The organism is Clostridium tertium, assembly GCF_902652255.1.
Taxonomy (GTDB): Bacteria; Bacillota; Clostridia; order Clostridiales; family Clostridiaceae; genus Clostridium; species Clostridium tertium_A.
The window spans coordinates 115,344-162,340 of sequence record NZ_CACRTO010000019.1 but is presented as its reverse complement, the minus strand read 5'-3'; the positions used below and the strand labels follow the sequence as shown (position 1 = coordinate 162,340).

Genomic DNA, 46,997 nt, shown 5'->3' with positions numbered 1-46,997 from the left:
TGGTACTTTTATTTCTTTCATTTGGAATCCTCCTTTTAATTATAAGAATATTATTCCAAATCTACCACTTAAAAATACATAAAAGGATGTAGTAGATTTGCTTTTACACAAATCTTTCTACATCCTCAAAATTTTCAAAAACTTAGATAGGAGTTTTCTCCTTAATTTTTTACTCTTACTTTTCAATTTCATATAAAGACCTATTTACCTTCATTAATCCATTCTTCCCAAACTTCCGCCTTAAAACCTACAGTTGCTTTTCTTCCATTTCTAACAATTGGTGTATTAATTAAAGTTTGATCCTTTAATAATATCTCTTCTTTAATCTCAGCACTTCTTACATTCCCTAAATTAGATTTTATATAATTCTTTGCCTTAGCATTTATAAGTTCATTTATACCAACAGCAGCTCTAACTGATGATAACTCTCCCTTACTCATACCTTTTTCCTTCATATCTATTAATTGATACTTTATTCTTCTTTCTTTGAAAAATCTTTCAGCCTTTTTCGTATCAAAACACTTTTTAGTTCCAAATATTTGTATATTCATAATTGAGTCTGTCGCACAAACAACCAAATTAAAAACAAATAATTATTGATGTAATTATTTCAGAATTAGTAAAATCAAGTTCTTTTCAAAACTCCTTTAGGAGTTTTTTCATTAATTTTTCATTATTCATTATTCATTATTAATTTTCTATTGTGCGGCAGCACCACTACACCTCACTTTTGATTTTAAATTACATCTATTAAAATAATACCTTAATTATATAAAAAATACCTATAGACTTAAACACTTTTTTATAAGTATCTAGTCTATAGGTATCATTTTAGTTAAAAGCAATAAAGTAGAATCTGTCGCATAAGCAAACCAAATTTAAAATGAAAAATTATTGATGTAACTCTTACAGAATTACTAAAATTAATTTATTTCAAAACTCCTTCAGGAGTTTTTTCATTAATTTTTCATTATTCATTCTTAATTTTTCATTGTGCGACAGCACCCTTACTATATTTTCTTTCTATCACTTTTCTTTTTAAGTAAAGCACTAGTATCTATTGAAGAAGATTTTTTCTCTTCATTCTTAGAAGTTTTATTTAATTTCTTATTACTCTTTTCTTTCTTAGCTTCCTTCTTTATCTCTTCAGTTAATTCAACTTTAGCCTTATCTCTTATTGCTTGTTTTTCTTCTAAAATAACTTTAGAAGCTGGAACTTCATTAGATTTTGAAGTTTTTTCAGTAATACTATTTTTACTATTCTTTACTACTTCCTTTTCCTTTATTTTTTTATCCTTCTTTATCTTAAGTTTTTTCTTATTTAAGAAGGATATTAAATTAAAGTTTAATCTTCTATATGCAATATCTAGCATAAGTAATAAAATTGCTATTAATAGCAGTGGTGTAGTTAAGTTAATCTTCTTATAATCCCTTTCAAGCTTACCTTCAAAGACTTCCTCAGGTTTATTTATAAAGCTACCCTTAGTTTCCTTTACTATTACATCTAACTTTTCTGCATTAGTATTAAACTTATATTCATCAGAATATTGAAGGGCAAAGGCTCCCTTATAGGTATTCTTTACTTCTCCACTTTCTTCTTCTCTTACACTAAAGTTATAGAATCCTAATGATGATAATGGAACTTTTGCTTCAAATTTTCCAGGTTCAACTTGTGATAATTCAAAGCTTCCTTCTTCTCCATTTTCTCCATTAAATACTCCATTAACTTTAGCATCTTTAGATATCTTATCATTATAAAACTCTATTTTAGCTTCATTTCCTTCTTGAGTAATATTTAAATATCCATCTTCTCCATACTTAGGAATAGTAAAGTAAACCATATTTTTAATAAGCTGTGGTCCATATTCCCAAGCTAAATAATTCTTACTCCACTGTCCATTTATATCTGAAGTGAAACTAACTGTCCTACCTATTCCATATTGCATAGCAGCTAATATTGGTTCATCATGGCTAGAACTTAATATTTCAACTGCATTTTCCTTAATAGAAGTTCCTATATATCCTAAAAGGCTTGGAATTCCATCTGAAGTTTTAACACCTGATAATATTTCATGGTTACTTAATATTTTAGGTGTAAATTCTTCATTAATTATATAGGTTCCAGCTGATAATAATACTTCCTTTGCAAATATTCTTGGAATATCAGTATATATATCAGTATAATAACTTCTTCCTCTTCCTATTGATGCTAATTGTGCTAAAAGATCACTATTAGCACCTTCCCCTACAGCTACTGTAGATAAAGTAACATTATTATCATTAAATCCTTGAAGTAAGCTTGCATAATTATCAAAACTATATCCATCTTGACCATCAGTTAATAATATAGTGTGCTTTATCTTTGCAGAACTTTCTACCTGCATCTCATATCCCTTTTGCAGAGCTGGGAATATTGAAGTTCCACCTCTGATTTGTATTCCAGAAATAAGTTCTTTAATTTCATCCTTATCTCCCACCTTTTGAAGTGGTACAACAACATCATAAGTATCATCAAAGGCAATTACTGAAATTTCATCTACTTCTCTTAAGTTTTCTAAGGCCTTCATAGCAGCTTCTTTTGCTAAGGTAAGTTTACTTACTCCTCCACCTTCGGCACTCATACTTCCTGATTTATCTATAATTAAGTTAATACTTATAGCAGGAACTTCATTCTTACCTCTCTTATCCATATATACAGGTAATACTTTTTCTAGTGAAGTATCTTTATATCCTCCAAGAGCATAAGAATCTTCACCACCAAAGGTAATAAGCCCACCACCATAATCCTTAACATAGGCCTCTATATTATCCATAAATCCATTAGTTAAATCATCTCTATGAACATCATTTAATACTATTGTCTTATATTCCAATAATTCATTTAATGTACTTGGAGAAGAACTCGCAGTTATTTTCTTTATATTAGCCCCAGAATTTGATAATATTCCTTCAAGAGCTGTTGAATCTCCATTAATACCATTGATTATTAAAATATTCGGTTTATCCATTACATTAGTAAAGGTGCTATATTCATTATTTGCCTTATTGGTATCATCTGCTGCTTCTATTAATACTCTATATCCTTTAAAGCCCCCTGAAGCTTGCTTATCTTTAAATACAAAGGTATTTTTCCCTTTTTGTATCTTTACTTCTTGTTCTCCTACCTTGTTTCTACCAGAAAATAAAGTAAGTTTTGCATCTGTAGCATAGTTAGATCTTATATCTATTGAAACTGAAAATTCTTCGCCAACAGCTATATTATCTGGAACTTTAACACTATCTACATAAACTTCATTTCCCTTTTCACCACTTACCTTATAAACCTTAAAATCTATTTTCTGCTCATTTATTAAAGGTATAGATTTTAATATATCACCTTGATTTTCTTCACCATCAGTAATTAAAACTATCCTTTTTGAGCCACCTCTTTCAAATAGGCTTAATGCACTTTCTACAGCTTCTTGAATATTAGTTGCTGTAGTTACAGGATTTTCATTTAATGTCTTATAAGTCTTCTTCTTATTTAGTACCTTATCTATTTTTGAATTATCACCAAATAAAACTACTGCTGCCTTATTCCCCGAAGGTATATTTTCAATAGCAGTATTAATAAAATCCTTCCCTGACTCTTCAAAATCTCCAATACTATCAGAGACATCTAAAAGAAATACAGTTGATATATTTCTACCCTTTAAATTAATAGTTATATTTCCAAAGGCTAATATTAATAAAGTAAAAATAACTATCCTACTTATAAAGATAAATATTTCATTTTTACTCCATGGCTTATATTTCTTATAGCTATAGTACATAAAGGCAAAAATTACTGGGATTAATATTAAAAAATATAGGTTTCCTATTTCAATCTTCATATTCCTTGCCTCCTCTAGTTTCCTCTCTTATACATTATCCATTCAAAAGCTACTATTCCCATTGCAAGTAGTATTAAAAGTGGTGAAATATTTAAGCCTCTCTTTAAATCAGCTTTAGCTTTTACTATATTCTCACTTTCACTTATATTACTTATAGAAGTATTGCTTTCTTTTTCTGATGGGAAGTTTACTGAAAATAATTCCTTCTCTTCTAGTACATTTAGCTTATATACTCCAAGCTGATTATCTTCTTTAACTTCATCCCCAGATTTTAAATCTAAGGTTTCACCATTTGGATATGTTAATACAATATTATTTTCTGAAGATATGCCTCTAGCTATAATCTTATCTCCAGCCTTAAAGTTACTCTTATACACCATTCCACTAGAAATCATATTTTCTCCAAGGTCATAAACTAATATAGGGAATTCCTTCTTTAATGGGAAATCACTATCATGAAGGTCAAAGGATAACGCTGCAATCTTTCTTCCATCTACTTCCCCTTTAAATCCTATATAATCCTCATTTATATTTAAAAAACCTCTTCCATAGTAAGGTATTTCTATAGAATTATACTTAGCTGCAGTAAAGGTTGTGTCTTCTAAATATTTAGATACTTCTCCTATAACTGCTTTAGCTTCTCCACCTTCTCCACCAGAAATAACATTAAAGTATTCATTTGAAGATGGATTTATAAATAGTAAACTTCCTTCACTAGGCATAACATCTGGAGTTACATTATCAAAAACATATAAATCATACTTATCTGCACTAGTTAAATTTGAAGTGCTATTAGTTTTATATACCTCTGTATTTTCTATGCTACTAAAGGCTTTTTCTAAGAATAAGTTTTGCTCAGTAACTATTAAAACCTTGTTCACTTTTTTCTTTCCAACTACATGATTATAAGTATTATCTTCTAGAATCATATCTTTTCTAGAAAGCTCTCCCTTTAGAACTTCTGATTTAATAGTCGGTAAATCAAAAGTTAAGGTTCTACTTTCACTTTCTTTAAGTTCTAAAGAAGTTACTGAAAGCAATTCCTCACCATCATAAAGAGAAAAGTCTCCTGCATAATCTCCTGAACCTCTATTAGTAACAGTAGCTATTACCCTTACCTTATCTTCTAAAAACTTATGTGAAACATTATCTATAGAAGCATTAACTCCAGAGTTTGCTAAAGAAACTATTTTTCCATTAACATCGCCTAAAGAAAAGTCTTTATCTGTAAATGCTATAACTTCATATTCTTCTTCTATTCCTTCTCCTATAGCCTTAATGAAGGATAAGCTTTCACTTATATCACCAGTATTATAGCTTTGAGAAATCTCTGAAATTATCTCATTTGAAATTTCTTTATTAAAATCTCCATTTTGAAGTAATTTGCTATCACCATCATAAGAAATAATATAGGTATTAGTATCATCCTTAGTTGAAGCTAAAAACTCCTTAGCAAGTTTTTTACCTTCTTCAAGTCTTGTGCCATCTCCATATTCTGCACTCATACTAGCTGTATTATCTATTAATAAAATAATATTTTTATAGCTTTTGCCTCCAAAATTTAAAAATGGTTTCATTAAACTAAAAATAAGTAATAATAGTATTATTATTTGAAGTAATAACATTATATTTTTTCTAAGCTTTTCCCAAGGTGTATTAGCTCTAGTATTTTTATATACTTCATTCCATAAAAGGGTTGAAGATATAACCTCTTCTCTATACTTTCTCTTCAATATATAAAGTAGTACTAAAAGAGGAATAGTTATTAATAAAAATAATGGCCATAAATTAGTAAATCCCATAACATCCTCCTCTAGGCACATGAAAATAAATAATAGACCAAAGATGCGACGAATGTTTTGTGTAAGACAAGGAAGTAAAGCCGCAGATACTGGTGGTTATCTAAGGATTTGCTGACGCAGTATTACACAAAACAGGCTAGCATACTGGTTTATTATTTATTTGATTGTGCCTTAATACAATACTCTTTTCTTACTAAACTCACCTAAAATAATATCTTCTATTTCCATTGATGAGCTTACACTAATAAATTTTCCACCGTACTTTCTAGCTAAAGATTCAATAGATTTGTTATATGACTTTAGCATAGACTTATACTCTTTAATAATATTAGGTGTAATGCTCATCTTTACATTTTCACCAGTTTCAGAATCTATAAAAGTGATTTCATTATTAAAATCCGGGTTAATTTCTTCTTCAGATAATATTTGAAGTAATATAATATCTTGCTTCTTAAAAGCTAAGTATTTTAAAGCATCTTCAAGATTAGATGTACCTTGATTATTTAGGAAATCTGATATTACTATAGATACACCTCTTGGAGATAAAGGTCTTCTTTTTATACTCTTTGTTAAATCAGTACTTCCATTAAACTCAATATCTTCAAGTTCCTTTAATATTCTTCTAAAGGCTTTATTACCTGCTGCTGATTTCATACTCTCTATTTCTCCACTTTCCATAGTTGAAATATTTACTCTATCTAAGTTATTTAAAGCAATATAACTTAAAGCTGCAGCTACTTTTAAGGCAGTATCTTTCTTACTTAATTCACCATAATCCATAGATTTACTCTTATCTATAAAGAAATTAAATACACCTTCTCTTTCTTCCATAAAAACTTTAATAAAAAACTTATCAAATCTTCCATAAGCATTCCAATCTATTCTTCTAAAGTCATCTCCTGGGGCATATTCTCTATAATCAGAAAACTCAACAGATACTCCCTTAGCCTTAGACTTTCTTCCTCCCTGAGTTCCAGAGGAAAGCTTTAAATTAATATGCATATTGATCTTATTTAGCTTTTTGAAGAAGTCCTCATTAAATAATCTTTCCCCCATTATCTACACAACCTTTAAATCTTCTAGTATCTTATCTATAATACTTTCCTCTGTTAAGCCTTCTGTAATAGCATCAAAGTTAAGAATTATTCTATGTCTTAAAATAGGATAAGCTAAAGCTTTAATATCTTCAAAGGAAACATTTAATCTACCTTCCATAACTGCTCTAACCTTAGCTCCACTTATAATACCTTGAGCCGCTCTTGGACTTGCACCAGCTTCCACATATCTTTTAGTAATTTCTGCACCCTCTTCTATTTCTGGATGAGTTGCAAGTATAAGCTTTAATGCATATTCCTTAACTGCATCAGCAAGCTTTATTTCCTTAATAATACTTCTCATTCTTAATATTTCATCACCTTCAAGAACTGAAGTTAAATTAACCTTATCGTTAGTTAATGTTAAATCCATAATTTCCTTTAATTCTTGAAGATTTGGAAAATCTACATTAAGTTTAAATAAAAATCTATCTAATTGAGCTTCTGGTAATGGATAAGTTCCTTCTTGCTCAATAGGATTTTGTGTTGCAAGAACCATAAAAGGCTTTGACATCTCATATGTTGTTTTACCAACAGTAACTGTCTTTTCTCCCATGGCTTCAAGTAAAGCAGATTGAGTCTTTGGTGTTGCTCTATTTATTTCATCTGCTAATAGAAGGTTTGTAAATACTGGACCTTTTTCAAACTTAAATAGGGTATTATCCCCTTCCTTAACTACTATATTAGTACCTACTACGTCTGCAGGCATTAAGTCTGGTGTAAATTGTATTCTTGAGAATTTTAAATTTAAAACCTTCCCAATAGTCTTAACAAGCTGAGTTTTACCCATACCTGGCATCCCTTCAAGTAGTACATTACCATCAGCAAATATTGCTATTAATACATTTCTTATTATATCTTTTTGACCTATTATCCCTTTAGAAATTTCTTCTTCACATCTTTTAATTTTCTCAGAAACTTCTAATATATCTTTTTCATTTACTTCCATTTTCTTCACCCCTTAGTTTAATCCTTGGAAATATTCTTTTATAAGATCTTTAAAACTTTCAGGAAGATTACTATTATTTGCACCTTCTAATGCACTATTAGTGTAATCTCCAATAACTTTATCATAATCTATTTTACTTCCATCTAAGTTAAATCCATTTTGCGAATCTATACTTTGAGAGTCACCATCTTCATTTTTATTTCCAGTTAAATTTCCATCATTGCCAGTATCTCTTCCTGGAATATAAACTTGCTCTCCCTTTTTATTATCTATATCATTTTCTTCGCCTTCGCTACTTCCTGTATTCCAGCCTTGGCCTGTTCCATTTCCTTGACCTTGACCATTCCCTTGGCCCTGTCCTTGACCATTTCCTTCTCCTTGACCTTCGCCCTCTCCAGATCCGTCTCCTTCTCCAGAACCTTCTCCTTCGCCTTCTCCAGAACCTTCACCTTTATTAGAGCCTTCGCCTTTTTTACCTTCACTATTCTTCTTGGCATTTTCTAATGCTTCCTTCAAGGTTTCAGCATCAAGCTTACCATCTAAAACTGAGTCTGAAGCTGATTCTAAAGCTTCTTTTAAGCTTTCATCCTCCATACCTTCAGCTGCACTTGCTAAAGCTTTAGATAGATTATTTAGTTCACTTGAACTCATATTTCCTAAGGATTTCTTTAAGTTTCCTAAAGCTTTCTCTAGCTCCTTGCTATCCTTTGATAATATAGCTTCAGCTAAATCTTTAGATTCCTTCTTCTTTAATAATTCATTAGTTAATTTATTCAAATCTTTCTTAGCATTTTCTTCTTTATCTTTATTAAACTTATCTAGTAAATTCTTTTGCATATTTTCCATAGCTTCTTTACTTTTCTCGTCTTTTGCTTGATTCTTAGCTTCTTCAAGCTTCTTTTCCATTCTTTCTAATGTCTTATTAACATCAAGCTTTTTATCAGCTTCTTTTAATTCCTTCTTTGCATCTTCAAGTATCTTTTTAATAGCTTCTTTTTCTTCTTCTGATAAATCTTCTAACTTATCTACTTTTTTCTTCTCTTCTTCAACTTTTTTAATATATTCTTGTTGATATTTATTAAATTCTCTTATGTTATTAGCTTCTTTTTTAGCTGAAGTATCAATAAAAGCTGTTAATATACACATTGCTAATAAAGCAATAACTACAAGAACTTGCTTTTTTTCTGTCTTTATCTTTAAATTTTCTTTTAAATTATAGTTTTTAATATAATTTACTGTATCTTTTTTCTGAGCTATTGTTATTTCATCATCATGATTTATAAGCTCTAATGAAGTAGTAACTCTTTCTTTTAACCCCTTTGAATCTACTATTAAAGCAACCTCTTTATCTTTAGGTGCTTTAAAGGCTCCATAAATAATTATTGCTATTATACCTATTACTAATATTCCTATAGTAACTTCCTCTACATATGGAATAGTAATAAATAATGATATCAATAAAATCAAGAAATTTAAGCATAGTAGGTACTTAATACCTACTACACTTAAATCAAGTATAAAGTTTGCTTTAATTCTTTTTGATGCCTTTTTAATAAAGGTAATTATTTCATTATTTAAAGAATTCATAGCTCTACTCCTTTACTTTCTTGTTAGCCTTTACCTTTTTCTTTCTAGACATTTTCTTTTCATTTAATGGATTAAGCTTTCTAGCTGCTAAAAGTATAAATACTGTACTTAGGACTAATTGAATCACTACTGATATATATTCAGAATGATGATATATTCCTGATTGACTTGACATATACATCATATCTCCAAATCCAACTTGATTTGATAATAATGTAAAGAAACCAACTGCTGGGCTTAAATATATTATTGGTGAAAGTTCTACAGTATTCCCCATATATCCACCTCTAAAAGTTTTTAAAAATAGTAATACATAAGCAATAATTAATGTACCAATAAATATAAATAATACTAATCCATAAGTTAATGCTGTAGCAGCCTTAGATGTTTTAGAATAACTAGATACTAATACACCTAAAGAGCCAACAAAAATAGTACAAACTATAAAATATCCTACTAAGGCTAAAATATTACTAAGCTTAACTCCTCCAATTAATCCACAAATTGCATATAGAGGTATTGTACAAACTACTAACATTATTACCTTTAAGGAAGATGCTGATAGCTTTCCTAAAATAATTTGAAGGGGACTTAATCTAGTAGATAAAAGTATATCTAAAGTTTGCTTTTCCCTTTCAGAACAAATTGAAGTTGCTGTTAATGATGGTACTATAAACATTAATAATACTGCTTGAATAACAGCCATAATTATATATAGTGTAATTGACCCTTGCATATTTATTCCTGAAGCATATATTTCACTACTATATGAGTTATAAAATATTAGTGCTCCAGCAGATAAAACAGCTACATATATTAATAGCATTACTGTAAATCTAGGTGTTCTTACAGTAAGCTTACTTTCATTTCTTAAAACTGGATTTATTTTCATATTACTTCCCCCCTTTTATTTATTTTCCTCAGTAATTTGAATAAATACTTCTTCTAAATTACCTGCAGCTCTACTAAAGCTTATAACAGGAATATCCTTAGAAACTAAAGTTTTTAATATGTCTCTAGCTTCCCTATCGCCTCCAACTATAGATGCAGTAATTTTATTTTCATCTACAGACATTTCCTTTACTTCTGGTATCTCTCTTAAGACTGCAATGGCCTTATCTGGATCCTCCATTACAGTTATATTAATAGGGGCAGTACCTGATGCCATAAGCATTACTTCTTCTACAGTTCCTTCACAAACTATAGAACCATTTTTTATTATTCCTATTCTAGTACAGATTTCACCAAGTTCAGATAATATATGAGAAGATACTATTATTGTCTTTCCCATTTCTCTTAAATTCTTTAAGATACCCTTCATTTCATATCTAGCTCTTGGATCCATCCCTGATGCAGGTTCATCTAATATTAAAAGTTCTGGATTATGAACTAAACATCTAGCAAGACAAAGTCTTTGCTTCATCCCTCTTGATAATCCATCTACATTTGCATCCCATTTGTCTTTAAGATTTACTAATTCTAATAAATCCATAGCTAACTCTCTAGCTTCATCTCCAAGGATTCCATATATTGAAGCATAAAACTCTAAGTATTCAATAGCCTTTAAGTTATCATAAACTCCAAAGAAGTCTGGCATATAACCTATTTTATCTTTTAAAGCTTTATTATCTTTAATTGCATCTATTCCATCTACATAAACTTCTCCACTATCAGCTGAAAGAAGTCCAGAAATTATCTTCATAGTAGTACTTTTACCAGCACCATTTGGTCCTATAAATCCAAAAATCTCACCTTTTTTTATTTCTAGATTTACTCCATTTAATGCTTTGAAGTTACCATAAGATTTCTCAAGGTTCTTTATAACTAGCATTATTTTTCCCTCCCCTTAACAGAAATTCTTGGTAAAGTTTCTTGGCCTTTTAAATCATCTACAATGTACTTAACTTTAATTGAGTTATTTTCAACATAGTCAGAAACATTCTTCAATTTTTCATAACCTTGACCCATGTATATTCTTTCATAACTGTCAGTACTATAATTGTAAATATATTTTTCAGATGCATTAGAAGCTCCGTTACCATACCTATCTACACCTTGTTTTATCTTTAAATCTACTATTTCAATATTAGTAGGTATATCAAATCTAAAAACTATTTCCCCATTACCATAAATATATCCATTATATTCATCTACGCCAACATTAGTTGAAGTACCCTCTAATTCTGGATTGAAATATCCCTCTGGGAAATTATAATTTCCATCCTTATCTTTAAAGTCAATTTCAGCATCTTGAATTATTACTGTAGTGTCAAACTTACTAATTGACTTTCCTTCAAAATTAACACTATAGTCCATTGGAATATTAGTAATTGCAATTAACTTAACATCTTTATCTGAAGCTAATTCTTCTGCAGCAACTCCTATCATAGTTGCATTTCTTAAAATATTCTTATAATCTTTACTCTTTAAGTTATCCTTATCATTCCATCTAGCATCATAGTACTTTTGACTTAATGTATCTGAATAAGATTGTAGTCCATAAGAACTTGCTATAGCTTTGCTACTTATATCTTTTTCTTCATCTTTTTCTATATTTCCAAGATCCCAGACACTAGTACCTGTAACAAGTAATAACTTTTCTATATCATATCCTAGAGTGTTTTTTACTTTACCCACTAAATTACCTTCATTAATATTAAAAGAAGATTCTATAGTTGGAAGTACTTGTTCCTTTCCTATAATCTCAAAACTCTTCATATCTAAAGCATCACTGTCTTCAAAAGTAAAATATGAATTATTACCACTATAAGTTGTCTTAACTCTTAATTTGTTACTTATCTTTTCTTCTGGACCACCATAATAGTGATTATCATTAATTAAATAATTCATAGTTAAATCTTCAGGTTTTTCTATTTTTACATCATCTTTATACTTTGTTCCAATACCTAGATATCCCTTTGCAGTTCCCTTACCATTCTTATCAACTTTAATAATGCTATTTTGATTTAAAACAATATCATTTACCCTAGTTGAAGAACCCATAAAGTAAATAACTACTGCAAATACTATTGATATTGTAGGTACCATAATCCAAGTTAAGTCTCTTTTATTTAACTTTTTCAATATAATATATAAAGCTATTCCAATTACTATAGCATATATAGCAAGTACTACTAATAATGGAGTCGTTCCCACTATATTATTTATTGGAATATTACTAGAAATCTCTTGAATTCTATATGTGTTTTGATAAAATCCACCAAAATAATTTTTATTATGAAGCTCACTAATTTTACTTACTAATAGAGTGCTTAAAAACTTACTTGCATCTTTAGATGATATTAATGGTTCTATACCTAAATCAAAGGCTGATACTATAATTTCACCCCTGCCTCTACTAAAAGAATAGGCTAATGGATTTTCCTTTGATCCAGCTTTAACCTTTCCTTCATTAGCTGATAATGATGATGTAATTAAGTTTAAGTTATCATCTACTACTTTAATATTTTGCTCTTTAACTCCTGATGATTTAATATTTAGGAAGTCCTTATTAATATTATTTATAGTCTTACCTTCATTTGCTCCAGCACCTATAATTAATAATCCGCCTCTATTAATCCAGGAATTTAATGTAGTGTAATGTTCATCCTTTAAATTAGCCATATTGTAATTATTGATAATTATTACATCTAAGCCATCTATATTAAGGTTATTTTCTGCAATTATATTTTCATATAGCTTAACTTTTTCAATTCCACCCTTTTGGTCAGGATTTAGTTCAAAACTAGTGCTACCAATATAAGATAAACCTGTTTGATCATCTGTCAATACACCTAATAGCAAATTAGCTTCACTAACTCTTCCACTAGAAACTAAGCCCTTCTTTTCATAGAATACTTTGCCATTTTCAACAAAGTTAACTGATATCTTACTGCTTCCTTCTGACATTTTAATAGGTATAACTACCTTATTAGCTTCTCCTTGAGTAGTTGAAACTTCTTTACTATAAGCATCATAGCTTCCTGTACCATCTCCAGTAACTCTTATTTCTACTTCTCCTTTAAAATCCTTTTCATTGCTTGTAAATTCAACAGTTATAGGAATATATTTTAAAGCTCTAAACTTTCCTTCTATTCCTGAACTGATCCTTACATCAAAACTTTCTTTCTTATCTTCTGCTCTAGCCTTCATATCCATTAATGGCAATGTCATAAAAAATAATATTGCCATAAAAGCTACGATAAACTTCTTTAAAAATGACTTCATGATTTACCCCCTTAATTTGCAGTTCTTTATATTTTAATTCTAGACGAAACAATATAACTTTACCTTAACAAAATCTTAAAATTTCCTTATTTTATTAAAGCTACCTAAATTGATTTTATTATATAAAAACTCTTCTCTTTTCCATTTTAATATATATTGGTAATATTTTCTATATAAGTGTTATTTTTTAATATTTCCTTAATATAATAAAGCAAAAATAATGAAAAAATGAAAGAATTAAAGAATGAAAAAATCACTGTATAAATCTTCATAGATTTTATATAGATATCTTCAGAATAAAGGAGGTTTTGCAATGCAAAACCTCCTTCATTCTTCATTTTTTCATTGTGCCTTAGCACTTACATTCTTTCATTATTTATTTCCGTACTCTTTAATTAACTTTTCTATATCTGACTTATCCTCTACCCATTCTTCTATAAATCCACAATTGCAACATAAATATCTAGATACATTTACAGTTCCTTTTAAAAAACCAGCTGGAATATTATTTCCTACTCCATATACCCCTGTTGTTCCTTCTATTCTTAGAATCTTATTACTACTACACTTTGGACAAACTTTATTATTTTTCATATTATCCCCCTCCTCTTTATTACCATATAATTAACTTTCAGTCTTTTTACCAAGTATCACAATGTTTTTATAGAACCTACTAAAATATCAGATTTAATCCTTAATAAACAATAGATCTATTTTAAATAAAATAATAATTCCTTAACCTATTCTAAAAATATTGATTTATAATCTGATTTTATTTCTTCATTATAATCTACTAAGTAAACCTCTAGATAAATTGAGTCTATGTTCCTAGTAATCTTTACATCTTTTATTTTATTATTTACTTCAACTAATTCCTTAATATCATAACTTCCAACGAATCTTCCATTAGCAAGATTTATAGTATTTTCATCATTAAGCTTAACCTTATAATAAAAGCTTGGATGTTTTCTATTTTTATAATTTATGCCTATATCTACTGATGTAATATCTGAATAACTATATCCCTTTTCTAATGAAGTGATTATATTATGCTGTACAATCTTATCTTCATAGAAAACTGTATACTTATTTAGACTATTTATGAAAATTAATACTATAACCAAAAGAATAATATAAAAAATAATACTAAATACTTTACTCCTACGTTTCTCGTATCTAGTTTTAATTTTGAATATAATTCTAGATGTAATCATTAAAATTACTACTGCTGGAGTAAGTAAGCAAATTATATTATCAAAAACTTTAGTGGCTATAAATAAGTAATCCTTATTTATATAATTTATAAAATTTTCTACTAAATATGTAATTCCAAAAAAGTAGAACACTAATAAAATTACTAATAAGATAAAAATTCCTAACCTCTTAAAAATACTCCCTATAGAGCCTCCTTGAAAAATCCAATCAAACTGATGCATGCTCTTTCCCCTATTTAACCTTTTTCTTTTCACTATTCTGAACTCATAAATTATGTAAAATATTATAGGTATAATTGATTCTTTCTAAATAAATAGAAGATAAAAAATAAATTATAGAAATAAAGAGCATTGTAATTATTATTAATTTAAACTTATATCTTCTCACAAGATTATAAGCTAAATACGGAAATGATATTAAAGCTAAATCAATAATTTTAGAATAGAAATCTATATCCATGTTCTAAATCCTCTCTTCTCTTTTATTAATTAATAATATTTATTTAAGTATTTTATTTTAATTCTTCTTCCAATTTCATCTTCATATTCTAATTAGATTTACTTATTAAATCCTTAACTTTCAATATTACTGAAATTAGTATAAGTATTGCTAATGGTAATAGCTGTATATACCACACTAAATCTATTACTGCAAATATATCATTTAGAATCATTAATAAAATTATTATTGCTACAAGGAAAATAATCTTTTTACTCATACTCAATCCCCTTTATATATTTAAATATCATTATAAGTTAGATATTTTACTAATTTTAACTATTAACCTATAAATAACATCTATAATCATATAAGAACCTATGTAAATAAGTAATTTCAAAATTAATTAGGCTTTAAATACACAAAAATAAACTTTAAAGGAATTATTTGTTATTCATATAAAATTCGAATTATAATATCTTTCTTCTATAGTAAACATACTAGCTTCTATGATAGATAATAATATTAATACAATTATGATTTTAATAATAATTTACCTCCTCAATTTATTTTAATTTATATAAAACTTAAAGACACTTCCTAACTCGCCCTATTGTTTTAATTATAATAATTTGTATTACAACAAAATTTCTCAATATTAATATTAAAATGATTATTAACTCTCTAAAAATTAATATTAGAAATATTGAAATACTTATTAATAATATTTCAAAAAGCAAATAACTATTAGAAAAATTATAAAATATATTTTCAATATGTCCATACATCTTTATCCTTTAAATTGCTATATATTTTACAATTTTTTATAAATACCATTAAATAAGAATACTATTGCAATTACTTCACTTGTTATTAGCCCATATAGAGATGGTATAAGTGATATATTAAATTTTATAGAAACAAAGATTAGTGATAATAAGATTATTAATATTGTACATTGCATTATAATAAATACTACAACTACTAATTTTATATCAACGATATCACTCTCATTTCTAACCTCTTTTTTCCTAATAATAGAATTATAAAAATTTATTAATAATGCTATTTCGACTGTTAAAAGGCAAAGAACTGATGGAATAATTGAAAAATTAAATTTTGATGATAGAACTATCAATAATGACAGTACTATAAATAACATCCCTTGAATTATAGAAAATACTATAACTACAGCTTTTTTACCCATAAAATAATATCTCCATTATTAGATTATATTTTTACTTAACAATAGCATGAACTATAAATTATTTTTACTTTAATGCCTTTAAGTGCAAAAAAATAAGCCTTAACGGAATTATTAGTAAATACCTAAAAGCTTTTTACTATGCTCTACCATTTTATTTCCTTTTCTAATAAATATAACCCTATAATGGGAATAATAAAATATTCCATTACAACTGCTAATGCATTACACTTAATGATTTTATCTAGTAAAATTATTGATATACAACACACTGCACCTATTTTACATATTTTTTTCGTATTTTTAATTAATACTCTTTCATTTATATCTTCATTGATCGTTATTCTTTTTTTACATATAATTTTCTATCCTCAATTCCATACAATTTAATTTTTTTAAATTGATTAAATAACTTTACTATACTTAAAATACTAAATAAAGCTACTACTGAAAATCCAACCCCCATTAAATAATTTAAATTTGAGTCAATAAAACCATATAAAAACAAAACTGACAAACTAACTATACTTGCAACAAGAATACAGTATGATATTAAATAGGTCTTTCTCCACTTTTCATAATGTGATTTTAAAATAAAATATCTATAATCTTCAGAACCGCTAACTTCTAGATTCTTATTTATTGTTATCATTGAATTATCATCTACTTTCACTTCAATGGAAATAGGCACATCGAAGGTTGTTGGCCCTGGAAATGACAACTCAAGAAACGAAATTAGTAGTAGTAACCAAGAATTACTTTCGTAAATATCCTTAAAGAATATCAGATGCTGATCCTCCTTAATATAAACATAATCATCTGCTTTACAATTCACTTTAGGCATAAAGATAATCTCCTTAAAACTATTTATTTATTGAATTTCAAAAAATCTTCTTCAAAATTCTTTTGAACCCAGTTACTTGAAAATGTCTATACTCTTTATTAATTAAATTTATTTACCTTTTTATCCTGCTATCAATACCACTCCAATAAGCATCAGTAAGTAGTAAAACAATGCTGCCAATAAAAGTGAAGTACCATACATTAGAGAATAGAATATTCCCACTTGTACCTACTGACATATTTAATGTAATTATATGAAAATTAAATATTATTTTTATATAACAGACTTTAGATGCATAAAAATAATCTGTAAAAGACTACCCCCTAAAGCTTACATTTTATTCGCTCTTTATTTAACTAATTCAATCTTATCTAATAACTAAAGTAAATTTAAGTATATAAAATGACAACATTGAAAAATTAAAGTTTTCATCATCTTTGTTAATTTTATCATTTTTGGGTCATATGATTTTTTGATCTTCAATACTATACTTTTTAACTTGATTGAATACATTCATTTTTAGTGAAACTACTCTTTATTATCGTCTTTTGCCCAATATTTTACTAACATAAATAAGTTTATCACTAGTAATATTTGAACATAGTATATATTACACTTTATTTTTAGTTATGTTTTACCATATATAATAAGTTAAAGCCTTTTTCTTATCCATTCCTTTAATTGCTTACTATCAATAAAATTATTTCTTACTTGATATATTTTACCATTATTAATAAATAAAATTTCATCAGCTATTTCCTGAGCTATGTCAATTAAGTGTGTAGATATAACTATTCCATTATTATCATCTCTATATTTCTGTAATATATTTATAATATATTCAGCACTTATAAAATCAATAGCTCCAAAAGGTTCATCCATAAAAATATATTCATACTTTAATAGAAATCCTATTATAAGTACTAATTTTTGTTTTGTTCCTAATGAATAAGTTGAAATAGTATCACCAATTTTCTCTTCCATTTTTAAATCTTGTACTAGTATTTTAAAATTTTCTTCATCTAATGACTTTTCCTTTAAAGAAAATATTAATTTGATAAATTCTCTTCCAGATAGATTTCTATACAAGTTCATTTCATCTTGAATATACAATATCTTTTCATTTATTAACTTCTCATCTAATTCTAAATTACTATTTAAAAATCCAGTAATACAATTAAATAATGTTGTTTTTCCTGCTCCATTTATACCCAGTAAGCAGTATATTTTCCCTTTTTCTATTTTAAAAGTGACATTGTCAAGAACCTTTAATTTAGCATCATAACTATAATTTAAATTATTTATTTCTAACATTTATTTTCTCCTTATTTATAAATAAATTAAACAAATACAAACTTATTAAAATTGTTAATAGAAGTAGTTGTCCATATATAAATTGAATTTTCTCTGTACAGAAATATACATATATCACTATCCCGAAAGCAATACTTATTAAAGTAGTATTCAAAATTTCAATAATAATTTTATTACTATTAAACTTATTTATAGATTTTACTAGCCAAAGCTGAATTGTTTCTTTTAAAAATAAAAGTTGGATCATTAATATAAAATAAATTAAAGCTAAGTAGATATTAGAATAAATAATTAGACTTGAAATAATAATAATACTAAAAACAGATAGTACTTTTGGAAATACTATTGACGATAATACCTTTGTTTTAACTTTTATTATTTCATTTATTGTTACTTTAATATTGTAGTTTCTCAAAACTTTATAATCTATATCTATATTTATATTTTTTTCAAAACTCATCCTTCCTAAAAAATAACTAATAAAAATTTGAACAATCACAATACCTAGTGATATCTTACAACTAATAATAGCTATTTCTATGTTATTAATATTGTCTGCAAGGAAGAAAAATAATACGCTTCCACTATTAATTACATTATAGAAACAAATAAAAAGTAAAGTATATTTATTTTCTCTTATTGTTTCTTTTATATCCTTAGAAAAAAAACTTTTCCCAATATTAGAAAAATAAAAGGAATAGACTGTTTCACAATAAGTCTCTATAACTTTTGTTATTTTATTGCTTTTATTATTTATAGTTATATTTTTTATAGAAATTAAATTTCTACCTATTATGTTTAAAAAATTTTTTAAACATTTAATACCCATTATAGAAATCATAAATATTATCATAATAAGTATAATTTGAAAAAAATTCATATGAATTTTATTTATAGTTATATAGTCATTTTTTAAATATCTCTCTAAACTCTCTAAATACCATATAGGTGTAATAAACGATTGATAAACAAATAAAGTACTAATATAAATAAAAGAAATTAAATTTATTACTTTACAAGTTATATTATTTATTACACTTAATAAATATCTATAAAAAATAGCTATTATAACATTAAAAAATATAATTGACACTATAAATATTATAGAGCATATATAAAAAGTATAATTATAATTTGTAAAAACATCTTTAAAAGCTAGTATTGATAGTGTTATTACTCGCATATATATTTTTATAAAAATCATCAATATTCTTAATATTATGTATATATTAAGTTTCTGAGGAACAAACTTTACTATTACATCCTTTTCCAAAGAGTGAAATAAATTTTTCTGAATATATATATGAATAATACCGCTATATAGTAAATTTAAACTAATTATATTAATGATAGTATCAGATAAATAATATTGACCTATTACTAAAACTTTATCTGAAATAATAATAGCTATACTTGTGGGTAAAATATAAATACAAACAAAATTAATAAATTTCTTAATTTTACTTTTAATATCCTCTCCATCAAAAACTAATTTACACCATAAACTAAACATAATATCTCCTTCTTTATGTTAACTTCAAATCATTCATTAATATAATAACTGAATAAGCACATTCTCTACTTGGACTTATATATATTCTAAGAAGTTAACTCAATTACTTAAACTTTTACCAAATGTATATATTTATCATCATCCATCATCAACATATTCCATTTCATCGCAGTCAATTTCTACATAGCTATTTGGTAATTGTAAAGCATATCCTCTTTTTAAAACAAATATACTCATTTTATCATTTTCCATTTTTATATATTTATTTTAATACTTAATTAAAACATATAGTTTTAATTAAGTTAAAAAAATGCTTATCACTCAAAATACTATTTATACTTAACTTAATTAGTATAATTATATGAAAATTTAAGCTTAATTTTAGAAATTAAGCTTAAAGTGCAAAAAAAAAGCTTTAAATTAACATATCTAAAGCTTATTTTTTATTCTCTCTTTATTTAACCAATTCAATTTTATCTAATAACTAAAGTAAATTTAAGTATTTTAAATGACAGCCTGAAAAATTATAGTTTTCAACACCTTTATTACTTTTATGATTTTTTATCATATGATTTTTCTATCTTCACTACTATGCTCTTTAACTTTATTTAATACATTTATTTTTAGTGATACTACTTTTTATGATCATCTTTTGCCCAATATTTTACTAACATAAATAAATCTATCACTAATAGTATTTGAACAAATAAGTGAATCATATGTGATGCTATAATAAAATTTTCTGAACTTATGTCTACTTTATTGCTTAATATATACTCAGTTCTAAGTGTAATCATTATTATAATCAACGGCATTATTCCATATATTATATCTTTAATTTTATGTTTTTTTATCAAACTCAACACCACCTTCTATAATATAATAATATTTTAAAGTTTTAAAAATTTAACAAAGTATATACTATACTTTATTGGTAGTTATATTTAATCTTGTATAAAAAATTGAATTATAGACCAAAAATATTAAAATATTTTATTTAAAATAAGTATATACTTTCCATTTATTGCTTATATTTACTTAATCTTATATAATCTATTATAATATATTGATCTATTATTTATTCATATTTAAATTTCTTTTAAATCTACCATGGATTAACCCTAAATCCTCCAGAGTGTAGACTCAAAGTTGCTCCACTATTAGCATCCCTCAATTGTGTGTACACTTTATAAAATGCATATCCAGTAACCCCAGTAAGGAATCCAAAATACAAAGCTCCTAAACCTCCAGTTATTATCCTAGCAGCTCCTGCCAATAAACTTCCATTTATCCCTATCTCAAAAGCCAAATCTGAAAATTTATTTCCTGCATCATCGGCTGAAGATGCTGAGAAGTCCCAAGCAACACCCCACCAATACTTTGTTTTTGGCATAGCTTGTAAGTAATTCGCTAATCTTTGTGTAAAATAAACACCGACGCCTCCATCAACATAATCCATTTCATCTCTATCTATTTCTGAATAACTATTTGGTAATTGTAAATCGTATTCTCTTGTTAATACAAATGTGCTCATTTTCTTCTCCTCCATTTATATATATTTATTTTAAAAGAACTTTTAATATTTGTAAATATTTAACATGCAATTAATTAATTCGCGCGCTATGTATATTAATTTTACTATATTTAAATTTCTCTTAATGCAAATTAATTACACTCTAAATCTTTGATTTGTCTCATGGAACTTACTCATTAGAGCCAAGCAACAAAAGGAGCTTCCTTTTTTATTTCTAACTAAATTTAATTCCTATAAGCTCTAAAATATACTTCATATAGGTTATTTTTTCATACTTTACTCTAGTTTCTGTAACCATACCCAAAGTTAAGTTAACCTTTTCTCCCTTAGAATCTTCTAAATAAGTTTTATCTGGTTTAACCTTAACTTAAAAAAATACATCTCCTTTTTCATTATCTATAGTTGCATCTTCATCTATACTTATTACTTTCCCTGATATAGTTCCATATTCAGATTGAAGTAATCATCCTACCGCTAAAGCAACTTCATCACCAAGGTGTATTCTTGGTCTATCACTTGAAGGAAGCATGGTTTCTACCATTAATTCTTCTGTCTTACTTGTTATAGTCCCTATTAAGGTTCCTCCTTGAAGTGCCATACCTGATGTCAATGGAGTATTTAAATGTATTACTCCACTTTTTTTGTGCTACAACTTCAAATTGCTCTTTTCCTTTATCTAAAGCTTCTTTTTGAGATACTAATTTAGCTAACTCAACTTCATATTGATTTTTTTCGTTTGTAAATTCTGAAATAGTCTTATAGTAGTGTTCATCAGATTTATTTTTTTTGACCCTTTGCAAACTCTTCTATTTGCTTGTCATCATAACCTTGATTTTTTAAGAATTCTTTATCTACATTAAACTCTTTTCTAGCTATATAAGCTGCAGATAATTTATTATAAAATTCACTTTCTTCCTCACTATACCTATCAAAATAATTAGTTCCATTAGTTGCATTTTCTTCTGCCAAACTTAACAGTTCTATCCTTCTACTAAAAATATCTATTTGAGCATTTATTTTCTCTAATTGAAGCTCAGATTCAAGTCCATTTGTTGTAAAAAGTATCTTGCTATCAGTAATTTCACTTAAGTTATATACTTTCAAGTAAATCTCCACCTTTCAAGCATTTCTCCCTAAAGTCACACTTTACTTACAAACGCATTTTTCTCCTGAGCCTTTAGTGTTTTTCTTTATAAAAAGTAAGTGACAAGCTAATGCCTGCCACTTTAATTTCCTGTTTATCCTAGTAGTACTTTCATAACTCTAAATCTTCCTCACTATCGAAAACTTAAAATTTTAAACTTCATAGCTATTGAGTACTCAGTGTTTTTAAGCGACAAACTTACTCTCTCTAACCAAACAATATTAAAACCTATACTACTATAATCCAAATATTAAGCTATTCTTTTTGTAATCTATAAAAATGCCATGAAAATAATAAATATACTATCCCAAATATAGAGGCTGCTAATGAATATTTAATTTCCTGGTAATTAAAATTCAATTTTACAATATTTATGAATAGTATTGTAATAGGTATCATAAAAATTATTGTCATAATAATATTAGAAACTAACATAAATTTATTATAAATTTTCATATTTAAAACTCCTTATATAATGTTTTATGCAAATACATATCCGTCATTTCTACCATCCACTCTGTCCATTCCATCAGCAATCATACCACCTAGACTTGTTCTTGCTAGTACAAGTGCTATATCTAATGCACTAGTAAATAATCCTGCAACTGCAGATCCTACATAACCCATTAATTTGCTTTTTATTACTCTTGTAACTGGTTTCCCATAATTGATCTTATATAATTTTTTGCAGAATAAATAGAAAATGCTCCACTTCCACCTGATACTGCAATAATTATAATATCAACATATCTTCCTACCCATTTCGTTGAGTTCCACCACTTTTTCCTAACACTTCCACCTTCAACATACTCCATTTCATCTCTATCTATTTCTACATAGTTATTTGCTAATTGTAATGTATATTCATTCTCTTTCAAAGAAACATCTTATTTAGTTACTTTCCTAAGATGGCTTTCACACTAAATTTAACTATAGCTTCATTAAGTTTTTAATGAAAATATACTCATTTGTCTACTAAATTATATATGTTTATTTTAAAAAAACTTTTAATATTAAGAAATAATCAATTAATTCGCGCTATCCATATTAAAATTACTATACTAAAATTTCTTTTAATACAATGTAAATACCACTAAACTAGTACATTTTTATTTATTAATATCAGTTCAATCTAATAAAAATTATTTTCGTTTGAATGCAAATTTAATTTTCGTTCAATTTACCGAGATTTATTTCCTATGATACTAAATAAAATAGAGCAAGTTCCTAAAAACTCACTCTAAATTTCATTTTTACTTATTATTAACTTTTTTTAGAGAATATAGTTAATAGTATAATAGCCACATATAATGTTAGCTCAGTTGTACTAATATCTGTTGTACCTATTCTATAAATAAATAAAGTTATTAGTACAATACCTAGAGTTATTAAATATATCGGATATTTTTTAAAATATTTTTTTTTATTTTTAAAAATCATATGTGCCTAGCGCCCAAATAGTTGCAGAAGTACCTACTCCAACTGCTACTTTAGCCCAAAGTGGTAATAAGATAAATGCCTGCTTAGCTGCATAGCCAACCTTAGCAACTGCTCCCCAAAAACTTATGCCAGCCCTTGCAGCTTGTAACATTATATTTCCTGCTTGTACAAGTAAATATCCTCCCCATGCTGCCGCTCCAATTCTTAATAGATTTACTCCAACTTTATAAGCACTCCATCCACCATCAACATATTCCATTTCATCTCTATCAATTTCTACATAGCTATTTGGTAATTGTAAATCATACCCTCTGCTTAAAACAAATGCGCTCATTTCATTTCCTCCATATATATTTATTTTAAAAGAACTTTAAGTATTTGCAAATATTTAACATACAGTTAATTAATTAGCGCGCTATGTATATTAAAATTACTATATTTAAATTTCTTTTAATGCGATTTAAGTTACACTCCAAATCTTTGATTTGGCTCATGGAACTTACTCATTGTAACCAAGCAACAAGGAGTTTCCTTTTTTATTTCTAATTAAATTTAATTCCTATAAGCTCTAAAATATACTTCATATAGGTTATTTTTTCATACTTAACTCTTGTTTCTGTCACCATACCTAAAGTTAACCTTTTTCCCTTTAGAATCTTCTAAATATGTTTTATCTGGTTTAACCTTAACTTTAAAGTAAACATTTCCTTTTTCATTATCTATTGTTGCATCTTCATCTATGCTTATTACTTTCCCTGGTATAGTTCCATATTCGGATTGAAGCAAGCCACCTACAGCTAAAGCTACTTCATCTCCTAAATGTATTCTTGGTCTGTCACTTGAAGGAAGTAAAGTTTCCACTATTAATTCTTCTGTCTTACTTGTTATAGTTCCTATTAAAGTTCCTCCTTGAAGTACCATACCTGATGTCAATGGAGTATTTAAATGTATTACTCCACTTTTTTGTGCTACAACTTCATACTGCTCTTTTCCTTTATCTAAAGCTTCTTTTTGGGATACTAATTTAGCTAACTCAACTTCATATTGATTTTTTTCGTTTGTAAATTCTGAAATAGTCTTATAGTAGTGTTCATCAGATTTATTTTTTTGACTCTTTACAAACTCTTCTATTTGCTTATCATCATAGCCTTGTTTTTTTAAGGATTATTTATCTACATTAAATTCTTTTCTAGCTATATAAGTTGCTGATAACTTATTATTCTTCCTCATTATATCTATCAAAATAGTTAGTTCTATTAGTTGCATTTTCTTCTGCCAAATTGAATGAATTTCTTTTAAATATAAAAAAAGAGCTATCGTTATCGGATTTTTTTACCAGCTAATACGATAGCCCCCTATTAATTAAATAGATATTAAATTTTGCCCTTTAAACACCTAACTTTAATAAATAAGTCAATTTATCATTTAAACATATGAATTGTACTAATCGTATTAACTTCTAAAAAACTATACTTCATTTTACATCTTTTAATTTCTATAATATAATTTAATTATATTATATATATCAAAAAAGTATTTATTAGAGTAGCTAATATAGAAATTAAAATAATAAGTCGTGTCTGTATTAAATATTTTTCATATTTAAATTTTTTCTTTAAATGATAAATATTTTTTTCACTAGTAAATAGATTTATAATTGCCATGATTATTATAAATATTAGAAATTGTTTCACTCCTAAAATCCTATCTTCCATTTTAAGGAAAATACAATTTTGTATATATCCAAATATAGTAATTATAAAACTACATATAAAAGCTACTATACTAGTGATTATTATTTTTTTCTTATCTACTTTTTCATCTTTATCTATAATAATTCCTCTAACATATGTTATATCATGTAAATACTTTACTGATAAAAAGCAATTAACCAAAACTATCGTTCCTGATAAAAGATTCATACGATATTCCTCCTACTATTAAATCATTTTATCAATGAAATAATTTTTTCACATATTAACTTCAAAATTAACTTCCTGTATATAAATCTAATAATATTGATTAATTATAGTTCAACTTCTATCTAACAACATATGCAGCTATGTCATAGCTACCTATTCCAAATGACTCAAGTGCATAGGTTCCATATCTATTCAGATATGTGCAAGCAAGTGCTATTTGAGATGCGTAATATACTAAACTTAAGTATCCAAGTATTCCTCCAACACAAGCCTTAAGGGCAGTTTTAGCTGCTAATGCTGTCACTGTATATAAAGTTTTTACTGCACTATATACTGCTCCTGCTCCAGTTGCTACCCCAACTATTGCATGAAATATTCCTGTAAGATTATAATATCTTGTCGCTCCACCATCAACATACTCCATCTCATCTCTATCAATTTCTACATAGCTATTTGGTAATTGTAAAGCAAACTCTCTGTTTAAAACAAATGCGCTCATTTTATTCTCCTCCATTTATATATTTATTTTAAAAGAACTTTAAAATTTTGTAAATATTTAACATATAAATAATTAATTTGCGCGCTTTATATATTAAATTTACTTTATTTAAACTTCTTCTAATGCAAATTAATTAGTTAAATTTAATTCCTATTAGTTCTAAAATATATTTCATATAAGTAATTTTTTCATACTTAACTCTAGTTTCAGTTACCATTCCTAAAGTTAAGTTAACCTTTTCTCCCTTAGAGTCTTCTAAATAAGTTTTATTTGGTTTGACCTTAACTTTAAAAAATACATTTCCTTTTTCATTATCTATTGTTGCATCTTCATCTATGCTTATTACTTTTCCTGGTATAGTTCCATATTCAGATTGTAGTAATCCTCCTACAGCTAAAGCTACTTCATCTCCAAGATGTATTCTAGGTCTATCACTTGAAGGCAGCATAGTTTCTACTATTAATTCTTCTGTCTTACTTGTTATAGTCCCTATTAAGGTTCCTCCTTGAAGTACCATACCTGATGTCAATGGAGTATTTAAATGTATTACCCCACTCTTTTGCGCTAGAACTTCAAATTGCTCTTTTCCTTTATCTAAAGCTTCTTTTTGTGCTACTAACTTAGATAATTCAACTTCATATTGATTTTTTTCATTTGTAAATTCATTAATTGTCTTATAATAATGCTCATCAGCTTTATTTTTTTGACTCTTTGCAAATTCTTCTATTTGCTTGTCATCGTAACCTTGTTTTTTTAAGGATTCTTTATCTACATTAAATTCTTTTCTAGCTATATAAGCTGCAGATAATTTATTATAAAATTCACTTTCTTCCTCACTATACCTATCAAAATAATTAGTTCCATTAGTTGCATTTTCTTCTGCCAAACTTAACAGTTCTATCCTTCTACTAAAAATATCTATTTGAGCATTTATTTGCTCTAATTGCAGTTCTGATTCAAGTCCATTTGTTGTAAATAGTACATCTCCTTCTTTTACCTCAATACCTTCACTTATAAAAACATCTTTTATTTCTCCTGATCCCTTAGTCATAATATGAGATTTATTTTCTGAGACTACTAGTCCTTGTCCCTTTACCATATATGTTTTAACAGACTTATTTGCCCAAATTAAGGATGCTATAATTAATGCTGTAACTATTAGAATAATGTAATTCATAAAAGCTGGTGGTTTCTTATCATAAAGTATCTTGCTATCAGTAATTTCACTTAAGTTATATACTTTCAAGTAAATCTCCACCTTTCAAGCATTCCATAAACACATCAGCTACAATATTATCTTCTTCTTGTTTTACAAATACAGTATAAGAATCACCCTTTAACTTAATGTCATTTTCAAAAGCATGTATCCCTAGCTTTTGATAGGCAAACTGTAAATTTTCTTCTTTTTCTGTAAATCTAGCAAATAGACAGTTTGTTATTTTTAATTGTGATTTAAATTCATAAGGATTTTCTACACTATGAATTGGATTTTTCAATTGAACTATTAGCTTTATTATCATCTTAGGATTTCCACTTTCATCTACTTCCACTGCTGAGTAATTTATCATAGGGCCAAGAGTAGAATTCCCCTTTGATTTTATATAACTTTCCATCATATAACTAATCTTATCTATATCTATTAGTTCATTTTCACTTACATTTCTACGTAATACATTATTAAGTTTTAAAGTTTTATTTTCTCTTATAGCTATTTTTTCAATTGTATTCATACTCTTCACCTTCTTCTATAATATTTTCTTTTTCTTCTTTAATATCTTTATTTGATAAATCTTCTTTATATATTAATTCCTTTTCTTCTATTGAACCAACTTGACTTATATAAAGCTTATAGTAATATCCCTTTTTTTCTAATAAACTTTCATGACTTCCTTCTTCAACTACTCTCCCTTTATCCATAACGTAAATTATGTCGCAATTTCTTATAGTAGATAATCTATGAGCTATCATAAGCATGGTAATATTTTCACCTTTTTTAAATAATGTATCGAAGATTTTTGCCTCACTAATAAAATCTAAATTACTAGTTGCCTCATCTAATATTAAAAAGCTTGGTTTCTTAATTAAAGCTCTAGCTAAGGCTATTCTTTGCTTTTCACCACCAGAAAGTCCTCCACCTGCTTCTTCTAAGAAGGTTCCATACTTACCTGGTAATTTTTCTATAAATTCCTTACAACCTGAATTTTCACAAGCTGATTTTATTTCTTCATAACTTGCATTAGCTTTACCTAGTGTTATATTTTCTTTAATAGACCCTGAAAATAGCTCTACATTTTGAGGAACATATGAAATATTTTCTCTTAAATTATATAAATCTAATTCCTCTAGGTTATATCCATTAATATTTATTTTTCCTTTTTCAGGAGTATAGTATTTTAATAAAAGTTTAGATATAGTTGTTTTTCCACTTCCCGATTCTCCTACTAAAGCTACCTTCTTACCCTTAGGTATTGTTATACTAATATTATTTAATACTGGTGCCCTACTTCCATATCTAAAGGTTATATTCTTTAATTCTATATCTCCATCTACCTTATCTATTTTAATTCTTTCAAGGTCTTTATCTTCTTCCTGCTCTTTTTCTACTTCATATATTTCTGAAATTCTTTTTAACGATATACTTGCTTCTTGAATACTTAATTGAAGTCCTATAAGTCTTCCTATTGGATCCATAAAGTATCCTGCTAATGTTGAAAATGCCATAAGACTTCCTAAGGTAATTTCGCCATTCATAATCATCCTAGCTCCTATATACATAAGAACTAGGTTTCCTACACTAGATACTGCTCCTGATATTGAACCTTGAATATTTGATAAAACTCCTTCTTTAAAGGCTATTTTTAAATTCCTTATATATTCTCCTTCTAGCTTTTCAATGCTTTTTTCTTCTGCTGCATGAACCTTTATAGTTTCTATTCCCTTTAAACTTTCAATAATATGACTATTAAGCCTTGCTCCTGCTTCCATTTGCTCTAAATTAATTTTCTTATATGGTGCTTTAAATATATAAATTAAGGCAGCACTTACTATTGTTAAAGCTAAAATAACTATAAATAATTTTTGATTCATAATATATAATATTGAAGCTGATACAACAGCTAGTACAATATCCATAATTAATGATAATGATACTGAAGTTAAAATATTCTTTATAGTAAAAGCATCACTAAACCTAGTAAGTATATCCCCTACCTTTCTTGAAGCAAAGAACTTCATAGGCAGTTTATATACATGTTTAAAATATCCAAGCAATAATGGAATATCTATTTTTTGAGATAAATAAAGTAAAATATGTTGCCTTATAGCTCCTAGTCCTACTTGAGTTATTGCTAAAAGTAAGAAGCCAATAACAAAAATATTTAACTGATTCTTTAAATTATATGGAAGTATTTCATCCATAAGTATTTTATTAAAAAAGGCAGAGGCTATACCTAGTATTGTAAGGATTGCTGATGCAACTATACTATATATAAAAAGTGATTTTTGAGGTAAAAGTAGTTGTATAAACTTAGATAAAATCCCTTGTCCTTTTATTTTTCCTGGATTAAATTCATTATTAGGTATTAATAGTAATAAAACTCCATCAAAAGTCTTAAAAAATTCATCTATACTTTTCTTTTCTTTCCCCTTTGCTGGATCTAATATTACTACTTCTCCATCTTTAATTTTATGTATTATTACAAAGTGACTTAGCCCTTCTTTAGTAATAACATGGGCAATAGCTGGTAATGTATATTTTTCTTTAAAGCCTTCTTTATCAACCCTTATTGCTTTTGTATCAAAGCCTAACTTTTTTGCTCCATCTTCTAAACCTAGTAATGTTGTCCCTTTAATATCTGTTCCAAGAATATCTCTTAACTTTGTTATAGTGATTTCTTTTTTATAATACATGCATATTGTTGCTAAACATGCAGCTGCACAATCTGTAATATCGTGTTGTTTAACTAAGTAATTCTTTCTCATTTATCTCCCTCCATCCCCTAGATCTATTTTACTGGAAATTTTATGAATTACTTAAAATAAGTCTTTATCTTCCTTTTTTCATCTCTATTTTCATTTCCTTCTGCTTTTTATGTATTTAAGATCATTATTTTTCCATAATAAGACTTTAGTAAACAAAAAAATAAGAGCTAGAATTTCTTAAAATTCTAACTCCTTAACTTAGTTATTTAAATATTGGTATATTACTTTTATAACTATAACTTAAATCAGCTTTTTTATAATAATTATAAAAGCTAACTTCCCATAGCTTTGAATTAACCTTTTTTATTTCCTTAATATGATCTAGGTTTATAGCAAATGACTTATGAGTCCTTAATATATTTTTATAATTAATTTTATTAATTATATTATCTAAATTAGAAGACCTTACATTTATTTCTCCTATTTTAGTGTGTATAGTGCATTTCTTTAAAAAGTATTCTAGGAATATTATATCTTTATAATAAATTCTCTTTTGATTTCCTTCTGTATCTTTAAAAAATATATAACTATTATCTTCTACCCTCTCTATATGTCTTAAAAACTTTTCTATTACTTTTATTATGTCATCTTCTGAATATGGTTTAGATAAATAATCAAAGCAATTTGCTTCCTTTAAGGCTTGTGTTATATATGACATTTGTCCACTTATAAAAATTATTGGACTTACTTCGTATTTTTCGATTCCTCTTACATTTTTAGCAAAGTTTAATCCTGACCCAACTTCTAAATTAATATCTAAGAAAAATAAATCTATTATTTTTTCTCCATTAATAAGACTTCTTGCCTCATCTTCTGTTCCAGCTTCATAAACTCTTACATCTATAAATTTATCTTTAATTATTTTACTTAAGTACATTCTCTGATATTCATCATCCTCTAAGATTAAGATATTCATAAAACCTCTCCTTTCCCCATAATATGATTATATTAAATATACTTTTTCTTGTAAATACATATTACCCCATATTTTTACTTTTTAATTTATCCATTACTCTTATTTGAATTTCCTTTTATTCCTTAGCACTAAAACAAATCAAAGTAATTGTATTTTGCCTTTAATACTTAAATACATATTAAAGGTAAATTATTAAAAGGCTATTACAGCGTTATTCTGTAATAGCCTTTTATAATCTTAACTTGGAAATCTATTTTCCCTCTTTATATTCTTTTAATATCCTAACATAATGATTGGCTTCTCTTAATACATGGTCAGCTAGAAGTGGTAGAATTATAGATTTTATTTTACATTCCTCTATGCCTTCTGTTCCTGCCTTCTTAAAATCTCTTAACTTAATAGTTTCAGTTAATGTATCATTAGTAACATTTGAAAGTGTAGCATCCGTCATACTCTTTGCTTTTTCAATTAACTCTTTATATTCTTTTGCAAACTTATCTGAAGTATCTATTAATTGCTCTTCACTAGGATCTAATAATCCTCTAATGAATAAAGCATGTTCCATCATAATTTGATTCCAAAATAGTTCCTGTTCTTTAATGTTTTTCTCATCAATATCCTCATTATTTTCTATATCATATACATATGAACGATATAACTTAGCTTCACGTATAATATGTTCAATAAGTAATGGATAATTCCCAGTAAATAGCTTACAGGATAATACTTCATTTAAAATTCTAGTCTTTAAATCTATAAGCCCATCTAGCAATTTTATAGCTTTGTTATTAAGCTTCTTTATAGGGCTAATCATCTTAGAATCGAACTCCATCTCACGCTTGCAATCTAACATTGATTCCAAAACAGTGATTTTTGAGTTTATTTCTATACCTGTATAATACTCCGTCTTCCTTTCAGTACTTAAAGTATGATCTGTAACTATTTCACCTGATTCCAATACTCGCCTTCTAATATTACCTTCACTTAATTTAACAGCTTCTAATAATATCTTTTCAAATTGTACCTTATAATTATCTGCTTCCTTAGAAAGTTTAGTGTTTTTAGGTGTAAATCCTGCTTCCAAAAACAAAGAATGTTCTTTCATTATTCGTGCAAAAAATAGGTGTAGTTCTAAAGATAATGAAATATATCTTTTACGGCTTATCATAGCTTTCCTCCATAAAATTTCTATTATATTATATTAAAAATCTTATCTCTATATTCTTAATCAAAGCTTATTTAATTTAAATATTACACCTTATTCTAATCTTTCTATATTTATGACTATACTTTCTATAATAAACTCTCCTCTAAAATCTCTTTCAATAATTCTGGATAATCTGTAAAAGCACCATCCACCTTATTGACTATAAGCATCCTCATAAAAATAGGATTATTTACAGTAAAAATATTTACCTTTATATTATTTTTATGAGCTTCTTTTATTAACTCCTCAGAAACTAATCTTAAATCTGGATGAATAGCATAAGCCCCTAAATTTTTAGCATAACCAATTATATTCTCTATAGGGTTTTCATATAAAACTCCAATTCTTATATTGCTTATTTTCTTAACCTTCTTTAAGGAATCATGATTAAAGCTAGATAATATAATTTTATCTTCTATTGCATATTTATTAATTAAGTTTACAACATCTTCCTCTATATTTTCATAATGAATAACATCTGTTTTCAATTCTATATTAAGTTCTATATCCTTATCTTTAACTAAATCTAATACCTCTTCTAAAGTTGGAATATGACATTCTTCATTGTCTCTAAATAACTTTTTTCTATTTCTAAAGGATTTTAATTCTTCTAAAGTATAGTCCTTTACTAATCCTTTTCCTAAAAAAGTTCTCTCTATATCCTCATCATGAATTACTACTAACTTATTGTCCTTACTTTTGTGGACATCTATTTCTAACCCCTTAGCTCCAGACATTATCCCTTCTCTTAATGCAAGAATAGTATTTTCAGGATAATCTGAGCTAGCTCCTCTATGAGCAAAATTAATCATTGATATCTTCTCCTCGTTAATAAATTTATTAACCTAATTATACTATAAGTAATTCAATTAATTTGTAAAAAAATAAATATCATAATTTTATAAAAATAATCCTTTAAAATTATAAAAAGAAACTAATTTTAATTATTATAGATTTTAAGGTGCTGTCGCACAATGAAAAATTAAGAATGAATAGTTAAAAATTAATGAAAAAACTCCCGAAGGAGTTTTAAAAAGAGATTAATTTTAGTAATTCTGTAAGAATTACATCAATAATTCTTCATTTTTAATTCTTAATTTGGGCAGTTTGTGCGACAGCCCCCTCTTTTTTTATAATTTATTAATTTCTTTTACTATTTCATCTATACAATCTTCTGCTTGTGGATACACTCCAAGCTTGTCTAAAAAAGCATGATCCATCCCTTTATATAATATATATCTAACATTATTCTTCTCTTTACCTATTTTCTTTACAAAGTCCTCTATTTGCAGTCTTAAATAATCAAATTCTGCACTAATAACTAAAATATTTTCTATATTATAATTCTCATTAAATAATAATGGAGATACTTCATAGTTTTCCTGTTCTTCTTCTGCATTTAAATATAACTTTCTAACTATATCCATCACTTTTCCTAAGCTTTCAGCTGCTCTTTTTGAATATATATCTTCTTTCCTTATATTATAATTCTCTATGCTCCACGGAAAATCATCTAAACTTACTAAAGGGTATAATAAACTTACTTGTTTAACTATGTTTAGATTTTCTATTGAATCTCTAATTGCACATACTAATGCTAAATTTCCACCTGCACTATCTCCTGAAATAAAGATTTTATCTTTATTTATATTAAATTCACTGCTATTATCATAAATATATTTTAATACTTCGAAACATTCATTAATAGCTATTGGATATTTATTTTCTGGTGAAAGACTATAATCTATAGATATTACAGTAATATTGCCTTTATCAGCTATTGCTTTACAAGGATTTTCAACTACATTTATATCCCCTCCATAGAATCCACCCCCATGAATAAATACCATACATTTCATTTTACTTTTATCACTTTTAGGTCTATAAATTTTAATAGGAACTGTATATTTTCCCGTATTTATTACTTTATCTATAGATTCTATCCCATTTGAAATATCTAAATTTTTATATCCCATGGAAAGTCTCATTTCTTCTACTGGAATACCTTTATATGTATATCCATCCTTCAAGGATATTATATTTTTAGGTTTATTTCTTTCTATAAAAACTCTAGGATATAATTCGCTTTCCTTTAATTTATTAGGAAAATCCTTAATTTCAACTTCTAACCCATTAATAACTTCTATATTCTTATTTTTTGATATAAACTTTAAATCACTAAAATACTTATTATCTCTTATTATTTTATCCATAGTAATTCATCCCCTTAAAGAGTCATTTTAATTAAAATATAATTCTTGTAATTGCTATCGTCAATATTAATATCAAAATTTATTTAAGCAAAAATATAGTGAATACTTTCATAAGAAAGAATTCACTATATTTTAATTAAATGTTATGGCAATCTTCATATAAGCCTTGGACTTTACTCCAATCTATAACATTCCAAATGTTTTTAACATAATCTGCCCTTAAGTTCTTATACTTTAAATAATAAGAATGTTCCCATACATCTATAGTTAAAATAGGTATTAAATCATCCATTACTGGTGAATTTTGATTAACTCTTTTTACTATTGATAATTCGCTATCTTTATCTTTTACTAAAAAAGCATATCCTGAACCAAATTGAGTAATAGCAGCATTAGTTAATTCATCTTTTAACTTTTCTAAGCTTCCAAAGGTTTTATTAATTTCTTCTAATAACTTTCCATCAGGAGCTTTCTTAGGATTTGGAGATAATATAGAGAAGTATAGATTATGGTTAGATACTCCCCCTCCATTATTTACAACTGCTGTTCTTATTTCTTCTGGTAAGTCAGCAAGATTCTTAATAAGTTGATCTAAGGTTTTCCCCTTAGTATATTCTTCATATCCTTCTAAAGCCTTATTTAAATTAGTCTCGTAAGTTTGCAGATGCTTTCCATAATGAGTCTTTACTGTCTCTTCATCAATATATGGTTCTAAAGCATTATATTCAAATGGTAATTCAATTTTGTTATACATATTTTCTCCTTTCACTAATACAATGTTATTTATATTTTTGCCATATATTAATTATTTATTCTTTACTTTTAAGATAGTATACTTTCATTAAGTTTATTCTATTTCTATCTGCCCCATCATCCCTTCTTCTTCATGCTCAAGTATATGGCAATGATACATATAGGTTCCTGTCTCATTAAACTTAACTAATAACTTAACTTCTTCATCTGAATCTATAAAGACAGTATCCTTAAATCCTCTTTCTTCCTCTGAAGGTTTTTCTCCATTTCTTGATAGAACTTGGAATTGTGTACCATGTATATGGAATGGATGTCCCATTGAATGCATCATGGTAGCTGGATTTGTAATTGTCCAAATTTCCGTATCTCCATAGTTGCCAAATTCATTTATTTCCTTCATATCAAACTTTTCTCCATTTATTGATACCATTCTCCCCATACCTTCAAGCTTAAACTCTCTTTCAATAACAGCTTCCTTTTCCAAAAATCCATTAATCTTTGTTAAGGTACCTGGAACTTCTGTTGTGTCTTCTACCTTCTTATCAACTACTATTTTTATTATTTTATCATTTCCAGATAATAACTCAATTTCATCCCCCACCTTATAGCTTGAAAAATCAATTATAATTTCTGATCTTTCTCCTGGTGATAAAAATGTTGAATCTTTCTTTACTGGCTTTTCTAAAAATCCTCCATCAGAAGCTATTTGGTGAAACTCATCATTATTACTTAACCTTAAATCAAAATTACTTGCATTAGCACCATTAATTATTCTTAATCTTACCTTTTCAGTACCTACTTTTAAAGTTGGATATATTGCTCCATTTGCTAGGATAGTATCTCCAATAGCTCCATCCATCATATTTGTTTCATAAAGAAAACTTCCATCTTCATTAAAGCTTCTATCTTGAATTACTAAAGGTATGTCATTAACACCATATTCTTTTGGTATATTTAAGCTCCCTGAAACCTCATCCTCAATAAAAAATAGTCCTGCTAATCCTTTATAAACTTGTGTTGCTGTACTTCCTATAAAGTGAGGATGGTACCATAAAGTAGCTGCTGGCTGTTTTATAATAAAATTAGGAGTCCAAGTAGTTCCTGGCTGTATTCCTTGATGAGGCCCCCCATCATTTTCACCATCTACTTCTAAGCCATGCCAATGTAATGTTGTAGGTTCATTCAACTGATTATTTACATTAACTTTTACCTCTTCTCCTCTTTTAACTCTTATTACTGGTCCAAGATAACTTCCATTATAGCCCATAGTTTCAGTTTCCTTATTGTCCAAGAATGTAGTCTTTCCCTCTTTCGGCTCTAAAGTAAACTCTGCAATATTAGGATCTGGATTCATATCTTCTAAAATCTTAGGTATTGGTAATTCACTATAAGATTTCTCATTTCCTTCACTAATTCTCTCATCGTTATGAGTATTATGGACCATATCTTTATCTTTATTTAAATTTACCTTTGAGATTATAAAATATATAGCAACTATTAAAATTATAATCCCACTTGCTATAAAATATATTTTCTTATTTTTCATAATTACCTCCACAAAATAATAATTATTCTTTGATAATTATTGTACTTCATAAATATATAGATAATATGAAGATATAAAAAAGTTATAAATAAATTAATAGTTTTACTTTAAAACTAAATAAAAAAGTGCATTGATAATGCACTTTTTTTTATTTTATAATATATTTATTTTTTTCTCTATATGTTGTAATCTTCTGCGTAAAGTTCCTCTACCTTACCCCAATCAATTACATTCCATATATTCTTAACATAATCAGCTCTTAAATTTTTATAATTTAAGTAATATGCATGTTCCCATACATCAATAGCGATAACTGGTACTAAACCATCCATAGCTGGTGAGTTTTGATTTGGTCTTTTAACTATTGATAAGTTTCCGTCCTTATCTTTAACTAAAAATGCAAATCCAGAACCAAAAATTGATATAGATGCATTATTTAATTCTTCTTTTAAGTTATCTACACTACCAAAAGTTTTATTAATAGCTTCTAATAATTTACCTTCTGGAGCCTTCTTTGCATTTGGAGAAAGTATTGAAAAATACAAGTTATGATTTGAAACTCCTCCGCCATTATTAATAACTGCTGTTTTTATTCCTTCTGGTAATTCATTAATGTTCTTTAATAATTGTTCTAATGTTTTTCCTTTTGTATATTCCTCATTATTTTCTAATGCTTTATTTAAATTAGTCTCATAAGCTAGATGATGCTTTCCATAGTGTGTTTTCATAGTTGCTTCATCTATATAAGGTTCTAGTGAATTAAAACCATATGGTAATTCTATTCTTTTATACATAAAGTTCCCTCCCTTTTTTTCTTTATTATATCATACAAAAAACAAAAAAGCTACCTAATTAATAATTATTTTCATTTAATAATAATTATTAATTGTATACATGTTTACTATTCTATAAATTTAATGCATTAATATTGATTTTAAGAGCTCCTTTAGCTTAAGTCCCCTATAATATATTAAATAATAAAAAAATTTGAACTTCTTCTTATCCATAAAGCAGTATATTATATAGATAGTTTTTAATTTTACGTAATTCTAACTAGAGAAAATAAAAATAGGCTTTGGAATAAGTCCAAAGCCTATTTTTATCTTATTTATTGTCTTCGATTAAAGCTTCTATTCTAGCTCTACATCTGCTAGCACCACAAAATCCTGTGCCTGCTCCAGTAGCTTCTCTTACTTTTTCAAAAGTATCTGCTCCATCTTTTATCGCATTAATTATAGTATCTCTTTCTACGCCTTTACAAAGACAAATTAATTCCATTAGTACACCTCTTTACATTTTTTAATTTATTATCTTAAATTCAAATAAATTATATAATATTTTTGTAAATAATAAAAGTTATTATTAAAAAAAATATTATCACTTATTTATACTCCTAATATTCTGGAAATAATCGGTATAGTTATTATTGATAACAAGGTAGTTACAAATACCACCATAGCTGAATACTCTTTTTCCTTATTAAAATCAGCTGCAAAGATTGAAGTCATAGCAGCAGCCGGCATAGCTTGGATTATTATTATGGTATTCATAACTATAGAATTATCTTTTAATATATATCTTGTTATAGTAAACAAAACTAATGGAATAATTATTAGCTTAATAAGTGAACCATAATATATAGTTTTTTCTTTAAAAATATCTTTTATCCTTACTTTAGAAAGTATATTACCAACAATAATCATTGAAATAGGTGCTGTCATTTCTCCTACTATCTTACTTGTATCAATAATAGCTAATGGCAATTTAATATTAAATATCATAACTATAATTCCAATATAAACTGCAACAATAGCCGGATTAATTAAAACCTTCTTTATATTTTCTTTAGATGTAGATCCAGTGAAGAGTATAACTCCATAAGTCCAAAGAGCTATAGTAAATACCATATTAAATATAGATGTGTAAACTACTCCTTCAGCACCATAAATACTATTTATAATTGGAAATCCTATAAATCCACAGTTTGAAAATACATTTGCAAATTGCAGTATTTTTTTCTTTTCTCCTTTAAATGGCTTTAATAATATATAGGAAATTATTCCTCCTACTATAAAAAATACAGTACTATAAATAAATGCTTTAATTATATCTCCCTTTATTTCTTCACTAAAAGTGAAACTAAAGGAATTTATAACTAATAAAGGTAGAGTTATTTGTAATAATATTTTTCTTAGTCCCTTATTTACTTCTTCGCTTATTATTCCTTTCTTTGCTCCATAGACACCTATTAATATAATTAAAAATAATGATATTATTTTATTTAATACAACCATTTCCTCTCCTAAATTTCTCTAATTATTATATTTAATACCATTATATATAATTTATATATAAAAATATATTACTATATATTTTCCATTGAAATTTTTATTTTCTTTTGATATTATATTTATTATAATATTGATTGTATAAGGGAGTAGTTAGCTCTAGATTAGTAGGAGTTACTAAGTCAACATATTGAACTTTGTTCTGGCTTAGTATTAAATAGCGAGACTTATGCGTAGTTTATTCTGCGCATAAGTCTCTTTTTGTTTTTATTAGCTTAAATCTTAGCTATCGCTAAGTTTGAAATAAATTCACAATAAAAGGAGTACTAATAAAATGGGATTCTTATCAATTTTTATGACAGGACTAGGTTTGTCAATGGATGCCTTTGCCGTCTCTCTAGCTAAAGGTCTTTGCTTAAAGGAAGATGAATTTAAATATTCTTTTAGAGTTGCCTTATTCTTTGGTGGTTTTCAAGCCTTAATGCCATTATTAGGCTGGTGGGTTGGTACATATTTTGAAAGCTATATAAAATCTTTTGATCACTGGATAGCTTTCATATTACTAGGACTTATAGGTGGAAAAATGCTTGTTGAATCTATTAGGGATATTATAAGAGGTGGCGACACTGATATCCCTACAGAATGTGAAAGAGATGAGTTCTGCTATAAGAAACTAACTATATTAGGTATAGCAACTAGTATAGATGCTCTTGCGGTAGGAGTTAGCTTTGCTTTTTTAAGTGTAAGTATCATTCCTTCAATAATAATCATAGGAATAACTACTTTTGTATTAAGCTTTTTAGCTATGTTCCTTGGTAAAAAGCTTGGGCAGTATATGCAAAATTATGCTGAATTATTAGGCGGTATAATATTAATATTTATAGGAGCAAAAATACTAATTGAACACTTATCAGGGCTAGCATAAAGATGCTATCACATAATGAAAGATTAAGAATGAAGAATTAAAAATTAATAATTCTTCATTTTTAATTTTTAATTTTTAATTTTGCCTGCCTGTATCTATTAAAAACATATTGTATTTTGTCAAATTGGAGCGAAGCGACTTGAGAAAACAACACAATATTACTAAATTCAGCCGAGGCTGAATTTTTTCCTTTAGTACACAAGATGTTATTCAATCCAGTCACTTATTTTGTGATATATCCTGAAGCCTCTCTTCTTATACATTTCAAATGCTATTTTATTTTTTTCAATAACAGTTAAACATACATCTTCTATATCTTTATCCATTAAAGATTTGATTGCAGTTTCTAAAAGCCTCTTTCCATAACCTCTTCCCCTATATTCTTCTATTAATCCTATATCAAAAAAGCCTTTATTATCATTAATCCAAATATTTAAAAAACCTATATTCTCACCATCATCATTAGTAACCATAAAATACTCTTCTCCTGTATTTTGATTTTCTAAATATTCTCTTGCTTCATCAAAGTCTATAAAAGTACCATGTGGCATATCCATAAATGATTTATTGTAAATATCTATATAATCTTTAATATTATCAGATGATAGTCCAACTTTATTTAATGTAGGATAAATAATCTCTTTTTTCTCTAAAATCATATTATAGGAAGAATAACTTTTAAATAGACCTATAGATTCAGATAGCTCAAGCAAATTTTCATCCCTTATGCCTAATAAAATCTTATTTGCATTATATTTATTAGCTAGTGCTTTAGCCTCATTAATTAATTCCTTAAGGATTTCCTTATTATCATATGGACAAATTAACTTATTAAAATAAACTGTATCAATCTTTTTAAGCAACTCTAGTATCACTGATATTTTACCTTTTACTCCGTTGTTATCTAAATAGAATAATACGCCTTCTCCATAATTGCATATTTTCCCCTCTACTTCTTCCTCAAATTCCTTAAAAGATTTATAGGTATTCTTATTTTCTTTTATGAATTCTAGTACATTTTCCTTTTCTTTATCATCTAAATTTAAATAACTCTTTATCACTATTCTCGCACCCAGTATTCACTACAATCTGTAGACCTATCTAAGAATCCATATTGAATTAGCGCTCTTCTTATTGTTACATAATCTTCGAATATCCTTTTTAACACCCTATTTATTTCTTTTTCACTATACTTCTTGCCAGCACTGAAATTAGTGATTATTTCCTCTAGGATAATAATCTTCTTCTTTTCTTTAGATGGATAACTTCTTAATGCAGAATTTTCATCAAAATAAGATTCTAAAACTTTTACTTTTTCTTCTTTAGTTATATTGAATCTTTCATCTAATGTAGTAGCCCCTTTATGAGGATCACATATTACGTCATCACCTACAATATTAATTTCCTTATTAGTGCTTTTAGATAATAAATTCATGGTAGCTAAAAATAATTTTGACTGTTTTTCTCTTTCCCTTAACTTATATCTATAATTTCTTATAGTAGAATTAGCAATACCTAGAGTCTTAGCAATTTCTTTATCTGTAAGCCCAGACGCGATAAGTTCAATAACTGATTTTTGTGAAGGTGAAATACCTGTATAATTTGAGTTCATATTTAATAGATAATTTAGCATGGATTTATGTCTATCTTCTATATGAAGTTTAGCAGCCTTTATAGCTTCATAAAGGTTACCATCTATTTCATAAATCCTACCTTTTTCAAAAGTTTCATTACATATTAAGCATTTTATTTCTTCTTCATTCTCTATAATCCCCTTTTCTAACTCTTCAATAGATGCATTCCAAAATAATTCACTTTCCATTTTTACCCCTCCAATATTTTCTAATTATATAATAAAACATTTCCTCACTATAGTCTATATATTAGTAAACATTTTTTAATTTTGTTTATAATATTATTTATTGTTTAATTTTTTTAAAAGTGTATAATATTAATTAATGGGATAGGGTATTACTAAAAAAGAAATAATTTATTGGGTGGTGTAAAAAGTGCATAACAAGTACAACGATCTTTTTGACACTTTAGTAAAGTCTTATTACAAAGGAAATTTTGAAGAAACTCTCTCAAACATAATGGTTTGTCATGAAATCTCACCTCAAGAAACATTTAAAATTATATCTTCACTATGTGGAGTCTCTCTAGAATTTGACAATAATTATATTTACAATTTGAAAAAAGCAATCACTAATTATTCAGTAAGCAAAAGATTAATAGAAAAACTTGATAGTTGCAGCCTTAGTTGTAAAAAGAATGGGGATGAAAAATATAAATGTCAACTAAGTTGTCCTTTTGATGCAATAATGTATGATAGTGACAATAAGACTACTTATATTAACTATGATCTTTGTGTAGGCTGTGGATTATGTGTTGATTCCTGCAGAGAAGGAAAGATTTTAGATAAAGTAGATTTCATGCCTATTTTAGATTTAGTAAAAAATAATAACACAGTTATTGCTGCTGTTGCTCCCGCAATTATTGGTCAGTTTGGTGAAAACGTAACCTTAGATCAATTAAGGGCAGCATTTATAAAAATTGGTTTTAGTGATATGGTTGAAGTTGCCTTTGCAGCTGATATGATTACTATTAAGGAAGCAGTTGAGTTTAACAATCATGTAAATTCTCCTAAAGATCTGATGATAACTTCTTGCTGTTGCCCTATGTGGGTTGGAATGCTGAAAAAGGTCTATAAGGAATTAGTACCAGATTTATCACCTTCTGTTTCTCCTATGATAGGCACAGGTAGAGTTATAAAAAAACTAAATCCAGATGCTAAGGTAGTTTTTGTTGGTCCTTGTATTGCAAAAAAAGCAGAAGCTAAAGAAAAAGATTTAGCTCAAGATATAGATTTTGTATTAACATTCCAAGAATTAGATAATATATTTAAAGCCTTTAATGTAACTCCTGAAGAACTAGAAGGAATCCCAACTAAAGACTATGCTTCAAGAGGTGGTAGATTATATGCTCGTACTGGTGGAGTTTCTATTGCAGTTGGGGAAGCTGTTGAGGAGTTATATCCACATAAGGCCAAACTATTTAAATCTATCAAAGCTGAAGGTGTAAGAGAATGTAAAGATATATTAAATAAGGCTCTAACTGGTGAAATAGAAGCTAACTTTATTGAAGGCATGGGCTGTGTTGGTGGCTGTGTTGGTGGGCCAAAAGCTCTTATTCCTAAAGAACAAGGAAAAATATCTGTAGATAACTTAGCCTATGATTCGCCAATAAAAATAGCTACCCACAGCTCAACTATGGATAGCGTATTAGAAAAATTAAACATTACATCATTAAAAGACTTTGAAGATCATACTAAAACAGAAATTTTCCACAGAAACTTCTAAAACAATCAACATTATACAGTTAACAATTAACAGTTATGGATAAAATTCAGCGAGAGCTGAATTTTTTCCTTTATCCCATAACAATAACAAGTAATGTTTCGACGAATTGAAACTTGCGACTTAAGTAAGAAACATTACGCAATTGAAATTCAGCTCGCCTGAATTTCTTCCTTTAGTACCAAGGAATAACATATTGTATTGCGGTGAATGGTCGCAATTCAACTTGAACAAGCAATACAACCCCACTGAAATTCAGCTCGCCTGAATTTCTTCCTTTAGTACCAAGGAATAACATATTGTATTGCGGTGAATGGTCGCAATTCAACTTGAACAAGCAATACAACCCCACTGAAATTCAGCTCGCCTGAATTTCTTCCTTTAGTACTAAAGAATAACATGTAATGTTTCGACGAATTGGAGCTTGCGACTTGAGTAAGAAACATTACATGTTATTCAATCCAATGGATTAAATTTGGATTTTCATCTAATATTGATTTATATTGTTCTAAGCTTCCAAACTCTCCTTTTGGATCTAGATTCATATATCTATTATATTTTTCAATTCTATCCTCGACTCTAGACCAACCATAATGCTTTAGTCTTAATGTTGTTATAAAATACGATAAATTTATACAATTATATGGCATTCTTCCACAGTGTTGAGCTGTTTCTTTAAATAAATAATTATAATTCTCTTGATATCTTATTAAAAATAACCTATAGGTATTATGTGCATACCATAAGTTATCTTCTCTATAATGGTCCTTATCCCAAAAATCATAAAGCCTAAATAAATATCCATCTACTTCAATATTCTCTATTAATAATCTTACATAATCCTTGAACTTATCTTCAAAGATCTCATCAGCATCTAAAAATACTATCCAATCAGGATTTGTCTTAATCGTTTCTTCCCATTGCTGTTTTCTTAGTTCAACTTCATTATTAAATTTAGATTCATTATTTTTTATTAATATATACGGTATGTCTTTAAGAACCTCTTCTATTATCTTCACAGTATTATCTGTACTACCATCATCTATAATTACTGCATTATCTATATATTCTTTTGCCAACTTTAAGACTTCTTTTAAAAATCTTTTTTCTTCATTTTTAACAACCATAGAAAGTGTTAGTTTATTATCTTTTATCTTCGCTTTCCTTATTAGAGGTGTTACTAATGCATCTCGTTCCTTCTTATTATCCCAGCTTATAATTTTATATTCATTATTTACATATTTTAATATAAAGTCACTAAAAAATTCTTTATAGTAACTATAATCATTCCTATAACCTGTATCCGAATAAATAACTTTTATTTTAACTTCACCTGTATTATTTATTTCTTGTATCTTATGAGTTAATATCTTTCTATTATTTTTAATTCTTTCATTAATAATAGTTTCTTCATTATTATCATTGATAATTTTAATTTTTACATCTTCTCCAAAAAAAACTTAAGTACTCCTCTTCTATAGGCTTATCATAGCTATAGTCCCCTATTCCCTCTAGTGCCACTTTTAATATAATGAATGCACTTTCACTATCAATTTTAATATTTACGCATACATTATTGTTCTTATAATTTTCTATTCCCACTAAGTCCCCTTCTCTGTAAATATGATAAGCTGGGTAATAGGTATCTACGTATAACTTTATTCCTAAAGCAGCTGCTCTTATGCAAAAATGTCTATCTTCTCCTACGTAAGAGACATTATAAAGTCTATTAAAATTTACCCCCTTTTCTAAAGCAACTTTACTAATTAATGTACATGCTCCAAGACCACCTACTTCATATGTTCCAGGTTTTTTTAACATTTCTATAAAAGACCTTTTTCTTTTTTCCTCTTCATCCTTCGTAATTTCCTCCCCATAATCACTATCATAAAGAGTATAATTATCTTTAAGCCAAACTTGTGGCTCTTCATATGAATTAGGATACCATTTAGTCCAAAATATTGTTGAGGCTATATCTTTATTTAATGATAATAATCTTTTTAAAGTTTTAGGATGTAATACTAAATCTGAATCTACAAAAAATAAATAATCAAAATTTTCCTTTTTTGCAACTTCAATAATAAAGTTTTTAAAATCTATAACCTTATTAACTATATCCTTTGACCACCTATGAGTATAATTATCACAAATATACTTATTATCAATATTATTAAGCTTAAAAATATCTACATTATTTTCACTTCTTCTAAATTCTAATAGCTTATCTGATGATTCCTTTAAATCATTATCATCAATAAATATATATTTAACTTCTATTTCTCCTTTTTCAAGATCTTTTAAGGAAAGTAAAAACTCATCTAAAATATTAGTTTTTTGCTTAATAGGACTACCAATTAATATTCTCATTAAAATCTCCTTAATAATTAATCACTACTTATCATATTATGCTTAAAAATAATAAAATCACCTTAAATTAGTAACTTAAAGTAGAATTTAATAAAAATATGAACTTTTCTATTATTAGCATATTTAAATATTTATCATATTTTATAATGTACAACTTTTACTGGAGGAAGTTTTATTTTGAATACCTTAAGTGTTTGTATTATTAGTGATAATGAAGAATCTAATTTAACTAGATGCTTAAAAAGTTTAAAAGATATTGCAGATGAAATAATTTTAATAGATATTGGATTTGTAGACTATACGTCAAAGATTGCAGAAAAATTTAATGCTAAGGTAATAAAATTTCCTTGGGATAATAATTATAGTTCTGCTAGAAACAAGGCTTTAGAAGTTGCAAAAATGGATTGGATCCTTTCAATAAATTCTAATGAGGCATTGGACTCTTCTCAAATCGATAATTTAAAAAAACTACTAAGCAAATCACATTATATTGGTTATAGGGTTAAAATTATTAATATAATTAATAATACTAATTTTGATGGAGGCTATTATTTAAGAATTATTAGAAATAAATCTGGTTTTTACTACAAAGGCAGAATTGACGAAGTTCTATATAATAAAGAAGATCACATAAATGAGATTAAGAATACTGACTACTATATATATAACTTTTCATTTAATGAAGATGAGGGCGAGCTATTAGATAGGTTTAATAAAAACTTAACTATATATCAAAATTATGAGATGCAAGAAAAAGATTTTATATATTATTATAACTTAGGAAATGAATTTTACATTATAAAAAAATTTGATTCAGCTATAGAAAATTATCTTATTTCTATGAACC

General features: G+C 27.0%; 41 protein-coding genes and 3 pseudogenes (1 of these 44 only partly in view). 3 read left to right on the top strand and 41 right to left on the bottom strand.

Annotated elements, in window-relative coordinates:
* Positions 1–200 precede the first annotated feature (200 nt).
* The 38 genes and pseudogenes from GPX08_RS08920 to GPX08_RS08735 form a co-directional block, all read right to left on the bottom strand.
* Positions 201–551, bottom strand: a complete 351-nt coding sequence (locus tag GPX08_RS08920) for an ArsC family transcriptional regulator (RefSeq protein ID WP_156626461.1) — start codon at positions 549–551, stop codon at positions 201–203.
* 459 nt (positions 552–1,010) lie between these two features.
* Entirely contained in the window at positions 1,011–3,872 is a 2,862-nt protein-coding gene (locus tag GPX08_RS08915) for a VWA domain-containing protein (RefSeq protein ID WP_156626460.1), read from the bottom strand.
* Between the two features lie 14 nt (positions 3,873–3,886).
* Entirely contained in the window at positions 3,887–5,674 is a 1,788-nt protein-coding gene (locus tag GPX08_RS08910; RefSeq protein ID WP_156626459.1) for a VWA domain-containing protein, read from the bottom strand.
* A 171-nt stretch (positions 5,675–5,845) separates the two neighbouring features.
* Positions 5,846–6,730, bottom strand: coding sequence for a DUF58 domain-containing protein (locus tag GPX08_RS08905; RefSeq protein WP_156626458.1), 885 nt, complete (start codon positions 6,728–6,730; stop codon positions 5,846–5,848).
* A 3-nt stretch (positions 6,731–6,733) separates the two neighbouring features.
* A complete protein-coding gene (locus GPX08_RS08900; RefSeq protein WP_156626457.1) occupies positions 6,734–7,717 on the bottom strand; it encodes an AAA domain-containing protein in 984 nt (327 codons plus the stop codon).
* Between the two features lie 12 nt (positions 7,718–7,729).
* On the bottom strand, positions 7,730–9,304 hold the full coding sequence (locus tag GPX08_RS08895) for a pectinesterase (RefSeq protein WP_156626456.1): 1,575 nt from the start codon (positions 9,302–9,304) through the stop codon (positions 7,730–7,732).
* A 4-nt stretch (positions 9,305–9,308) separates the two neighbouring features.
* Positions 9,309–10,196 (bottom strand): ABC transporter permease subunit, encoded by an 888-nt coding sequence (locus GPX08_RS08890; protein ID WP_156626455.1) that lies wholly within the window; start codon positions 10,194–10,196, stop codon positions 9,309–9,311.
* 15 nt (positions 10,197–10,211) lie between these two features.
* Positions 10,212–11,135 (bottom strand): ATP-binding cassette domain-containing protein, encoded by a 924-nt coding sequence (locus tag GPX08_RS08885; RefSeq protein WP_156626454.1) that lies wholly within the window; start codon positions 11,133–11,135, stop codon positions 10,212–10,214.
* Entirely contained in the window at positions 11,135–13,531 is a 2,397-nt protein-coding gene (locus GPX08_RS08880) for a hypothetical protein (RefSeq protein WP_156626453.1), read from the bottom strand. The genes GPX08_RS08885 and GPX08_RS08880 overlap by 1 nt, the downstream gene beginning before the upstream one ends.
* 372 nt (positions 13,532–13,903) lie before the next feature.
* Positions 13,904–14,125 (bottom strand): hypothetical protein, encoded by a 222-nt coding sequence (locus GPX08_RS08875; protein WP_156626452.1) that lies wholly within the window; start codon positions 14,123–14,125, stop codon positions 13,904–13,906.
* 146 nt (positions 14,126–14,271) lie between these two features.
* Entirely contained in the window at positions 14,272–14,967 is a 696-nt protein-coding gene (locus GPX08_RS08870) for a hypothetical protein (protein WP_156626451.1), read from the bottom strand.
* Between the two features lie 326 nt (positions 14,968–15,293).
* Positions 15,294–15,464, bottom strand: a complete 171-nt coding sequence (locus tag GPX08_RS08865; RefSeq protein WP_156626450.1) for a hypothetical protein — start codon at positions 15,462–15,464, stop codon at positions 15,294–15,296.
* Positions 15,465–15,998: 534 nt separating this feature from the next.
* A complete protein-coding gene (locus GPX08_RS08860; protein ID WP_156626449.1) occupies positions 15,999–16,391 on the bottom strand; it encodes a hypothetical protein in 393 nt (130 codons plus the stop codon).
* 337 nt (positions 16,392–16,728) lie between these two features.
* Positions 16,729–17,232, bottom strand: coding sequence for a hypothetical protein (locus GPX08_RS08855; RefSeq protein WP_156626448.1), 504 nt, complete (start codon positions 17,230–17,232; stop codon positions 16,729–16,731).
* Between the two features lie 651 nt (positions 17,233–17,883).
* Entirely contained in the window at positions 17,884–18,546 is a 663-nt protein-coding gene (locus tag GPX08_RS08850; RefSeq protein ID WP_156626447.1) for an ATP-binding cassette domain-containing protein, read from the bottom strand.
* Positions 18,530–20,059, bottom strand: coding sequence for a hypothetical protein (locus GPX08_RS08845; RefSeq protein WP_156626446.1), 1,530 nt, complete (start codon positions 20,057–20,059; stop codon positions 18,530–18,532). Before GPX08_RS08845 ends, GPX08_RS08850 begins: the two co-directional genes overlap by 17 nt.
* Before the next feature lie 632 nt (positions 20,060–20,691).
* Positions 20,692–20,916, bottom strand: a complete 225-nt coding sequence (locus GPX08_RS08840) for a hypothetical protein (protein ID WP_156626445.1) — start codon at positions 20,914–20,916, stop codon at positions 20,692–20,694.
* 248 nt (positions 20,917–21,164) lie between these two features.
* Positions 21,165–21,593: a hypothetical protein gene (locus tag GPX08_RS08835; protein WP_156626444.1), complete on the bottom strand. Its 429-nt coding sequence runs from the start codon at positions 21,591–21,593 to the stop codon at positions 21,165–21,167.
* Between the two features lie 214 nt (positions 21,594–21,807).
* A pseudogene (locus tag GPX08_RS08830) lies at positions 21,808–22,393 on the bottom strand (HlyD family efflux transporter periplasmic adaptor subunit).
* Positions 22,371–22,697 (bottom strand): hypothetical protein, encoded by a 327-nt coding sequence (locus GPX08_RS08825; RefSeq protein WP_156626443.1) that lies wholly within the window; start codon positions 22,695–22,697, stop codon positions 22,371–22,373. The pseudogene GPX08_RS08830 and the gene GPX08_RS08825 overlap by 23 nt, the downstream one beginning before the upstream one ends.
* Positions 22,698–23,217: 520 nt before the next feature.
* Positions 23,218–23,364 carry a hypothetical protein gene (locus GPX08_RS08820; protein ID WP_156626442.1) on the bottom strand — a complete coding sequence of 49 codons (147 nt, stop codon included), beginning with the start codon at positions 23,362–23,364 and terminating at the stop codon, positions 23,218–23,220.
* Between the two features lie 14 nt (positions 23,365–23,378).
* Positions 23,379–23,615 carry a hypothetical protein gene (locus GPX08_RS08815; protein WP_156626441.1) on the bottom strand — a complete coding sequence of 79 codons (237 nt, stop codon included), beginning with the start codon at positions 23,613–23,615 and terminating at the stop codon, positions 23,379–23,381.
* A gap of 551 nt (positions 23,616–24,166) precedes the next feature.
* On the bottom strand, positions 24,167–24,511 hold the full coding sequence (locus tag GPX08_RS08810; RefSeq protein WP_156626440.1) for a hypothetical protein: 345 nt from the start codon (positions 24,509–24,511) through the stop codon (positions 24,167–24,169).
* 208 nt (positions 24,512–24,719) lie between these two features.
* Positions 24,720–25,459: pseudogene (locus tag GPX08_RS08805) on the bottom strand (HlyD family efflux transporter periplasmic adaptor subunit); the annotation flags it as partial.
* 229 nt (positions 25,460–25,688) lie between these two features.
* A complete protein-coding gene (locus GPX08_RS08800) occupies positions 25,689–26,099 on the bottom strand; it encodes a hypothetical protein (protein ID WP_156626439.1) in 411 nt (136 codons plus the stop codon).
* A 118-nt stretch (positions 26,100–26,217) separates the two neighbouring features.
* Complete coding sequence (locus tag GPX08_RS08795; protein WP_156626438.1) at positions 26,218–26,598, bottom strand: hypothetical protein; 381 nt, start codon at positions 26,596–26,598, stop codon at positions 26,218–26,220.
* A gap of 133 nt (positions 26,599–26,731) precedes the next feature.
* Positions 26,732–27,844: an HlyD family efflux transporter periplasmic adaptor subunit gene (locus GPX08_RS08790; RefSeq protein ID WP_156626437.1), complete on the bottom strand. Its 1,113-nt coding sequence runs from the start codon at positions 27,842–27,844 to the stop codon at positions 26,732–26,734.
* Positions 27,831–28,328, bottom strand: coding sequence for a hypothetical protein (locus GPX08_RS08785; protein WP_156626436.1), 498 nt, complete (start codon positions 28,326–28,328; stop codon positions 27,831–27,833). The genes GPX08_RS08790 and GPX08_RS08785 overlap by 14 nt, the downstream gene beginning before the upstream one ends.
* Entirely contained in the window at positions 28,315–30,579 is a 2,265-nt protein-coding gene (locus GPX08_RS08780; RefSeq protein ID WP_156626435.1) for a peptide cleavage/export ABC transporter, read from the bottom strand. The genes GPX08_RS08785 and GPX08_RS08780 overlap by 14 nt, the downstream gene beginning before the upstream one ends.
* Positions 30,580–30,781: 202 nt before the next feature.
* The gene (locus tag GPX08_RS08775) at positions 30,782–31,495 is read right to left on the bottom strand and encodes a response regulator (RefSeq protein ID WP_156626434.1); all 714 of its coding nucleotides are present in this window, start codon (positions 31,493–31,495) and stop codon (positions 30,782–30,784) included.
* 250 nt (positions 31,496–31,745) lie between these two features.
* Positions 31,746–32,663 (bottom strand): DUF2935 domain-containing protein, encoded by a 918-nt coding sequence (locus GPX08_RS08770; protein ID WP_156626433.1) that lies wholly within the window; start codon positions 32,661–32,663, stop codon positions 31,746–31,748.
* 125 nt (positions 32,664–32,788) lie between these two features.
* Positions 32,789–33,514 carry a glycerophosphodiester phosphodiesterase gene (locus GPX08_RS08765; protein ID WP_156626432.1) on the bottom strand — a complete coding sequence of 242 codons (726 nt, stop codon included), beginning with the start codon at positions 33,512–33,514 and terminating at the stop codon, positions 32,789–32,791.
* 318 nt (positions 33,515–33,832) lie between these two features.
* The gene (locus GPX08_RS08760; RefSeq protein ID WP_156626431.1) at positions 33,833–34,915 is read right to left on the bottom strand and encodes an alpha/beta hydrolase fold domain-containing protein; all 1,083 of its coding nucleotides are present in this window, start codon (positions 34,913–34,915) and stop codon (positions 33,833–33,835) included.
* A 136-nt stretch (positions 34,916–35,051) separates the two neighbouring features.
* Positions 35,052–35,669, bottom strand: coding sequence for a superoxide dismutase (locus GPX08_RS08755; protein ID WP_156626430.1), 618 nt, complete (start codon positions 35,667–35,669; stop codon positions 35,052–35,054).
* Positions 35,670–35,762: 93 nt separating this feature from the next.
* A complete protein-coding gene (locus GPX08_RS08750; protein WP_156626429.1) occupies positions 35,763–37,214 on the bottom strand; it encodes a multicopper oxidase domain-containing protein in 1,452 nt (483 codons plus the stop codon).
* Positions 37,215–37,390: 176 nt separating this feature from the next.
* Entirely contained in the window at positions 37,391–38,008 is a 618-nt protein-coding gene (locus GPX08_RS08745; RefSeq protein ID WP_156626428.1) for a superoxide dismutase, read from the bottom strand.
* Positions 38,009–38,318: 310 nt separating this feature from the next.
* Entirely contained in the window at positions 38,319–38,492 is a 174-nt protein-coding gene (locus GPX08_RS08740) for a (2Fe-2S)-binding protein (protein WP_156626427.1), read from the bottom strand.
* Positions 38,493–38,599: 107 nt separating this feature from the next.
* Positions 38,600–39,508 carry an AEC family transporter gene (locus tag GPX08_RS08735; RefSeq protein ID WP_156626426.1) on the bottom strand — a complete coding sequence of 303 codons (909 nt, stop codon included), beginning with the start codon at positions 39,506–39,508 and terminating at the stop codon, positions 38,600–38,602.
* Between the two features lie 328 nt (positions 39,509–39,836).
* Between GPX08_RS08735 and GPX08_RS08730 the strand changes: the two genes are divergently transcribed.
* On the top strand, positions 39,837–40,427 hold the full coding sequence (locus GPX08_RS08730) for a manganese efflux pump MntP (protein WP_156626425.1): 591 nt from the start codon (positions 39,837–39,839) through the stop codon (positions 40,425–40,427).
* Positions 40,428–40,633: 206 nt separating this feature from the next.
* Here GPX08_RS08730 and GPX08_RS08725 read toward each other — a convergent pair whose 3' ends face one another.
* Complete coding sequence (locus GPX08_RS08725) at positions 40,634–41,488, bottom strand: GNAT family N-acetyltransferase (protein WP_156626424.1); 855 nt, start codon at positions 41,486–41,488, stop codon at positions 40,634–40,636.
* On the bottom strand, positions 41,488–42,249 hold the full coding sequence (locus tag GPX08_RS08720; RefSeq protein WP_156626423.1) for a DUF2087 domain-containing protein: 762 nt from the start codon (positions 42,247–42,249) through the stop codon (positions 41,488–41,490). The genes GPX08_RS08725 and GPX08_RS08720 overlap by 1 nt, the downstream gene beginning before the upstream one ends.
* Positions 42,250–42,436: 187 nt before the next feature.
* Between GPX08_RS08720 and GPX08_RS08715 the strand changes: the two genes are divergently transcribed.
* A complete protein-coding gene (locus GPX08_RS08715) occupies positions 42,437–43,786 on the top strand; it encodes an iron hydrogenase (RefSeq protein WP_156626422.1) in 1,350 nt (449 codons plus the stop codon).
* Positions 43,787–44,235: 449 nt separating this feature from the next.
* On the opposite strand, the pseudogene GPX08_RS08710 reads toward GPX08_RS08715, so the two are convergent.
* Positions 44,236–45,604, bottom strand: a pseudogene (locus tag GPX08_RS08710) (glycosyltransferase).
* 723 nt (positions 45,605–46,327) lie between these two features.
* On the opposite strand from GPX08_RS08710, the gene GPX08_RS08705 reads away from it, so the two are divergent.
* Positions 46,328–46,997, top strand: the 5' portion of a protein-coding gene (locus tag GPX08_RS08705) for a glycosyltransferase (RefSeq protein WP_156626421.1). 335 nt of this gene lie beyond the right edge of the window; only the first 670 of its 1,005 coding nucleotides appear in the window; it begins with the start codon at positions 46,328–46,330; the stop codon falls past the right edge of the window.

Bases quoted from the DNA above. Each gene is read 5' to 3' on its own strand.
- GPX08_RS08920 (WP_156626461.1), bottom strand. From the start codon at position 551: ATGAATATACAAATATTTGGAACTAAAAAGTGTTTTGATACGAAAAAG.
- GPX08_RS08915 (WP_156626460.1), bottom strand. From the start codon at position 3,872: ATGAAGATTGAAATAGGAAACCTATATTTTTTAATATTAATCCCAGTA.
- GPX08_RS08910 (WP_156626459.1), bottom strand. From the start codon at position 5,674: ATGGGATTTACTAATTTATGGCCATTATTTTTATTAATAACTATTCCT.
- GPX08_RS08905 (WP_156626458.1), bottom strand. From the start codon at position 6,730: ATGGGGGAAAGATTATTTAATGAGGACTTCTTCAAAAAGCTAAATAAG.
- GPX08_RS08900 (WP_156626457.1), bottom strand. From the start codon at position 7,717: ATGGAAGTAAATGAAAAAGATATATTAGAAGTTTCTGAGAAAATTAAA.
- GPX08_RS08895 (WP_156626456.1), bottom strand. From the start codon at position 9,304: ATGAATTCTTTAAATAATGAAATAATTACCTTTATTAAAAAGGCATCA.
- GPX08_RS08890 (WP_156626455.1), bottom strand. From the start codon at position 10,196: ATGAAAATAAATCCAGTTTTAAGAAATGAAAGTAAGCTTACTGTAAGA.
- GPX08_RS08885 (WP_156626454.1), bottom strand. From the start codon at position 11,135: ATGCTAGTTATAAAGAACCTTGAGAAATCTTATGGTAACTTCAAAGCA.
- GPX08_RS08880 (WP_156626453.1), bottom strand. From the start codon at position 13,531: ATGAAGTCATTTTTAAAGAAGTTTATCGTAGCTTTTATGGCAATATTA.
- GPX08_RS08875 (WP_156626452.1), bottom strand. From the start codon at position 14,125: ATGAAAAATAATAAAGTTTGTCCAAAGTGTAGTAGTAATAAGATTCTA.
- GPX08_RS08870 (WP_156626451.1), bottom strand. From the start codon at position 14,967: ATGCATCAGTTTGATTGGATTTTTCAAGGAGGCTCTATAGGGAGTATT.
- GPX08_RS08865 (WP_156626450.1), bottom strand. From the start codon at position 15,464: ATGAGTAAAAAGATTATTTTCCTTGTAGCAATAATAATTTTATTAATG.
- GPX08_RS08860 (WP_156626449.1), bottom strand. From the start codon at position 16,391: ATGGGTAAAAAAGCTGTAGTTATAGTATTTTCTATAATTCAAGGGATG.
- GPX08_RS08855 (WP_156626448.1), bottom strand. From the start codon at position 17,232: ATGCCTAAAGTGAATTGTAAAGCAGATGATTATGTTTATATTAAGGAG.
- GPX08_RS08850 (WP_156626447.1), bottom strand. From the start codon at position 18,546: ATGTTAGAAATAAATAATTTAAATTATAGTTATGATGCTAAATTAAAG.
- GPX08_RS08845 (WP_156626446.1), bottom strand. From the start codon at position 20,059: ATGTTTAGTTTATGGTGTAAATTAGTTTTTGATGGAGAGGATATTAAA.
- GPX08_RS08835 (WP_156626444.1), bottom strand. From the start codon at position 21,593: ATGAGCACATTTGTATTAACAAGAGAATACGATTTACAATTACCAAAT.
- GPX08_RS08820 (WP_156626442.1), bottom strand. From the start codon at position 23,364: ATGGGTTATGTAGGATCTGCAGTTGCAGGATTATTTACTAGTGCATTA.
- GPX08_RS08810 (WP_156626440.1), bottom strand. From the start codon at position 24,511: ATGAGCGCATTTGTTTTAAGCAGAGGGTATGATTTACAATTACCAAAT.
- GPX08_RS08800 (WP_156626439.1), bottom strand. From the start codon at position 26,099: ATGAATCTTTTATCAGGAACGATAGTTTTGGTTAATTGCTTTTTATCA.
- GPX08_RS08795 (WP_156626438.1), bottom strand. From the start codon at position 26,598: ATGAGCGCATTTGTTTTAAACAGAGAGTTTGCTTTACAATTACCAAAT.
- GPX08_RS08785 (WP_156626436.1), bottom strand. From the start codon at position 28,328: ATGAATACAATTGAAAAAATAGCTATAAGAGAAAATAAAACTTTAAAA.
- GPX08_RS08780 (WP_156626435.1), bottom strand. From the start codon at position 30,579: ATGAGAAAGAATTACTTAGTTAAACAACACGATATTACAGATTGTGCA.
- GPX08_RS08775 (WP_156626434.1), bottom strand. From the start codon at position 31,495: ATGAATATCTTAATCTTAGAGGATGATGAATATCAGAGAATGTACTTA.
- GPX08_RS08770 (WP_156626433.1), bottom strand. From the start codon at position 32,663: ATGATAAGCCGTAAAAGATATATTTCATTATCTTTAGAACTACACCTA.
- GPX08_RS08765 (WP_156626432.1), bottom strand. From the start codon at position 33,514: ATGATTAATTTTGCTCATAGAGGAGCTAGCTCAGATTATCCTGAAAAT.
- GPX08_RS08760 (WP_156626431.1), bottom strand. From the start codon at position 34,915: ATGGATAAAATAATAAGAGATAATAAGTATTTTAGTGATTTAAAGTTT.
- GPX08_RS08755 (WP_156626430.1), bottom strand. From the start codon at position 35,669: ATGTATAACAAAATTGAATTACCATTTGAATATAATGCTTTAGAACCA.
- GPX08_RS08750 (WP_156626429.1), bottom strand. From the start codon at position 37,214: ATGAAAAATAAGAAAATATATTTTATAGCAAGTGGGATTATAATTTTA.
- GPX08_RS08745 (WP_156626428.1), bottom strand. From the start codon at position 38,008: ATGTATAAAAGAATAGAATTACCATATGGTTTTAATTCACTAGAACCT.
- GPX08_RS08740 (WP_156626427.1), bottom strand. From the start codon at position 38,492: ATGGAATTAATTTGTCTTTGTAAAGGCGTAGAAAGAGATACTATAATT.
- GPX08_RS08735 (WP_156626426.1), bottom strand. From the start codon at position 39,508: ATGGTTGTATTAAATAAAATAATATCATTATTTTTAATTATATTAATA.
- GPX08_RS08730 (WP_156626425.1), top strand. From the start codon at position 39,837: ATGGGATTCTTATCAATTTTTATGACAGGACTAGGTTTGTCAATGGAT.
- GPX08_RS08720 (WP_156626423.1), bottom strand. From the start codon at position 42,249: ATGGAAAGTGAATTATTTTGGAATGCATCTATTGAAGAGTTAGAAAAG.